This is a genomic window from Kitasatospora sp. NPDC001175, from assembly GCF_053598215.1.
Genome location: NZ_JBSFJU010000014.1, coordinates 1 through 57,671, shown reverse-complemented (window position 1 = coordinate 57,671; position 57,671 = coordinate 1). Strand labels below are relative to the sequence as shown.

The 57,671-nt window shown below is 72.1% G+C and carries 17 protein-coding genes and 1 pseudogene (1 of these 18 running past the window's edge); 11 read left to right on the top strand and 7 right to left on the bottom strand.

The window, feature by feature from the left end:
* A protein-coding gene (locus ACWDAK_RS13175; protein WP_427393352.1) for a BTAD domain-containing putative transcriptional regulator crosses the window boundary here: on the bottom strand, positions 1-1,508 show its start. Its footprint begins 1,939 nt before the window's first position; 1,508 of the gene's 3,447 nt are visible here — the first part of the coding sequence; it begins with the start codon at positions 1,506-1,508; its stop codon lies beyond the left edge, outside the window.
* A 549-nt stretch (positions 1,509-2,057) separates the two neighbouring features.
* On the opposite strand from ACWDAK_RS13175, the gene fabD (ACWDAK_RS13170) reads away from it, so the two are divergent.
* The 10 genes from fabD (ACWDAK_RS13170) to ACWDAK_RS13125 all read left to right on the top strand — a co-directional run bounded on the left by fabD (ACWDAK_RS13170) (position 2,058) and on the right by ACWDAK_RS13125 (position 50,848).
* Positions 2,058-3,644, top strand: a complete 1,587-nt coding sequence (gene fabD, locus ACWDAK_RS13170) for an ACP S-malonyltransferase (RefSeq protein WP_427393353.1) — start codon at positions 2,058-2,060, stop codon at positions 3,642-3,644.
* 83 nt (positions 3,645-3,727) lie between these two features.
* Complete coding sequence (locus ACWDAK_RS13165; protein WP_344637978.1) at positions 3,728-3,982, top strand: acyl carrier protein; 255 nt, start codon at positions 3,728-3,730, stop codon at positions 3,980-3,982.
* Positions 3,983-3,986: 4 nt separating this feature from the next.
* On the top strand, positions 3,987-5,975 hold the full coding sequence (gene asnB, locus ACWDAK_RS13160; protein WP_344637979.1) for an asparagine synthase (glutamine-hydrolyzing): 1,989 nt from the start codon (positions 3,987-3,989) through the stop codon (positions 5,973-5,975).
* Entirely contained in the window at positions 5,972-15,367 is a 9,396-nt protein-coding gene (locus ACWDAK_RS13155; protein WP_427393354.1) for an SDR family NAD(P)-dependent oxidoreductase, read from the top strand. Before asnB ends, ACWDAK_RS13155 begins: the two co-directional genes overlap by 4 nt.
* Before the next feature lie 91 nt (positions 15,368-15,458).
* Positions 15,459-39,263, top strand: coding sequence for an SDR family NAD(P)-dependent oxidoreductase (locus ACWDAK_RS13150; protein ID WP_427393355.1), 23,805 nt, complete (start codon positions 15,459-15,461; stop codon positions 39,261-39,263).
* On the top strand, positions 39,260-45,055 hold the full coding sequence (locus tag ACWDAK_RS13145) for an SDR family NAD(P)-dependent oxidoreductase (RefSeq protein WP_427393356.1): 5,796 nt from the start codon (positions 39,260-39,262) through the stop codon (positions 45,053-45,055). Before ACWDAK_RS13150 ends, ACWDAK_RS13145 begins: the two co-directional genes overlap by 4 nt.
* Position 45,056: 1 nt before the next feature.
* Entirely contained in the window at positions 45,057-47,327 is a 2,271-nt protein-coding gene (gene fabD / locus ACWDAK_RS13140) for an ACP S-malonyltransferase (protein ID WP_427393357.1), read from the top strand.
* 58 nt (positions 47,328-47,385) lie between these two features.
* Positions 47,386-48,402, top strand: coding sequence for an NADP-dependent oxidoreductase (locus ACWDAK_RS13135; protein WP_344637984.1), 1,017 nt, complete (start codon positions 47,386-47,388; stop codon positions 48,400-48,402).
* A gap of 256 nt (positions 48,403-48,658) precedes the next feature.
* A complete protein-coding gene (locus ACWDAK_RS13130) occupies positions 48,659-49,477 on the top strand; it encodes an SAM-dependent methyltransferase (RefSeq protein WP_427393358.1) in 819 nt (272 codons plus the stop codon).
* Between the two features lie 159 nt (positions 49,478-49,636).
* On the top strand, positions 49,637-50,848 hold the full coding sequence (locus ACWDAK_RS13125) for a cytochrome P450 (RefSeq protein ID WP_344637986.1): 1,212 nt from the start codon (positions 49,637-49,639) through the stop codon (positions 50,846-50,848).
* A 402-nt stretch (positions 50,849-51,250) separates the two neighbouring features.
* Here ACWDAK_RS13125 and ACWDAK_RS13120 read toward each other — a convergent pair whose 3' ends face one another.
* The gene (locus tag ACWDAK_RS13120) at positions 51,251-52,144 is read right to left on the bottom strand and encodes a methyltransferase domain-containing protein (protein WP_344637987.1); all 894 of its coding nucleotides are present in this window, start codon (positions 52,142-52,144) and stop codon (positions 51,251-51,253) included.
* A gap of 176 nt (positions 52,145-52,320) precedes the next feature.
* Between ACWDAK_RS13120 and ACWDAK_RS13115 the strand changes: the two are divergent.
* Positions 52,321-52,710: pseudogene (locus ACWDAK_RS13115) on the top strand (transposase family protein); the annotation flags it as partial.
* A 114-nt stretch (positions 52,711-52,824) separates the two neighbouring features.
* Here the strand turns inward: ACWDAK_RS13115 and ACWDAK_RS13110 are convergent.
* From ACWDAK_RS13110 to ACWDAK_RS13090, 5 genes are all read right to left on the bottom strand, one after another.
* On the bottom strand, positions 52,825-53,670 hold the full coding sequence (locus tag ACWDAK_RS13110; protein WP_427393359.1) for a GNAT family N-acetyltransferase: 846 nt from the start codon (positions 53,668-53,670) through the stop codon (positions 52,825-52,827).
* Between the two features lie 96 nt (positions 53,671-53,766).
* The gene (locus ACWDAK_RS13105; protein WP_427393360.1) at positions 53,767-55,773 is read right to left on the bottom strand and encodes an ATP-binding cassette domain-containing protein; all 2,007 of its coding nucleotides are present in this window, start codon (positions 55,771-55,773) and stop codon (positions 53,767-53,769) included.
* A gap of 75 nt (positions 55,774-55,848) precedes the next feature.
* Positions 55,849-56,340, bottom strand: a complete 492-nt coding sequence (locus tag ACWDAK_RS13100; RefSeq protein ID WP_344641602.1) for an NUDIX domain-containing protein — start codon at positions 56,338-56,340, stop codon at positions 55,849-55,851.
* 194 nt (positions 56,341-56,534) lie between these two features.
* On the bottom strand, positions 56,535-56,981 hold the full coding sequence (locus ACWDAK_RS13095; protein WP_344641601.1) for an NUDIX hydrolase: 447 nt from the start codon (positions 56,979-56,981) through the stop codon (positions 56,535-56,537).
* Between the two features lie 54 nt (positions 56,982-57,035).
* Complete coding sequence (locus ACWDAK_RS13090; protein WP_427393361.1) at positions 57,036-57,347, bottom strand: DUF6087 family protein; 312 nt, start codon at positions 57,345-57,347, stop codon at positions 57,036-57,038.
* Positions 57,348-57,671 lie beyond the last annotated feature (324 nt).

Here is a 57,671-nt window from a genome sequence, read left to right as displayed (position 1 = left end):
CGGGCCTGGCCCCAGTCGGATCCGGCGCCGCCGGGTCCGGCCGAGCGCTCGGGGATGAGGGGGGCGAGCAGGGCGCCGAAGGGCTCCGTCGCGCGGCGGAAGGCGTCCGGGCGGGTGACGGAAAGGCGCCGCAGGACCTGGGTCCACGGCCAGTAGGGCGGGACGCCCTCGCCGGGGAAGCAGTGGCTCCAGATCACTTCCAGGCCGGCGCCGTCCGGGCTCTCGCCGGCGGCCTCCAGCCGTGGGGCGAGTTCGAGGAGCAGGCGGGTCTTGCCGACCCCGGCGGGGCCGAGAACGCCGGCCACGTGTCCGTGGCCGACGAGTGCGCTCGCGGCCGCGGTCGTCAGGCGGTAGAGCTCCACGCAGCGGCCGGTGAACGGTGAGGGGGAGCTCGCTCGCCCGAGGCTCACCGCGTCGGCCGCGGGGGCCTGGGCCGGCTGCCGGGCCGAAGTGTCCCGCGTGGTGCGTCCGGCCTCCGGTCGTCCCTCGGTTCCCCCGGCCGCCGTACGCTCCCGGTCGGTCCCGGCCGGAGTGGCGGCGCCGAACTCGCCGGCTCCGTCGGCCGGTCCGTGCCCCGCGGCCCCGTCGGGCCTCTCGCGCCCCTCGGCTGCTCCGGGGCCCCCGGCGCCACCGCTCCTCTCGGGCCCTTGCGCCGCGACGGACGAGGCGCCGTCGCCTGCCTTCCGTGCCCCGTCGTCGTCGGGCTTCTCGGCCGTGCGCTTCCCGGACCGTACGGGCTCTCGGCGTTCGGGGCGAGGTTTGTCGGCGGATCCGCACGTCTCCGGCTCCTGGCGGAGGATCGCGGTCCGGATCCGCCGGAGTTCAGGGGCGGTGTCCACGCCGAACTTCTCGACCAGGTGGAGACGCGTCCGTTCGTACACCTCCAGCGCCTCCGCCTGCCGTCCGAGCCGGGATAACGCGGTCATCAAGTGGCCGACGAGGCGTTCTCGCGTCGGGTGGCTGCGTGCCTCGCGCTCCAGTTCCGCGGCGACCTCCTCGGCCGCTCCCAGGGCCAGCTGGGCTTCCGCGCAGGATTCCACGGCGGTGAGCCTGACCTGTTCCAGCCGTGTGCCCTCGTCGCTCAGCGGCGGGTGGCCGTCGAACTCCCCGTAGGGCGAGCCGTGCCACAGCCCGAGCGCCTCGGTGAGCCGGTTCCGGGCGGTGAGCGGTTCACGCCGTTCCAGCAGCCGCCGCCCGTCGGTCACCAGGCGCTCGAAGCGGCAGACGTCGATCTGTTCGGGATCGAGTTCCAGGACGTAGCCGGGGGCCCGGTGACGCAGCACCGACGGGCGGCCGGGCCCGTCCGCCGGGTGCAGTGCGCGGCGCAGATGGGAGACGTGGCTCTGGAGCGTGGCGACGGCCTGGCGCGGTGGGTCCTCGCCCCACAGTTCCTCGACGAGCAGTTCCGTCGGCACCACGCGCCCCAGGCGTATGAGCAGCAGGGCCAGCAGCGCGCGTCTGCGGGGTGGGCCGAGTGGGAAGTCCTGTCCGCCGTGGCGTGCCGACATCGGGCCCAGAACGTTCAGCAGGGGTTCCGCGGGGCCGGTCGCCGGCGGACCCGGTATCGGGGATGTGGGCATGTGGCTCCCAATCGTTCTTGCACGCGCGACTGTGCTGACGAACGGTCGACGATGCGAGGCCGGACCATCAATTGGATCTTGGCATAGTGCACGACGCATTCCAAGACCACGACTCAGCGGTCGGCAAGGTAACGGCAGGGATTTCACAGAGGGTTCGTCAAGGATGCCGGAATTCGGCCACAAGCGGTGGCAAGGGACAGCCAGCGTCCTGACCAGGGGACCGCAAGGGTGGTGACGCAGGATTCCCCGTGTCGGGAACCGCCGCCGAAACGGGAGCGCATGAACCGGCCTGATGACAGCCGTCGCCATGCCCTCCACTGAACCGTCGGATCGCCAAGAGGCATTCACCTGAGGAGTACCGCCGTGTCGTTTGCCCGCCACGATTTCGGTGGCTCTCGCGAAGCGGGGCGCACCGGCGCTCGTCACCTGTACGGGGAAGTCGGCCATGACCCGAGAACGGGCCGACAGGAGTCCGGCGTGAGGGATTCCACCGCGGGAACGCGCTCCGTGCTCTTCCCCGGGCAGGGGTCCCAGGCCCGGGGAATGGGGGCCGGACTCTTCGAGCGTTTCCGGCAGCCGACCGCCATGGCCAACGACGTCCTCGGCTACGACCTCCCCCGGCTGTGCCTGGCGGACCCCGACAGGCGATTGAACGACACGCGCTTCACCCAGCCCGCGCTCTACGTCGTCAACGCCCTGTCCTACCGGGATTCCCTGGAGCGGGGCGAACCCGAGGGTGACTACCTGCTCGGCCACAGCCTCGGGGAGTACAACGCCCTGCACGCCGCCGGCGCCTTCGACTTCGAGACCGGCCTCAAGCTCGTCATCAAGCGGGGCGAGCTCATGGCCCGGATCTCGGACGGGGCCATGCTCGCCGTCGTGGGGATGAGTGAGAGCGACCTGCGCGCCTTCCTCGACGAGGAGGGCCTTTCCCGGCTCGATGTCGCCAATATCAACACCCCCACTCAGATCGTGCTGTCCGGGGCCCGTGACGAGATCGAGCGGGCCCGCCGGGTTCTCGACGAGCGCCGGATCAGGGTCGCCCCGCTGAAGGTGTCGGCCGCGTTCCACTCGCGGTTCATGGCTCCGGCCCGTGACGAGTTCGCGGCCTTCCTCAAAGGCTTCCGGTTCTCCCCCTTGCGGGCCACGGTGATCGCCAACCTCACCGCGCGGCCGTACGTGGAGCAGGACATCGCCGCGACGCTGAGCGAGCAGATCTCCGGGTCGGTGAGGTGGCTGGAAAGCATCCGCTACCTGCTGGAGCGCACGTCCGCCGAGGACTGCCGGCAGGTGGGCGAAGGACAGGTCCTGACACGCATGGTCGAGCAGATCCGCACGGCCGCCGCGCCCCCTGCCCGCGCGGCGGGCACGGCACGGCCCCGGCTGTTCTGCGTCGCCTACGCCGGAGGCGACGAGCGCGCCTACGCGGGCCTGACCGAGCACCTCCCGGACGTCGACGTGGTGACGCTGGAGCGGCCGGGCCGGGGCCGGCGGTCCTCCGAACCCCTGCTGCGGGAACTCCCGGCGATTGTCGACGACCTGCTCCGGCAGCTGCGGAACCGGCTCGACGCCCCGTACGCCCTCTACGGCCACAGCCTCGGCGCCCGGCTGGCCTTCCTGCTCTGCCACCGGCTGCGCGAGGAGGGCCTGCCCGCACCGGCCCACCTGTTCGTCTCCGGCGAGAGCGGACCGGCGATACCGAGCCGGGAGCGCCATACGTGGGAGTTGCCGACCGACGCCTTCTGGGCGCACCTGAAGCAGCTCGGCGGCATCCCGGCGGAGCTATGGGAGCACGAGGACCTGATGGCCTACTACGAGCGCGTCATGCGGGCCGACTTCGCCGCGCTGGGCGCTTATGAGCACGAGGACGCGCCGCCACTGGACGTGCCCGTCACCGCCATGACCGGTGAGAGCGAGTGGTTCACCCAGGCCGACGTCGACGCCTGGCAACGGGAGAGCACCCGTCCCCTGACCACCCACCGGTTCCCCGGCGACCACTTCTTCATCCGGGCCCAGTGGCCCGCGCTGGCCCGGGTCGTCCGCGCCGGGCTCGCGGTCGCGTAGCACCGCGCCGAAGCAGCGAAGCATTCACGGGCGTCGGGCACCGGCGCGCGTCCGGACCAACCATTTCGACGGTGAGGACAGCCATGAAGCAGGAAATCAAGAAGTACATGGAAGAACGGCTGATGTTCGAGTTCGACTCGGAGATCACCGAGGACACCGACCTGTTCAAGGCGGGCATCCTCGACTCGTTCGGCTACGTCTCGCTGATGGCCCACATCGAGCAGGAATACGACGTTTCCTTCGGTGAGGAGGAACTCCTCGGCAACATCATGGTCTCGCTGTCCGGCATCGTCGAGTTCGTCGACGCGGCCCGTGCGCGGACCGTCGGGAGCCGGTGACCCGATGTGCGGAATAGCCGGCTTCCACGAAAGCTCCCTGCACCCGCGGGAATACCAGCACGTGATCCACGACATGCTCGCACAGATCGAGCACCGCGGCCCGGACGAAGCGGGCTGCTTCCTCGACGACCGCCTGGCCATGGGCACGGTACGGCTGAGCATCATCGACCTGTCCAGCGGCTCGCAGCCGGTCGGCAGCGCCGACGGCCGCTACTGGCTCTGCTACAACGGCGAGCTGTACAACTACCGTGAACTGCGCGACGAGTTGACCGGCCGCGGCTTCACCTTCCGCACCGGGTCCGACACCGAGGTCGTCCTCAACGCCTGGGCCGCCTGGGGCCACGACTGCCTGCCCAGGTTCAACGGCGCCTTCGCGTTCGCCGTCTTCGACACCACCACCGGCGAGCTGCACCTGGCGCGCGACCGGTTCGGCAAGCGGCCGCTGTTCGTGGCCCGGCACGAGGGCGCATGGCTGTTCGCCTCCGAGATGAAGGCGTTCCTGGCCTACCCGGGCTTCAGCTTCGACTTCGACGCACGCGAACTGTCCTCGATCTACGCCACCTGGGCCCCGCTGCCCGGCCAGAGCGGCTACCGCGGAATCGAGCAGATCCCGATGGGCGAGTACCTCTCCGTGCGCGGGGACACGGTCCGACGCGGCCGCTGGGCGAGCCTCGACCTGACCGCCGGCCCGGCGCCGGAGTCCGAGCAGGAGGCCGTCGGGCTGGTCCGCGCGGAGCTGGAGGCCGCGGTCGACGTACGGCTGCGCAGTGACGTGGAGGTCGGGGTGTACGCCTCCGGCGGGTTGGACTCGTCGATCATCGCGCACATCGCCGCGCGGCGGACCGACCGCCCCCTGCGGACGTTCTCGATCCAGTTCGAGGACGCGGAGTTCGACGAGTCGGCCGAACAGGACGAGCTGGCGAAGCACCTGGGCACGCGGCACTCCACGGTACGGGTGAAGGACTCCGACATCGTCGACGCCTTCCCGGAAGCTGTCCGGCACGCCGAGGTGCCCGTCTTCCGTACCGCGTTCGTACCGATGTACCTGCTGGCCGGCCACGTGCGGAGCGAGGGCATCAAGGTCGTCCTCAGCGGCGAGGGCGCGGACGAGGCGTTCCTGGGATACGGCATCTTCAAGGACACCCAGCTGCTCTCGGCGTGGCACGAGCTGGACGACGACACCCGCATGCGCAGGATGGGGCAGCTCCACCCCTACCTGCGCCACTTCAACGGGGCGGACGGCCACCGCCGCATGCTGGGGCTCTACCGGCAGTTCACTGAGGAGAGCCTGCCCGGCCTCTTCTCGCACCAGATGCGGTTCCAGAACGGCCGGTTCGCCGCCCGCCTGCTGCGGGACGCGGGCGATCCGTTCGCGGCCGTCAAGGAGCTGGTGGCGCGCGAGCCCGGTTACGCGCGGCTGTCCCCGGTGCAGAAGGCACAGTGGCTGGAATTCCGCACCCTACTGAGCGGCTATCTGCTGTCGACCCAGGGCGAGCGGATGGCGCTGGCGCACGGTGTGGAGAACCGCTGCCCGTTCCTCGACCCCGCCGTGGTGCGCCGGGCGGCGTCGCTCAACCTGCGGTTCGGGGACTCCTTCGACGAGAAGTACCTGCTCAAGCAGGCCTACGCCGATGTGCTGCCCGAACGGATCGTCAGGAAGGGGAAGTTCCCCTACCGCGCCCCGGACAGTGCCGCGTTCGTCCGGTCCCGCCCGCACTACCGCGAGCTGCTGACCGACCCCGGCACCCTCGAGGAGATCGGTGTGCTGGACCCGCGCTTCGTGCGGCGGTTCACCGACCGCGTCTTCGACAGCCCCCCGGAGGGGATCGGCACAAAGGAGAACCAGGCGTTCGTCCTCCTGGCCTCGACGGTCTGGCTGCACCACTGGTACGTGCGCGGGCACGCGCGCCGCCACGCTCCGCTCGGTATCCCTTTGAACGTCGTCGACCGGCGCAGCAGTGCCCTGTCGGCCAGGACGGAGAACGTGCTGTGAAGACGGAATCCGGCGCTCCCGCCGAGGACCAGGACATCGCCGTCGTCGGTCTGTCCCTGCGGCTGCCCGGCTCGCGCACCCCGGAGGAGTTCTGGGACCACCTGGCCGCGGGGCGCTCGCTGATCAGCGAGGTGCCTGCGCGCCGCTGGCGCAAGGAGGACCACCTCGGGCACCCGCGCCGCGAGTTCAACAAGACCAACAGCGTGTGGGGCGGCTTCGTCGACGACATCGACTGCTTCGATGCGGACTTCTTCAAGATCTCTCCTCGCGAGGCGCAGTCCATGGACCCGCAGCAGCGGATGGCCCTGGAACTGAGCTGGCACGCGCTCGAGGACGCCGGATACCGCGCCGACCGGATCGCGGGTTCGCGCACCGGCGTCTTCATGGGGGTCTGCCACTGGGACTACGCCGAGCTGATCGAGCGGGAAGTCGAGGAGATCGACGCCTACTACCCGACCGGCGCGGCCTACGCGATCATCGCCAACCGCGTGTCCCACCACTTCGACTTCCGCGGCCCCAGCGTCGTCAACGACACCGCGTGCGCCAGTTCGCTCGTCGCGGTGCAACAGGCGGTGCAGGCGCTGCACAACGGCGACTGCGACCAGGCCCTCGCCGGCGGGGTCAACCTGACGTGGTCGCCCCGGCACTTCATCGCCTTCGCCAAGGCGGGCATGCTCTCGCCCGACGGGCTCTGCCGCGCGTTCGACGCGGACGCCAACGGCTATGTGCGGGGCGAGGGCGGCGGCGTCGTCCTGCTCAAGCGGGCCGCGGACGCCCGCCGTGACGGCGACGCCATCCACGCGGTGATCAAGGGCATCGGCAGCAACCACGGCGGGCGCACCAGCTCCCTGACCGTCACCAACCCGGCCGCCCAGGCCGAGCTGATCACCGACGTCTACCGCCGGGCGGGCATCGAGCCCGAGAGCGTCACCTACGTCGAGACGCACGGCCCCGGCACGCCCGTCGGGGATCCGATCGAGATCCGCGGTCTGAAGCAGGCCTTCGCCGAGCTGAACGCGGACCGGCCCGCGGCCGAACACCGCTGCGGCGTCGGCTCGGTGAAGACCAACATCGGGCATCTGGAGGGTGCCGCAGGGGTGGCGGGCATGCTCAAGGTGATCCTCGCCATGCGCCACCGCAAGCTGCCCGCCACGGTCAACTTCCGCAAGCTCAACCCCCTCATCAAGCTGGACGGCAGTCCGCTGTACGTCGTGGACCGCCTCGTCGACTGGGGCGCCGGGGAATCCGCACCGCTGCGTGCCGGCGTCAGCTCGTTCGGGTTCGGCGGGACGAACGCCCATGTGCTGCTGGAATCCGGTGACCCGGTCACCGTCACCGAGGACACCGGCGAACAGTGGCTGCCGGTGTCGGCCAAGGACGAGGAGCGGCTCCGCGAGACGTGCGCCGCGCTCGCCCACTGGGCCCGCGGCCGCGTCGAGAACGGGGATCCGCTGTCGTTGACCGATGTCGCGCGCACGCTGCGCGAGGGCCGGGTGCCGATGCGCGAGCGGGTGGTGTTCCGCGCGAGCGGCCTCGGCGAGTGGGCGGCCCAGCTGGAGAGCGTCGCCGCGGGGGAGACGCCCCCCACGGACTGCCTCCGCGGCCGCGCGGACGCAAAGGGCCCCGACGGGCTGGACGCGGACGACCTGGCGGCGCTGGCCGAGCGCTGGCTGGAGCAGGGCCGCAGGGAGAAGTTCGCGGCGGCGTGGGCCCAGGGCCTGCCGGTTGACTGGGCACAGTGGCCGGAACAGGGCCGGCGCGTGCACCTGCCGGGCTACGCGTTCGCACGCACCCCGCACTGGTTCCGCCCGGCCGGCGAGCCGGAGCCGAGTCGTACGGCGGAGGCTCCCGCGCCGCTTGGCGAGGGGCGGGCGCACGACGGTGGCTGGTCGTTCCCCGTGCGCTTCGACGCCACGCAAGGATTCGTACGGGACCACGTGGTCAACGGCGTCCGGATCGTCCCGGGCGTGGTGGCGCTGGAACTCGTCGCGGCGGCGGCCGGGCAGGCGGTCGTGGCGGGCACCCGCGCCGGACAGGCGCCGCGCGTCCGCAACGCGGTATGGATCCGCCCGCTGATCGTCGCGGACACGGTGCTGTCCGCACGGCTCCTGCTGACCGCCGCGGGCGAGGGCTACGACTACGCGATCACCGACGAGCAGGGCACGGCGTACACCAGCGGCCGGGTCGAGTACGGCGCGGCCGTGGTGGACACGACGGATCTGGGTGCGCTGCGCGAGCGGCACCCCCGGAGCGTCGACGTCGCCGAAGGGTATGCCGCGCTGCGGGCCAGCGGCATCGAGCACGGCCCCGCGCTGCGCGCTCTGCACACGCTGCACCGCGGACAGGAGGGTGTCCTGGCCGAGTTGCGGCTGCCCGCCGACGCCCCGGCGGGCATGCGGCTTCAGCCCGCGATCCTCGACAGCGCCCTCCTCGCGGCCCTGGCCCTGGGCTCGGCGGACGGCGGCTGGCGTGAGCCGTCCGCGCCCGCGGTGCCGTTCGCCCTGGACGGCCTCCTCGTCCACGCGCCGACGACCCCGACGATGTGGGCGTGGCTGAGGCCCGCGGACAGCGCCCGGGGGAACAAGGCGGCGGTCGACATCGACCTGATCGGCGAGAACGGCCGGCTGTGCGTGCGGTTCACCGGATACACCTCCAGGGCACTGCCCGCCGCCGGGTCCGTGAGCGCTGCCCCGGAAGGTGAGCTCATCGAGGTCACCGGCCGCTGGTCGGAGGCCGTGGCTCCCGTGGCCGGACCGACCGGGCCGATGACGGTGCTGAACGCCGCGCTGGACCCGGACCTCGTCGCGGCGAGTGCCGCGCGACTGGGCATGGACGTCGAGCACCTGGCGGTCCCCGCGGGCGCCACCGACGCGACCGCGATGAAGGCCGCGTTCCAGGCCTGTTACCCGCACGTCCAGCGACTGCTCGGGCAGGGGCGGCGCGTGCTCGTCGTCGCGCCCGGAGCGCCCGAGTCGCCGGTCTACGCCCCACTGGCGGCGCTGTTGAAGACCGCGCACCAGGAGAACCCGTCCTTCACGGGCGCGCTGGTGCTCCTCGACGGGTGGGACTCCCGCGACGCCGTCCGCTTCGAGCGCGTCGTACGGGCGGAGGCGGGCGCCGGGGAGGACACCGAGGTCGCCTACACCCCGGACGGCCGCCGACTGCGCCACGAGACCGTCGAACTGCCGCACGCCGACGTGGGGGAGAGCCTGCTCCGTGACGGCGGCGTGTACTGGATCACCGGGGGAGCCGGCGGGCTCGGCCAACTGCTGGCCGAGCGGCTGTGCCGACGCTACGGCGCGACGGTGGTCATCAGCGGCCGGTCGGCCGGGAGCACGGCGGTCGACGAGCTGCGGGCGCGACTGCCCCACGGAGCGGTGGCGTACCGCCGGACCGACGTCACGGACGCGGACGGCGTACGGACGACGGTGGCGGCCATCCGCGCGGAGCACGGCCGGCTCGACGGGGTGTTCCACGCGGCCGGTGTGCTCGACGACGGCTACCTCGCGAACAAGCCGCTCGCGGGCACCGCCGCCGTGCTCGCGCCCAAGGTGGACGGCGTCGCGCACATCGATGCCGCGACCCGCGGAAGCGGCCTGGACTTCCTGCTGTTGTTCGGCTCGGTGGCAGGCGCGTTCGGCAACGCCGCGCAGGCCGACTACGCCGCCGCCAACGCCTTCCTCGACGCGTTCGCCGCACGGCGGCAGGCATCCGGCAGTGTGACCCGCTCGGTCGACTGGCCGCTGTGGGCCGACGGCGGCATGCGGGTGGACGACGCCAGCCTGGCCTACCTGCGCAAGCGCACCGGCACCGTGCCGCTGCCGAGCGAGGCCGGTCTGGACGCGCTGGAGCGCGCGCTGCGCACCGACACACCCGTCCGCCGCGTGGTGCTGTTCGGGGACAGGCCCAAGCTGCGCGTCTACGCGGGACTGGACCGCGCCGCGCGGCCCGTACCGCAGCGGACGAGCGCCGCGCCGGCCGTCCTGGACGAGCGTGAACTCGGCGCCCGCACGCAGGAGCACCTGCGCAACCTCTTCGCCGAGGTGACCCGGCAGGACGCGGAGCACATCCTGGTCGAGGAGAAGCTGGAGACCTACGGCATCGACTCGATCTCCATCGTCGACCTGACCAGCAAGCTGGAGGACACCTTCGGGTCGCTGCCCAAGACGCTGTTCTTCGAGCACGTCGATCTCCAGGGCGTGGCGGACTACTTCGTCGCCGAGCACCGCGACCGCCTGCTGGAGCTCTTCGCCCCCGAGGAACCCCCTACCGGGCACACGGTCCCAAAGACGCCGGTCGTCGAGGCGCCCGCTGCAACGGCACCGGTCCCGCGGACGTCCGCGGCCGTCGAAGCACGCACCCCCGCGCCGTGGACCGACCCGGAGCGGCACGACATCGCGGTGATCGGCATGGCCGGGCGCTATCCCGGCGCCGACACGCTGGAGGAGTTCTGGGAGCTGCTCAGCGAGGGCCGTCACAGCTTCGAACCGGTCCCCGAATCGCGGTGGCGGCACAGCGACATCTACTTCGACGAGCGTGACGTCCAGGGGAAGACGGTCGTCAGGACCGGTACGTTCCTCCGGGACGTCGAGGCGTTCGACCCGCGCTACTTCAACATCTCCCAGCGCGACGCCGAGCTGCTGTCCCCGGAGGTCCGGCTGTTCCTGCAAGCGGGCGTGACGGCGATGGAGGACGCGGGCTATTCACGCGAGACGCTCAAGCGCCGCTACGACAGCGACGTCGGCGTACTGGTCGGCTCGATGAACAACAGCTACTCGTTCTACGGCTTCCAGAACATGCTGACCCGCGGCACCGCCACCAGCGGCAGCGAGATCGGCGTGATGGCCAACATGCTGTCGTACCACTACGGCTTCACCGGGCCGTCGGCGTTCCTCGACACGATGTGCTCCTCCTCGTCGGCATGCGTGCACCAGGCGGTGCGGATGCTGCGCGGCGGCGAGTGCCGCATGGTCGTCGTCGGCGGCATCAACCTGATGCTGCACCCGTTCGACCTGATCGCCACCTCGCAGGCGCACTTCACCACCAAGTCCGCCGGTGTCGTGCGCAGTTACGGCCTCGGTGCCGACGGCACGATCCTCGGTGAAGGCGTCGGCGCGCTCGTGCTCAAGCCGCTGGCGGAGGCGGTGGCCGACGGCGACCACGTCTACGGCGTGATCAAGGGCAGCGGCATGACCAACGCCGGGGTGCGCAACGGCTTCACGGTGCCGAGCCCGCGGCAGCAGGCACGCGCCATCGAGAAGGCGCTCGACGACGCCGGAGTGGACGCGCGGACGATCAGCTACCTGGAGGGTCACGGCTCGGCGACCTCCCTCGGCGACCCGATCGAGATCAAGGGCGCGAGCCTGGCGTTCGGCCGCGACACCCAGGACCGGGAGTTCTGCGCGATCGGCTCGGTCAAGTCCAACGTGGCACACCTGCTGTCCGGTTCGGGCCTGGCCGGCCTGACCAAGGTGCTGCTCCAGCTCAAGCACCGCACACTGGCGCCGTCGCTGCACGCGGAGACGCTGAGCCCCGCGATCGAGTTCGAGAATACGCCGTTCGTGGTGCAGCGTCACCGTGCGGAGTGGCGCCGCCCCCTGATCGGCGGCGAGGAGGTCCCCCGCCGGGCGGGCGTCACGTCCATCGGCGCGGGCGGCATCAACGTCCACATCGTCGTCGAGGAGCACGACGGGAGCGTCGTCGCGGCGCCGGACAGCGGCCGGCCGCAACTGCTGGTGTTCTCCGCCATGACTCCCCAGGCCTTGCGGACGGTGCTGCGTGACACGCATCAGTACGTGCGGGACACCGCACCGGGCCTGGACGCGCTCGCCTACACCCTGCAGACCGGCAAGAACGAACTGCCGTGCCGACTGGCGTTCGTCGCCGATGACATGTCCGACGCGCTCACCCGGCTCGCCCGGCTGTCCGAGATCGACTGGACCGCCGAAGCACTCGATCCGCCCCGCGGCGTGCACTTCACCGTGAGCACGCTGAGGCAGCGGCGCACCGCCGACGCCGCCATCGTCGAGCAGGCCCTGCGCGACGCGGACCTGTCCGCGCTGGCGCGCCACTGGGCGGGCGGCGCCGGACCGGACTGGGACCTGCTGTGGCCGACGGGAACCCGCCCGGCCAAGCTGTCGCTCCCGGCCTACCCCTTCGACCAGGTGCGCTGCTGGTACCCCGAGTACGACGACGCGCCGAGCGTGCTGCGGCCGTTGGCCTTCACCCGGCGGGCACACCCGTGGATCGGCGCCAACCGGTCGGACCTGAACGGCGTGCGCTACGCCTTGGAGCTGCGCGGGGACGACCTGCTCGACTACGTCCACACCGTCGGCCGCAAGCGTCGCTACGCCACCGTGGCGCTGCTGGACGCGGCACTGGCCTTCGCCCGGCTCGCCGGGCTGGAGGGGCCGCTGCGGCTGCGCGACGCCCGATGGGCCGCGCTGCCGTCGCCCGCGGACGCCGTGGAGACGTTCGAATGGCGGCTCGGCACGACCGGGTCGGGCTCGCACCGCGTCGAACTGTGGCACGCAGACGAGGCCACCCTGGGGTTCGCCGCCGACATCGAGCAGGCGGCGCCCGAGGCGACCGCGTCGATGCCGCAGCCGCTCGGCGACCCGGCCACCCTCGACCAGGACGGCTTCTACGCCGGGCTCGCCGAATCGGACATCGACGCCCGGCCGTACGCGCGCAGCGTCGAGAGCGTCACCGAGTTGGACGGGCACCGGCTGCTCGTCCGGGTCGCCGAACCCCCGATGTGCCAGGACCCGCACAAGCAGCGGGTACAGCTCCCGGCATGGGTGCTCGTCGGGCTCGTCCAGGGCGTCCAGCACGCACTGGGCCGGACGGAGGCGGCCGTGACACGGGTCGGCTCCGCGTACGGCGAGCGGGTGGAGCACACCCGGGCCATCGTGCTGGAGCGGACGTCCGGTGCCGTCTTCCAGGCGGCCTTCCTCGACGAACACGGCCGCGTACTGGGCCGGATCGAGGACGCCGAGTTCACCGGCGGCACGCTCCCGGCGGCGCTGCGGGGCGAGGCCGATCGGGCGCCGGTCGCCCTGCCCCGGGCGTCGCGTGCGGAGCCGGACGGACAGTCGACGGCCGACCGAACGGCTGCTCCCCCTCCGGCACTCGAGGCCGCGGCGGACGGGAAGTCCGCGCTCGTCGACATCCTGCGCGAGACCGTCGCCGACCTCCTCAAGTTCGACCTGGCCGACATCGACGTCGACACGCACTTCCACGCGTACGGCTTCGAATCCATCACACTGGCCAAGCTGTCCTCGGAGCTCAACGGCATCCTCGGCGCGGACCTCACTCCGGCGGTCTTCTTCGAGTGCCCCGACATCCGCAGCCTCACCGAGCACCTGCTGGAGCGCTACGGCTCGGAGCTGACAACCCCCGCGGCACCCGAGATGCCCGCGGCACCCGAGACACCCGAGCCGGCCCGCCGGTCCGAGCCCGTTCCCGACGACGGCGCCGTGGCGATCGTCGGCGCGGCAGGGCGCTTCCCCGGCGCGGACGACCTCGACACCTTCTGGCAGCGGCTGCGCACGGGCGCCGACCTGATCGGCGACTACCCCGGCGACCGGTTCGACGGGCGCTACGCCGAGACCGTCGCTCGGGCGGACTTCCCGAAGTTCGCCGGCCGGATCGAGGGAGTGGACCGCTTCGACGCGGACTTCTTCCACCTCTCGCGGCTCGAAGCGGAGCTGATGGACCCGCAGCACCGCCTGGCGCTGGAGACCGTCTGGGCCGCGCTGGAGAACGGCGGCTACGCCCCGGCCCGGCTGCCGGAGAACACCGGCGTCTACTTCGGCGTCTCGGGCAGCGACTACCACCACTTGCTCAACGCCAGCGGCGTGGCTCCCGACGGCTTCACCGCCACCGGCAACGCGCACTCGATGCTGGCCAACCGGATCTCCTTCGTCCTGGACGTGCACGGGCCGAGCGAACCGGTCGACACGGCCTGCTCCAGCTCGCTCATCGCGCTGCACCGTGCCGTGGAGAGCATCCGGTCGGGCCGCTGCGACATGGCCCTCGCGGGCGGGGTCAACCTGCTGCTGAGCGTCGACACCTTCGCCGCCACACAGATGGCGGGGATGCTCAGCCCGGACGGCCGCTGCAAGACCTTCTCCGCCGACGCGGACGGCTACGTTCGCTCCGAGGGCGTCGCCGTGGTGCTGCTCAAACCGCTCGCCCAGGCGCAGCGGGACGGCGACGCCATCTGGGGCGTCGTCCGCGGCAGCGCCGAGAACCACGGCGGCCGCGCCGGATCCCTGACGGCCCCCAACGGCAAGGCACAGGCCGCGCTGATCCAGGACGCCATGCGCGGCATCGACCCGGACAGCATCGGCTACGTCGAGGCGCACGGCACGGGCACCGCGCTGGGCGACCCGGTCGAGGTCAACGCCCTCGCCAGCGCCTACCGCACCCTGCGCGCCGCGGACGGCAAACCGCCGCACGGTCCTCGGCCGTGCGCGCTCGGCTCGGTGAAGACGAACATCGGTCACCTGGAGTCGGCCGCGGGTCTGGCCGGAGTGCTGAAGGTGCTGCTCGCCATGCGCCACGGTGAGCTGCCGCCGACTCTGCACTGCGACCGGCTCAATCCGCACCTGCCGCTCGCCGACGGCGGTTTCGACGTGGTGCGCGAGCTGCGCCGCTGGGAGCCGCGCGCCGACGCTGCCGGGCGGGAGTGGCCGCTGCGGGCCGGGGTGAGCAGCATCGGCTTCGGCGGGGCCAACGCCCACGTCGTGCTCGAGGCACCCCCCGCGCCCCGGATCTCGCCGGCCCGCACGACCGTGCCCCAGGCCATCGTGCTGTCCGCCCGGGACGGTGACCGGCTGCGGGCCTCGGCCGGACGGCTGCGGGACTTCCTCGAACAGGCTCGCCGCGACGCACGTACCCCCGACCTCGCGGACCTGGCGTTCACCCTCCAGGTCGGCCGGGAAGCGATGGAGCAGCGCCTGGGCTTCGTCGCCGGGAGCATCGAGGACGTCCTCGGTGTGCTGGGCCGCTTCCTCGCCGGGGACGCGCGTTCGGGCTGGCACACCGGCGGCATCAAGCGGTCGCGCGGCACCGGGGTGCGGCGTGAGCCGGAGCAGACCGCGGAGGTCACCCGGGCGCTGCGTGACGGGCGGCTCGACGACGTGACGTCCCTGTGGTGCGACGGCGCGCTCGTCGACTGGCGGGCGACGCATCCCGCCGGTGAGCGGCGCACCGTGCGGCTGCCCGCCTACCCCTTCGCCCGCGACCGCTACTGGGCGCCCGCGAGCGACGAGGCCCCCGCCCCGCTGCCCGGCGGCGGTACCGCCTTCGACTCCGCCGCAGCCGTGGCGCTGCTCGACGCGGTCCTCGACGGGCGTGCCTGCCCGGACGCCCTGAGCCGGCCCTGAGGCTTTCCCTCCCTGCCTCCTCCCTGGATCAGGCGGCCCCGCCGCCCCACGAACCCAGAACGGAACGAACTTGAGTCGAAACATCCTTCGTGTGCCGAGCTGGCGCGACGAACCGGTGCGAGGGAAGGCCACGCCGGCAGGAGCCCGGCGGCTGGTCGTGCTGTGCGACGTCGCCGAGCAGGACGTGACAGTCCTGCGCCGGGACCTGCCGGGCGTGTCCGTCGCCCGGGTGGAGAGCCGTGCCGACGGGCCCGCCGCGGCCTACGAGCACGCGGCGACCCGGCTGCTGGGAGAGCTCCAGCGGCTGATGGACCAGCCGGCCGGCGGCCCCTGCCGGGTGCAGGTCGTCTGCCGTGAGGCCACGCCGTACGGCTACGCGGGCCTGATCGGCATGCTGCGCACCGCCACCCAGGAGGACCCCGCGCTGCACGGCCAGTTGATCGAGTTCACGCGGTGGCCGTCGGGCGAGGAACTCGCCGAGGTGCTCCAGGCGGAGTTCGGGCAGGAGCAGGAGCACATCCGCTACACCGACGGCCGTCGCCAGGTCCGCGCATGGGATGCCGCCCCGCAGGTGACGGACGCACCGGTGTGGAAGGCCGGCGGGGTCTACCTGATCACCGGGGGAGCGGGCGGTATCGGGCGGCTGCTCGCTGCCGACATCGCGCGGCACGTCCCCGCCGCCCGGATCGTCCTGTGCGGGCGTTCGGCGGTGCGGGAGCCCGGCCCGTGGGGCGAGTACCGCCGGGTGGACGTCACCGATCGCGCGGCCGTGGCGGAACTGGTCGGCGACCTCGTGCGCAGGTACGGCCGACTCGACGGCATCGTGCACGCGGCCGGCGTGATCAGCGACGCCTTCGTGATCCGCAAGTCCCACCGGGACGCCCAGCGGGTGCTCGCGCCCAAGGCCGCCGGGCTGGTGCACCTCGACGAGGCCACCCGCGACCTGCCGCTGGACTTCCTCGCGGCGTTCTCCTCCGGCGCCGGGACGCTGGGCAACGCCGGCCAGGCCGACTATGCCGCCGCCAACGGGTTCCTGGACGCCTACCAGACCCACCGCGCCGCTCTCGTGGCCGCGGGGGAGGGCCACGGCCGGAGCGTCTCGATCGCCTGGCCGCTGTGGCGCGACGGCGGGATGAGCGTCCCGGCCGAGGACGTCCCCGCGCTCACCGAGCGGTTCGGCCGCCCCCTGGAGACGGACACCGCGCTGCGCGCGCTGTACGGCGCGCTCGCGCTCGGCACACCACACCTGCTGGTCATGGAAGGGGAGAGCGACGTGGACGAGGAAGGGACGCAGGCCGTGCGACTGCGGGCACGGGTGCTGCCCCGGCTGAAGGAACTCGTCGCCGAGACGCTGCGGCTGGACGCGGCGAGGCTGGACGCCGCCGCGCCCCTGGACAGCTTCGGCATCGACTCACTGGCCGTCACCCGGCTCAACCACCGCTTCACGCAATGGTTCGGCGCGCTGCCCAAGACGCTGCTCTACCAGTACCCGACGCTGCACGAGCTGGCCGGCCACCTCGCCGAGCAGCACCCGGACGGCTGCCACCGCTGGCTCGGTGACACCCCGGCCGGGAGCGTGGCGCCGGACCGCCCCGCCGCCCAGGCGACGGCTCGGCCGCGCCCGGGGGGCGCGGCCGAGCCGATCGCCATCATCGGCCTGAGCGGGCGCTACCCGGACGCGCCGACCGTGGGGGCCTTCTGGGACAACCTGCGCGCCGGCCGCGACAGCGTCCGCGAGATCCCGGCTGAACGCTGGTCACTGGACGGCTTCTTCGAACCGGACGCCCAGCGCGCCGTGCAGCAGGGCGCCAGCTACAGCAAGTGGGGCGCGTTCCTGGACGACTTCGCCCGGTTCGACGCCGCGTTCTTCGGAATCGCGCCCCGGGACGCGGCCGACATGGACCCGCAGGAACGGCTGTTCATCGAGAGCGCGTGGTCGGCGCTGGAGGACGCCGGCTACACCCGGCAGCGGCTCGCCGATCGGCACGCCTCACGAGTCGGCGTCTTCGCCGGGATCACCAAGACCGGCTTCGACCGGCACCGCCCCCCGGCGACGGACGGGGTGCCGCCGGCCCCGCGCACCTCCTTCGGGTCGCTGGCCAACCGGGTGTCCTACCTGCTGGACCTGCGCGGCCCGAGCATGCCCATCGACACCATGTGCTCGGCGTCGCTCACCGCGATCCACGAGGCGTGCGAGCACCTGCGCCACGGCGCCTGCGAACTGGCCATCGCCGGCGGGGTGAACCTCTACCTGCACCCCTCCACGTACGTCGAGCTGTGCCGCTCCCGGATGCTCGCCACCGACGGCCGCTGCCGCAGCTTCGGTGACGGCGGTGACGGGTTCGCCCCCGGCGAGGGCGTCGGCGCGGTGCTGCTGAAGCCGCTGTCCAAGGCCGAGGCCGACGGCGACCCCATCCACGCGGTCATCCTCGGCTCCGCCATCAACCACGGCGGCCGCAGCAACGGCTACACCGTGCCCAACCCCCGCGCGCAGGCGGCGCTGATCCGCGAGGCGCTGGACCGCGCCGGGGTGTCCGCCGCCGACATCGGCTACATCGAGGCGCACGGCACGGGCACGAGGCTCGGCGACCCCGTCGAGATCGACGGCCTCACCCAGGCGTTCACCCCCGACGCCGTCGGCAGCGGCGCGTGCGCCCTCGGCTCGGCCAAGTCGAACATAGGCCACCTCGAAGCGGCCGCCGGCATCGCGGGGCTGACCAAGGCCGTACTGCAGCTGCGGCACGGCGAGTTCGCGCCCACCCTGCACGCCGAGCGGCCGAACCCGGACATCGACTTCGCGGCCACCCCGTTCACCCTGCGGACCTCCGCCGCCCCCTGGCCGCGGCCCGAAGGCGGTGGGCCGCGGATGGCCGGGATCTCCTCCTTCGGCGCGGGCGGCGCCAACGCGCACGTGATCGTCGCCGAGCACCAGGGCACCACGGCCGTCACGCCCGCCGCCCCGGCCGGTCCGGTCCTGCTGCCCCTGTCCGCCCGTACGCCCGAGGACCTGCGCGCACGGGCCGCCCAACTGACCGCCTGGCTCGACACCGAGACCCCGGTCGACCTGGCGGCCGTCGCGGCCACTCTGCAGACCGGCCGCGAGCCGATGGACGAGCGCGTGTGCTTCGTCGCGAGCACGGCCACCGCATGGCTGGAGCAGCTCCGCGGCTTCCTCGCCGACCCCGAGGCCGCGGGTCCGTGGCACCGCGGCCGGGTCAAGGCCACCCGGGAAACCCTGGCCGCCCTGGCTTCGAGCGACGAGCTCCGCGAGCTCGTCGCCCGGTGGATCACCAGTGGTGACCACAGCGAGCTCGCCGCCTCCTGGGCCAAGGGCATGCCCCTGGACTGGACCCGCCTGCACGGCGGCGACACCCCCGCGCGGGTGCACCTGCCCAGCTACCCCTTCGCGGGCCGGCGCTTCTGGTTCGACCCGGTCGCCGGTGAGAGCGAGCGGCCCGCGCCGGTGACCGCCACTCCCCGCACGGCGGCGGCCGGGGCCGCGGACGTGGAGCGCGTCCTGCTCGACTCGCTGGGCGAGGCCCTGCAGATGCCGGTCGCCGAGATCGAGCGCCGCCGCCCGTTCGCGGACTACGGCCTGGACTCCATCCTCGGTGTGAACCTGGTGCACACGCTCAACGCGGCCTTCGGCACCGAGCTGGAGACCACCGACCTCTTCGACCACGGCACCGTCGAGCGCCTGCACACGTTCATCACCAGCGCCTACGGCCACACGCTGCGCACCCAGGCGGCGGCCCCGGCGCCCGCCGCGTCCCCGGCCGACGACGCCATCGCCGTGGTCGGGATGGCCGCCCGTTACGCCGACGCCGAGGACCCGCGCGCCCTGTGGGACCACCTGATGGCCGGGCACGACCTGGTCGAGCCGGTCACCCGCTGGCCGCTCGGCCCGGACGTGACCTGCCGCTCCGGCAGCTTCGTCCGCGGAATCGACCAGTTCGACCCGGTGTTCTTCGCCATCTCCGGGGTCGAGGCCACTTACATGGACCCGCAGCAGCGCATCTTCCTGGAGCAGTGCTGGAACGCGCTGGAGGACGCCGGCTACACCGGCGAACGCCTGCGCAACCGCAACTGCGGTGTGTACGTGGGCTGTTACACCGGGGACTACCACGACCAGCTGGACGCGGATCCCCCGGCGCAGGCGCTGTGGGGTACGATGGGGTCGGTCGTGGCGTCCCGGATCGCCTACCAGCTCGACCTCAAGGGCCCCGCCCTCACCACGGACACCTCCTGCTCCAGCTCGCTCGTCTCCCTGCACCTGGCCTGTCGCGACCTGCGCGACGGCACGGCAGACATGGCGATCGCGGGCGGCGTGTTCATCCAGACCACCCCGCGGCTCTACGAGTCCGCGAGCCGCGCGGGCATGCTCTCGGCCGGCGGTCGCTGCCACAGCTTCGACGCCGATGCCGACGGCTTCGTGCCGGGCGAGGGCGCGGGCGCGGTCGTCCTCAAGCGGCTCGCCGACGCCCGGCGCGACGGCGACCACATCTACGGCGTCGTCCGCGCTTCGGGCATCAACCAGGACGGCACCACCAACGGCATCACCGCCCCCAGCGCGGCCTCCCAGGAACAGCTCCTGCGCGACGTCCACGCCCGCGGCGGCATCGAGCCGGGCGGCATCCAGCTCGTCGAGGCACACGGCACCGGCACACAGCTGGGCGACCCGATCGAATTCCGCGCGCTCACCCGCGCGTTCGAGGGCGCTCCGACCGGGAGCGCGGTCCTCGGCTCCATCAAGACCAACCTGGGACACACACAGTTCGCCGCCGGAATCGCCGGTGTCATCAAGTCACTGCTGGCCCTCGAACACCGGCAGATCCCGCCGATACTGCACTTCCGCGCGGCCAACCGGGCCGTCGCCCTCGAAGGCAGCCCCTTCACCGTCACCACCGCGCCGCGCCCGTGGGCGACGCCCGCGCACGGGCCGCGCCGCGCAGCCGTCAGCTCCTTCGGAGCCTCCGGTACCAACGCGCACGTGGTGCTGGAGGAGTACCCGGCCCCCGCGGTCGGCGGACCGAGCGGGGAGCACGCGTTCCTGCTGTCCGCGCGCACACCGGCCGCACTGCACGCCGTCGTCGAGCGGCTGCTCGCCCACCTCGACCGCGAACCCGGACTGCCCGCCGCGGCGGTCGCCTACAGCCTCGCTGCCGGACGCGGTCACTTCGCCCACCGGCTCGCCGTCGTCGCCGCCGACCTGCCTGCCCTCGCGGCACACCTGCGCGCCTGGCAGTCCGGCACCGTCGGGGACGCGGTGGCGCAGGGCGAGACCGCCGCCGACCCCCGGCCCGTCGGGGGCGTACGCGAACTGACGCCGACCGCACTGGCCCGGGCCTATGTACGCGGTGAGGTCGACCGCTTCACCGAGAGCTTCCCGCCCGCCGCGCGCCGCCAAGTCCCGCTGCCGACCTACCCGTTCGAGCGGCAGCGCTACTGGATCGACACCCCGGCCCCGCAGGCTGCCCCGGACGGCCCCGCCTACCGCCTCCACCTCACCGGCCAGGAGTTCTTCCTGGCGGACCACCACGTGGGCGGCCGGGCGGTGCTGCCCGGCGTGCTGACGCTGGAGGCCGCGCGGCGTGCCGCGAGCGGGGACTCCTTCACGCCGGTGGGCCTGCGCGACGTCGTCTGGCCCGCTCCGTTCCCCGTCGAGGAGAACGGTGCCGAGCTGTGCGTCGACCTCGACGGCGACGCCTTCCGCGTGCTGCGCGACGGCTCGGCCGTGCACGCCCAGGGACGGGTCGCACGGCCCGGCACGCCCACGCCGGCACCGCTGGACGCGCTGCGTGCCCGCTGCGGCCCGCGCACGCTCTCCCGGCAGCAGTGCCACGACGCCCTCGAAGGCGTCGGCATCCGGCACGGCGACCGCCTGCGCGCCGTCGACACCCTCGCCGTCGGCGACGGCGAGGTCCTGGCCCGCCTCGTCCTGCCCGCCGGTGCCGACGGCGCCTTCGCACTGCACCCGGCGATGCTCGACAGCGCCATCCAGGCCGTCGTCGCGCTCCACGGTGACGCCACCGGCGCCCTCGCCGAACACCGCGGCGCGCCCGCGCTGCCGTTCGCACTGGACGCCGCCGACATCTTCGCCCCCACCACCGAGCGCATGTGGGCCCACCTGCGCCACACCGAGGGCTACGCGCCCTCGGCCGACCGGGACGTGACCAAAGTGGACATCGACCTCTACGACGACGAGGGACGGCTCGGCGTGAGCCTGCGCGGCTACGCCTCCCGCCGGATGACCCCGGTGACCGGCGAAGCCCCCCGCGCGGCACTGCTGGCACCGGTGTGGGACGCCCTGCCCGCGACCTCCTCCCCGCGGCTGCCCGCACCGGGGGCCCGCGTGGTCCTGCTGGGCGGTACCGCCGAGGAACAGGCCGAGCTGCGCCGCCACCACCCCGATGCCACCGTCCTGCACACCCACGACGACGAGCCCGCCGACCGGCTCGCCGCGCGGCTGCCCGCCGGCACCGAGCACGTCTTCTGGCTCGCCCCGGCCGGCACCCCCGGCGATCCGGCCGGCGCCCGGCCCGGCGGCGCGCTCGCTGTGTTCCGTCTGATCAAGGCACTTCTGGCAGACGGCGCGGACGCCCGTGACCTCGGCCTGACCGCGATCACCCGGCAGGCCCGCCTGCTCCCGGGCGACGACCACGTCGACCCGGCCCACGCCGGAGTGCACGGCCTCCTCGGCACCCTGGCCAAGGAGTACCCCCACTGGCGCGTCCGCGTCGCCGACATCGAGGCCGGTGCCCCGGTGCCCTGGACGGCACTGCTGGAACTGCCCGCCGACCCCCGCGGCGAGGCCCTGGCCCACCGGCACGGCGAGTGGTACCGCCAGCGCCTGCTGGAGGTGTCCGAGCCGGGTACGACGGACCTTCCGTGCGAGCCCGGTGGCGTGATCGTGGCCATCGGCGGCGCGGGCGGCATCGGTGTCGTGTGGACCGAGCACATGATGCGCCGCCACGGCGCCCGGGTGGTCTGGATCGGCCGCCGCCCGCTGGACGTCGCCATCGCGGCACGGCAGGACGCCCTGGCCGCGTACGGCCCGAAGCCCGACTACGTACAGGCCGACGCGACCGACCGCGACGCCCTGCGCCGCGCCTGTGACGAGATCGTGCGGCGGCACGGCCCCGTGCGCGGCGTCCTGCACACCGCCATCGTGCTCGGCGACCAGAGCCTGGCCCGGATGGACGAGGACCGGTTCCGCGCGACCTACGAGGCCAAGGCGGACGTGGCGGTGAACCTGGCCGACGCCTTCGCGGGCCAGCCGCTGGACTTCGTCGCGTTCTTCTCCTCGATGCAGGCGTTCTTCAAGGCACCCGGGCAGGCCAACTACGCGGCGGGCTGCACCTTCGCCGACGCCTTCGCCGAGCAGCTGTCCACCAGGCTCGACTGCCCGGTCAAGGTGATGAACTGGGGCTACTGGGCGGGCGTCGGCATCGTCACCGCCGACGGCTACCGCCGGCGCATGGCCCAACTGGGCCTGGGCTCCATCGAACCCGCCGAGGGCATGGCGGCCTTCGACGCGCTGCTCGCCTCCCCGCACCCGCAGCTCGCACTGCTCAAGGCCACGGACACCCGTAGCATCGACGGCATCCACGGCGACGACGCCCTCACCCACCTCGCCGCCGCGACGCCCTCGCTGATCACGGCCCTGCGCGAGGAGAGGTCCGACCGGCGCGCAGAGATCGAGCGGCTGCGCGAGAAGGCCGACGGCCACGCCGGAGCCATGCAGGACGCGCTCGTCAACATGACCTGGGCGCTGCTGCAGTCGCTCGGGATGTTCCGCGACGGCCGCGCGGCCACCGCCGACGAGTGGCGTGCCGTCGGCGGCGTCGGGGACCGCTACGCGCGGTGGATGTCCCACAGCCTCACCGTGCTGGCCGACGCCGGCCGCCTGCGCCGCGAAGGCGAGGAGCGCTACGCGGCCCTCGACCCCCGGACCGGATCCCTCGACGACGCCTGGGCGGACTGGGACCGTGAACACCGGCGCTGGCTGGCCGACGAGGCCAAGCGCCCGCAAGCGGTCCTGGTCGACACGACGCTGCGCTCGCTGACCGACATCCTCACCGGCCGCCGCCCGGCCACCGACGTGATGTTCCCCAACGCCTCGCTCGAACTGGTCGAGGGCGTCTACAAGAACAACCCCGTCGCCGACTACTTCAACGACGTGCTCGCCGACACCCTCGTCGCCTACCTCGAACGCCGGCTGGCGGACGACCCGTCCGCACGCCTGCGCATCCTGGAGATCGGCGCGGGCACCGGCGGCACCAGCGCCGCGGTGTTCCGCAGGCTGCGCCCGTGGGCCCGGCACATCGAGAAGTACAGCTACACCGACATCTCCAAGGCGTTCCTCCTGCACGCCCAGCGGGAGTACAGCGAGATCGCGCCCTACCTGGACCCGCAGCTCTTCAACGCCGAGAAGCCGCTCGCCGGCCAGCCGGTGGCCCCTGGCGAGTACGACGTGGTGATCGCCACCAACGTGCTGCACGCGACCCGCAACATCCGCAACACGCTGCGCAACGCCAAGGCCGCCGCCCGCACGAACGCCCTGCTGCTCCTCAACGAGCTGAGCGACAACATCCTCTTCAGCCACCTGACGTTCGGCCTGCTCGACGGCTGGTGGCTCTACGACGACCCGGCGCCGCGCATCGCGGGCTCGCCCGGCCTGGCGCCGGAGAGCTGGCGGCGGGTGCTCGGCGAGGTGGGCTTCCGCGCGGCGTTCGTCGCCGCCGAGGGTGCCGACGACCTCGGCCAGCAGGTCATCGTCGCCGAGAGCGACGGCGCGGTCCGCCAGCCGCGCCCGGAAGGCGCCTCCGCCTTCCGTGGCACCCTCCCGGAAGCCCTGCCCCGGACCGCTCCGCCGGAGCCGCTCGCCCCCTCGCAGCGGCCCGCCCCGGCCGCCACCGGCGGCGACCACGACGAGCGCCTGCTGGAGCCGGCCCGCGACTACTTCCGCCGCCTGGTCGCCGACACCCTGCGGCTGCCCCTCGCCGACATCCGGGCCGACGTGCCCTTCGAGCGCTACGGCATCGACTCGATCCTCGTCGTCCAACTGACCGACGCGGTCCGCAAAGTGCTCGACAACGTCGGCAGCACGCTGTTCTTCGAAGTGCGGACGGTCGACGGCCTGGTGCGGCACTTCCTGCGGACCCAGCCCGCCGCGCTCGCGGCACTGGTCGGCCCGGCCGACGAGCCCGTAGCCACGACCGACGCCCGGACACCCTCCGTCACCCCGGCGCCCGCGGTCACCGAACCCGTAGCCACCGCGCGGCCCGCGAACGCGGCCCACGCGGAGCGGGGGGACGGGATGGCCATCGCGATCGTCGGCATGGCGGGCCGCTACCCCGGCGCCGTTGACCTCGACGCGTTCTGGGAGAACCTGCTCGCCGGTCGGGACAGCATCACCGAGATCCCGGAAGGCCGCTGGGACCACAGCCGTTACTACGACCCGCGCCGTGGCGTCGAAGGCAAGACGTACAGCAAGTGGGGCGGATTCCTCGACGGGATCGACGAGTTCGACCCACTGTTCTTCGGCATCTCGCCGAAGGCGGCGTCCATGATGGACCCGCAGGAGCGGCTGTTCCTGCAGTGCGCCCACGCGACGCTCGAGGACGCCGGCTACACGCGGGACGCCCTTCGCGCCGCGGGCCGCGCCCGGGCGGCCGGGGATGCCGGTGACATCGGGGTGTTCGTCGGCGCGATGTACTCCGAGTACCAGCTCCACGGCGCCGAGTACAGCGTGCGCGGCGAGCCCGTCGTCGTGCCGGGCAGCCTGGCGTCCATCGCGAACCGCGTGTCGTACTACCTCGACGCCAGCGGCCCCAGCGTCACCGTCGACACCATGTGCGCCTCCGCGCTGTCCGCGATCCACCTCGCGTGCGCGGCGATCCGGAGCGGGGAGTGCGGCGTCGCCGTGGCCGGCGGGGTCAACCTGTCGGTGCACCCGAGCAAGTACCTGATGATCGGCCAGGGGCAGTTCGCCTCCAGCGACGGCCGCTGCCGCAGCTTCGGCGAGGGCGGCGACGGCTACGTACCCGGTGAGGGCGTCGGCGCGGTGCTGCTGCGCCCACTCGAGGACGCCGTCGCCGACGGCGACCGCGTCCTCGGGGTGATCCGCGGCAGCGCACTGAACCACGGCGGCCACACGCACGGATTCACCGTGCCGAACCCGCTCGCCCAGGCCGCCGTCATCCGCGGCGCCTGGCGCCGGTCCGGGGTGGACCCCCGGGACATCGGCTGCATCGAGGCGCACGGAACCGGCACCTCGTTGGGCGACCCGATCGAGATCGCCGGACTGAGCGCGGCCTTCGGCGAGTTCACCGACGCGCGGAACTTCTGCGCCATCGGCTCGGTGAAGTCGAACATCGGCCACCTGGAGTCGGCCGCCGGCGTCGCGGGCCTCGCCAAGCTGCTGCTGCAGATGCGGCACGGCACGCTGGTGCCGTCGCTGCACGCGGAACGCACCAACCCCGAGATCGACTTCACCGACAGCCCGTTCGTCCTCCAGCGCGAGGCCGCGCCCTGGCCGCGGCCCGGCGACCGCCCGCGCCTCGGCGGCGTCTCGTCGTTCGGCGCGGGAGGCTCCAACGCGCACCTGGTGGTCGAGGAATACGTCGAGGAGCACACCGTGCCCGAGCCGTCCCCGCAGGGCGGTGGCCCCGTCGTCGTGGTGCTGTCCGCGTTCGACGACGAGCGCCTGCGCGAATCCGCCGGGCGGCTGCGCGATGCGCTGCGCGCGGGGGACTGGACCGACGGCGACCTGGGCGACATCGCCTACACGCTCCAGGCCGGCCGTGAGGCGATGACCGCACGGTTCGCCGTGGTGGTGAGCACTCTTCCGGCCCTGGCCGACGCGCTCGACGCCTGCGCACGCGGCGACAGGCTCCCGGACGGCGCGTACGTCAGCTCCGGCGGCGACCGGGCGGGCGCCGTCCGGGGCTTCCTCACCGACGAGGACCTCCAGGAGACGGCCGTGCGCTGGGCGCGCCGCGGAAAGCTCGCGCCGCTGGCCGAGGCATGGACGAGCGGCCTCGCGGTGGACTGGGCGCTCCTGTACGCCGAAGGACCCAGGCCGCGCAAGGTCGGCCTGCCGAGCTACCCGTTCGCCCGGGAGCGGTACTGGTACACCGACGGGCTCCCCGAACTGCCGGCCGGGTCCGCGTCGCGGACCACACCGCCGCCTCCCACGCGGGAGATCCCTGCCGTGCTCACACCCACCGCCCCGGCAGCCCCTGCACAGCCGGTGAACTCCTACGAGCTTCCCGAGGGCGACCTCACGCTGCACCCCGTCTGGGAGCCGGCCCGGCTGCTGCGCGGCACGCCGTACCCCTCCAGGACCGCCCGCGTGGTGGCCGTCGGACTCGAACCGGAAGCCCTCGCGGCGCTGAGCGCCCGCTACCCGAACCTGGTGGCGCTGCACACCAGCGCGTCCTCCGCCGAGGAAGTGCGGGACGAACTGGCCGCGCTGGGCGCGTTCGACCACGTGATCATGCGGTTCCCGACCGCCCCCGCCCACACCGCCACGGCACGGATCGCCGCGCAACGCGGAGCGATCCGGCGCATGTTCCGCCTCCTCAAGGCACTGACGGCTCTCGGCCCGGAAGAGCGGAACCTGGGGCTCACCCTCCTCACGCACGGGGCGTTCGACCCGAGCGGCTCCGGAGCCGGCGACCCGGCACAGGCGAGCCTGCACGGCATGATCGGCGGCCTGGCCAAGGAACTGCCGCGATGGCGCATCCGCGCCGTCGACCTGGCCGACGGTGAGCCCTTCGTCGCGGAGGAGGTCTTCGCGCTGCCCGCCGACCACCGCGCGCACCCCCTCGCGCGCCGCGGCGGCCAGTGGCTGCGCAGGCAGCTCCTGCCTGTGGACGCGACCCCCGCACCGGCCGAGCCCGTGCTGCGCCGCGACGGCGTCTACGTGCTCATCGGCGGGGCGGGCGACCTCGGAGTGCTGCTCAGCGAGTACCTCGTCCGGCAGTACGACGCGCACGTCGTGTGGGTCGGCCGCCGCGCCGAGGACGACGGCATCCGGGCCAAGGCGGCCCAGGTGGCCCAGGTGGCCACGAGCGGGCGCGCACCGGTATACGTGTCCGCCGACGCCTCCGACCCCGAGGCGCTCGCCGGGATGCGGGACGAGGTGCTCCGCCGGTACGGCCACATCGACGGTGTCGTGCACCTGGCGATGGTCTTCAGCCACACGCCGCTGGCCGGGATGAGCGAGACCGAGTTGGAGGCCACCCTGTCGGCCAAGGTCGATCCGTGCGTGCACTTCGCCGACGCCTTCGCCGCCCAGGGCCTGGACTTCATCCTGCTGATCTCCTCGCTGGTCAGCTTCATCCGCAACTCCCACCAGGCGCACTACTCGGCGGCCTGCGCCTTCGAGGACGCCCGCGCCCCGGAGTTGCGCAAGGCACTGGACTGCCCGGTCAAGGTCGTCAACTGGGGCTACTGGGGCAACGTTCCCGAGGAGCTCATGCGTGACGTGACCGCGATGGGCCTGGCCCCGATCGACCCGGCCACGGCGATGGGCGCGCTGGAACGGCTCCTGGCGGGGCCGCTCGACCAGATCGGCTTCATGCGCCTCGGGCGCCCGCTGCCCATCGAGGGGGCCCTGACCACGGAGACGCTGACCGTGCACCCGTACGGTGCGGCGACGCGCGGCAGCGCCACGGACGTGCCCGTACCGGTCGCCCTGGCCGCCCACCACGCGGGCCCGGTGCCGGGCGAGATCGACGCCTGTCTGCACCGCTACCTCGTGGCGGAACTGCGCCGGACGGGCCTCGACAACCCGCGCGACGGCCTCACCGGCTGGAAGGAGCGCAACGGCGTCGACCCCCGCTTCGACGGCTGGCTCACGACCACCCTGCGCACCCTCACCGAACACGGCCTGATCGACGCGCGGGGCTGGAGCAGTCACGCCCCGGCCGCGCGGGACGCCGAAGCCTGCCGCGCCGACTGGGCCCACGGCCAGGCGCTGTGGGCCGAGGGCAACACCGATCTGCGCGCGCCCATGCGGCTGTTGGGTCAGACGCTGCCCGCCCTGACCGACATCCTGTGCGGCCGGGTGCCGGCCACCGACGTGCTGTTTCCCCAGGGTTCGTTCTCCCTGGTGGCAGGCGTCTACCGCGACAACCGCGTGGCCGGGTACTTCAACGCCGTGCTGGCAGAACACGTCGCGTCCTTCCTGCGGGCCCGCCAGGACGCCGACCCCAGCGCCCGCCTGCGCGTGCTGGAGATCGGCGCGGGTACCGGCGGCACCACAGGCCCGGTGCTCGACCGCCTGGCCCGTGCCGGGCTCGACCTGGCCGAGTACTGCTACACCGACCTGTCGCAGGCCTTCCTGCAACACGCCCAGGACACGTTCGGACCGCGGTTCGACCACCTGACGTACCGCGTCTTCGACGCGGCCAGGCCCCCGCACACCCAGGGGCTCGACACCGGAGCGTTCGACGTCGTGATCGCGGCCAACGTGCTGCACGCGACGGAGAACATCCGCCCGGCCCTGCGGCACGCCAAGGCACTCCTGCGCGGCAACGGCCTACTGGCATTGAACGAGATCAGCTGTTTCTACCTGATCAACCACCTCACCTTCGGCCTGCTCGACGGCTGGTGGCTCTACGACGACGCCGAACTGCGCGTGCCCGGCAGCCCCGCACTCTCCCCCGAGGGCTGGCGCCTGGTGCTGGAGCAGGAGGGCTTCAGGTGCGTCGGCCACCCGGCCGCGGACGCCCTGCCCCTGGGCCAGCAAGTCGTGGTGGCCCACAGCGACGGCCTCGCCCGCAGCCCCCGGGTGCGGGCGGGAGCGCCGGAGGCGAGCAGCCTCCCGGCCCGACCGTCGACCGGCGCCCCGGCTCCGGACGCGGCTGCGGCACCGGCTCAGGCTCCGGACGCGGTCCGGAGGGTGGCGGACCTGGTGCTGGCGGAGCTCGCGGCCGCACTGCGCCTGCCCACCGACCGGATCGACGCGGACCAGGCGTTCGCCGACTACGGCCTCGACTCCATCGTCGGCGTCAAGTTCGTCCAGCGCCTCAACGAAGAGCTGGGAACCGACCTGTTGACCACGGTCATCTTCGACTACCGCAGCGTGGGACAGCTCGCCGCGCACATCGCGGAGAGCCACCGGCCGAAGCTGCCCGCCCCGAAGACTCCGGCGGCCTCGTCGCCCGCCGCGACGGCTCCGGCACCGCACACCGTGAGCACGCCGCGCCTCTCCGAAGGGCGCGAGCTTGCGGGACGCGAGCCGATCGCCATCGTCGGGATCAGCGCACGGTTCGCCAAGTCGGACGACGCCGACGCGCTGTGGCAGCACCTCGCCGCCGGCGACGACCTCGTCGGCCCGGTCGAACGGTGGGACCTCTCCGGCTACAGCCGGCACGAACTCTCCTGCCGCTCGGGCAGCTTCCTCGACGGCATCGACCGGTTCGACGCGCGCTTCTTCAACCTGACCGGCCTCGAGGCGACCTACACCGACCCGCAGCAGCGCCTCTTCCTGGAGCAGGCGTGGACAGCGATGGAGGACGCCGGATACTCGGGCGCCTCGCTGAACGGCCGCAAGTGCGGCGTCTACGTCGGCTGCACCGGCGGCGACTACGCCCAGTGGTTCGAGGACGCGCCGCCCGCCCAGGCGGCGTGGGGCAACGCGCCGTCGGTCGTACCCGCCCGCATCGCCTACCACCTGAACCTCCAGGGGCCGGCCATCGCGGTCGACACGGCCTGCTCCAGTTCGCTGGTCGCCGTGCACCTCGCCTGCCAGAGCCTGTGGAGCGGCGAGACGGAGCTGGCCATCGCCGGAGGGGTCAGCGTCCAGACCACGCCGGAGACCTACCTGGCGGCGACCCGGGGCGGGATGCTGTCGCCGACCGGGCGCTGCCACACCTTCGACGCCGCGGCCGACGGGTTCGTGCCGGGCGAGGGCGTGGGCGTGGTGGTGCTCCGCCGCCTGTCCGACGCGCTGGCCGACGGCGATCACATCCACGCGGTGATCCGCGGCTCGGTCGTCAACCAGGACGGAGCCACCAACGGCATCACCGCCCCGAGCGCCCTGTCGCAGGAGCGCCTCATCCGCCAGGCGCACACCGACTTCGGCATCGACCCGGCCGGGATCGGCATGGTCGAGGCCCACGGCACCGGCACCCAGCTCGGCGACCCCATCGAGTGCCAGGCACTGACCAGCGCCTTCCCGGCGACCCTGCCCCCCGGCTCCTGCGCGCTCGGTTCGATCAAGACGAACCTCGGGCACACCACCTCCGCGGCGGGCGTCGCCGGCCTGCTGAAGATCGTGCTCGCCATGCGCCACGGGCAGATCCCGCCGTCGCTGCACTACTACGAGACCAACCCCGCGGTCCGGCTCGACGGCAGCCCGTTCTACGTGAACACGGAGCTGCGGCCGTGGCGGCCGAACCGCGAAGGCAAGCGCGTCGCGGCCCTGAGCGCGTTCGGCTTCAGCGGCACCAACGGACACGTGGTCGTGGAGGACGCCCCGGCCCGCCCCGGGCGTCGGCACCCGGACGGCGCGCACCTGTTCGTGCTCTCCGCCCCGCAGCCGGCAGCGTTGCGCGGCCGCGCCGAGGACCTGCTGGCGTACCTGAGCCGCACCCCCGACGCCGCGCTGGGCGACGTCAGCTACACGCTGGCCGTCGGCCGCGATCACTTCACCCACCGGGCCGCGTTCGTCGCCCGTGGCCGCGACGAGCTGGCACATCTGCTGGAGGCATGGCTGGACGGGCGGAGCGCGACCGGCGTGAGCGGTGGCTTTGCGCAGGAGCGCGCCAGGGACCGGTATCTCGACGGCGCCGCGGTGGACTTCGCGCCGCTGTTCTCCGGCCTCGACGTGCGCCGGACACCGCTGCCGACGTACCCCTTCCAGCGCAAGAGCTACTGGGTCGCGACAACCGCCCCGGCGCGGCGCGGACGTGGCACCGAGGCCCCGGCCGTCCTCACGGCCCCCTCGCCCGTCGCCCCGGCCCCCGAGCCGCGGCCCGCGGCCATGGACGCCTCGACGCTGCGCTTCCTGGTCGGTGACCGCCTCCTGACCGAGCTGTCCCGTGTGCTGATCATGGAGCCCGACGAGATCGACCCGCAGGCGTCGTTCTCCGACTTCGGCGTGGACTCGATCCTCAGCGTGAAGCTCGTCGGCGCGGTCAACACCACCCTCGGCGTCGACCTGTCGAGCACGGCCCTGTTCGAGCACAGCTCGCTCGACCGGCTGACGGACCATCTGGTCGAGGTGTACGGAGCCCGGTTGCGGGCCGGTAGCGCCCTCTGCGAGCCGTCCACCGAGGCCGACGACGCTCCTCCCGTGGCCCGTACACACGTGGAGGAGGCCCCCGCCGCACTCGTGGCCCCCGTGGCCGACGACGTGGCTCCCGCCGCACCCGCGAGCGGTCCCGCCGACGACGGCATCGCGGTGGTCGGCATCGCCGCCCGGTTCGCGCGGTCGCCCGACGCCGCGGCGCTCTGGGCGCACCTCGCGGCCGGTGACGACCTGGTCGGTGACGTCACCCGCTGGGACATGGAGAAGGAGCTGGGAGCCGGCGCCCCGCGCCAGCAGGGCAGCTTCGTGGACGACATCGAGCGCTTCGACGCCTGGTTCTTCCGGATGTCGGGCAAGGAGGCGACCTACACCGATCCACAGCAGCGGATCTTCCTGGAGGAGTGCTGGCACGCCCTGGAGGACGCGGGCTACGCCGGCGAGCGGCTCGACGGCCGCGGGTGCGGCGTCTACGTCGGCGGCTCGCCCAGCGACTACCAGCAGCTGATCGGCGACGACGCGCCGCCGCAGACGCTCTGGGGCAACATCTCCTCGGTCATCGCCTCGCGGATCTCCTACTTCCTCGACCTCCAGGGGCCCGCACTGTCGGTGGACACGGCCTGTTCCAGCTCCCTGGTGGCCATCCACCAGGCCTGCCAGGACCTCCGCCAGGGCAACACGTCGATGGCGCTGGCCGGTGGCGTGTTCATCCAGTCCACGCCGATCTTCTACAAGTCCGCCGTGCGTGCGAACATGCTCTCGCCGACCGGGCGTTGCCGCACCTTCGACGCGAGCGCCGACGGCTTCGTGCCGGGCGAGGGCGCCGGTGTGGTCGTGCTCAAGAGGCTGGCCGACGCCCTGCGTGACGGAGACCAGGTCTACGGAGTGATCCGCGGGTCGGGCATGAATCAGGACGGAACCACCAATGGACTCACCGCACCCAGCGCCGGTTCGCAGAAGCGCCTGCTGCGCGGAGTCCACGAGCGCGCCGGTGTCGATCCCGCCGGGATCCAGCTGATCGAGGCGCACGGCACCGGTACGCCGCTGGGCGATCCGATCGAATTCGAGGCACTGAGCGCGGCGTTCGGCGCCGCGCCCAAGGGCGGCTGCGCGCTCGGCTCGGTCAAGACCAACCTGGGGCACACCCAGTACGCCGCGGGCGTGGCCGGTGTCATCAAGGTGCTGCTGGCGCTCAAGCACGAGCAACTGCCGCCGTCGCTGCACTTCGAGCGGAGCAACCCGGCGATCACGCTGGAGAACAGCCCGTTCCACGTCAACACGGAGCTGCGCCCGTGGCCCGCGCCCGCGAACGGGCCGCGCCGGGCCGGAGTCAGCTCGTTCGGCGCCGCGGGAACCAACGCGCACGCGCTGATCGAAGAGGCTCCCGCACGGGACGGCGGCACACACGGCGCCCGCCCGCTCTGGCTGATCGTCCTGTCGGGACAGGACGACGCCACACGCCGCGCCCAGGTCGAGCGCCTGCTGGGCCACGCCGTCACGCACGAGGACCTGGACGTGGGCGACGTGGCCTACACCCTGGCCACCGGACGCCGTCACTGCACCCACCGGTGGGCGGGCGTGGTGTCGGACCGCGAGCAGCTCGTCGACGCCCTGCGGACATGGCTGCGCGACGGCCGAGCCCCGGGCGTGGTCACCGGTGAGGCGGCGGACGGGCACCGCCGCCAGGACCCCGCCGTGCGCACGCGCGTCGGCCACCTGATGGCCGAGTGCGACCGGCACGACTGCCTGACCGAGCTCGCGGGGTTCTTCGCGCAGGGGCTGGACCTGAGCTTCGCCCCGCTGTTCGGCGACGGGGGCTTCACCGTCGTCTCCCTCCCGCCGTACCCCTTCGCCGGTGAGCGCTACTGGGTCGGGACGCGCCCGTCCCCCCTTCCGGCGGCCCCCGCCGTGCCCACCTCGCCGCTGAAGGGCCGCGCGGTCCGCACGGAGTCCGGCGAGCCGCACTACGCCGTCGAGCTGACCGGAGAGGAGTTCTTCCTCGACGACCACCGCGTACGGAACGTGCCCGTCCTCCCCGGCGTGGCCTACCTGGAGCTGGCGTGCGCGGCGGCGCGGGCAGAAGGCATCGCGCCCACCGGCTTCCGCCTGCGCAACGTCGTCTGGTCCCGCCCCGCCCGCATCACCGGGCCCACCTCGGTCGGGATCGCCCTGCGGCCGCGCGAGGACGGCGACTTCACCTACGAGATCACCACGACGACCGGAGGCGACCTGCCCGTACCGCACGGACAGGGCCGCGTCGAACGGTGCGAGACGCCCGCGCCCGCACGCCTGGACATCGCCGAGCTGCGCGAGCGGTGCGATGCGCGCACCTTGGACCACGAGTCGTGCTACCGCCTCTTCGCGAGCATGGGCATCGGCTACGGGCCCGCGCTGCGGGGCATCCGCCGGCTCAGCGTCGGCACCGGGCTCGCCGTGGCGCGCCTGAGCCTGCCGCAGGCGGCGCGGGACGGCGCCGACTGGACCCTGCACCCGTCGATGCTCGACGCCGCCGTTCAGGCCACGCTGGGCCTGTCGCTGACCGAGGACACCGACACCGTGGCGGCCGCGCTCCCCTTCGTCCTGGAGGAGGCGCAGATCCTCGCACCGAGCCCGGTGAGCGGCTGGGCCGTGGTGCGGCCCGCGGCGGACGACCGCGGCGGTGCCGTACGGCGCATCGACATCGAACTGTGCGACGACGACGGCGTCGTGTGCGTGCGGCTGCTCGGGTTCAGCACCCGGGTGCTGCCCGCGGCCGACGCCCCGCGGGAGAGCGTCGCGGCCGACGGCGTGCCGGACGGCGCGTCGCTCACCCTCATGCGTGTCGGCACGCGCCCGGCCGAAGCCTCCGGGGCACCGCGTCCGCTGGCGCGGCACGAGGTCCTGCTCGGCGGGCTCGGCGCGATCGACCCCCGGGACGTCCAGGCCGAACTGGGTGTGCCGTGCGCCGCACTGCCCGACGAGAGCGACCTGGTCCTGCGCTACACCCGCCATGCCGAGACCGTGCTGGCACGGCTGAGGCAGGCCATCCCGGCGACCGGCGACGGCCAGGTGCTGATCCAGGTGGTCGTGCCCGCCGACGGCGAGGGCCGACTCCTCGCGGGGCTGGGCGGCCTGCTGCGCACGGCCCGCATGGAGCACCCCAAACTGCTCACCCAGCTCGTCGAGATGGAGACCCCGGTCGACACCGCGACGCTGTGCGAGCGCCTGCGCCGGGACGCGGCCGGTCCTGACGACGCGGTCGTGCGGTACGCCGACGGCAGGCGGCACGTTCCCCAGTGGACCGCCGTCGAGGACGCTCCGCAGGTCCGGCCGTGGAAGGCCGGTGGCGTCTACCTCGTCACCGGGGGAGCCGGGGCGCTCGGCGGGCTGTTCGCCCGGGAGATCGCGCGGCAGGCGCCCGGCGCCACCCTCGTGCTGTGCGGGCGTTCACCGGAGGGCCCGGCCCAGCGCGAACTGCTCCGCGAGCTGGACGACTTGGGGGCCCGCGCGGCCTACCGCGCGCTGGACGTGAGCTGCCGCGAGGCCGTGACCGACCGTGTGAACGCGATCGTCGCCGAACACGGACGCCTGGACGGCGTCGTCCACGTCGCCGGTGTGGTGCGCGACAGCTACCTGGGCCAGAAGAGCGCCGAGGAACTGCGGGAGGTGCTGGCCGCCAAGGTCGCCGGCTTCGTCCACCTCGACGAGGCCACCGCGGGACTCGACCTGGACTTCTTCATCGGCTTCTCCTCGCTGTCGGCCTTCGGCAACCAGGGCCAGGGCGACTACGCGGCGGCCAACGCCTTCATGGACGCCTACGCGCTCCGGCGCCACGAGCTGGTCGCCAGGGGCGAGCGCCGAGGCCGCACGCTGGTGGTCGGCTGGCCGCTCTGGGCCGGCGGAGGCATGGCCGTCGACGCCGCCACCGAACGCCGTCTGCGGGACAGCGTCGGCATGGTGCCGATGCGCGCCCGCCACGGCATCGAGGCGCTGGAGCGGGCCTACGGCAGCGGCGCGCCGCACGTGCTGGCGATCTACGGCGAACGCGCGCGGATCGACGCCACGTTGCTCGCTCCCGCCAAGGCCGCCCGTCCTGAGCCTTCGAGCGCACCCGACCGGACCACCGTGTACGCGACCGTTCTCCGCCGCCTGATCACCCACACCTCGGCCGTACTGGGCGTGCGCGCGGACGAGATCGACGGCGCGGTGGAGATGGGCGAGTACGGCTTCGACCCGGTCTCGCTCACCGAGTTCGCCGACAAGCTCAACGCGGAGTTCGGGCTCTCGCTGACTCCGAAGCTGTTCCCCGAACACCTGACCCTGGAAGAGGCTGTGAACCACCTCCTCGACAACCATCCCGATCGCTTCGGGACGGCCGCCCCGCTTCCCGCACCCGCGCGGGCGGACGGGCCCGCCGCACCGGCCGACCGGGACACGCGGCACAAGGCCCTGCTCAAGAAGCTGATCGCCCGCGCGTCGGTCCTGCTGGACGTGCCCGCCGAGCGGATCGGCGGCACCGCGGAGATGAGCAGGTACGGCTTCGACTCCCTCTCGTTCATCGGCTTCGCCAACGAGCTCAACGCGGAGTTCGGGCTCTCGCTCGCACCGACTCTGTTCTTCGAGAACCCCACCCTGGCCGGGGTCGCGGACCATCTCCTCGAGCACCACGCCGACCGCGTCACCGTAGCCCCCGAGGCGCGGGAGGAAACGCCCGCCGCGGCGACGGCCGACCAGCGGCCCGCAACGACCGTAGCGACCGCGCCCGACGACGAGCCCATCGCCGTGATCGGCGTCAGCGGCCGCTTCCCGATGGCGGACGACCTCGACGAGTTCTGGGAGAACCTGGCCGAAGGGCGCGACTGCACCCAGGAAGTACCCGCGGACCGTTGGGACTGGCGCGCCCACTACGGGGACCCGGTCAAGGACCCCAACACGTCCAACGTGACATCGGGCGGCTTCATGAACGGCGTCGGCGACTTCGACCCGCTGTTCTTCGACATCTCCCCGAAGGAAGCCGAGCTGATGGACCCGCAGCAGCGGCTCCTGATGCTGTACGTGTGGAAGGCGCTGGAGGACGCGGGCTACTCGGCGAGCGCGGTCGCGGGCACCAACACCGCTCTCATCGCGGGCACCACCAGCACCGGCTACAGCACGCTGGTCACGCGGTACTCCCCGGTGATCGAGGGCTACGACATCACCGGCGCGGCACCCTCGATGGGCCCGAACCGGATGAGCTACTTCCTCGACCTGCACGGTCCCAGCGAGCCGGTGGACACGGCCTGTTCGAGCGCACTGGTCGCCATTCACCGGGCCATCCAGGTCCTCCGCGAGGGCCAGTCCGACATGGCGATCGCCGGCGGGGTCAACACCATGGTCAGCGTCGACGGGCACATCAGCATCTCCAAGGCGGGGATGCTCAGCCCGGAGGGCCGGTGCAAGTCCTTCTCCGACCGGGCCGACGGCTACGCGCGCGGCGAGGGGGTCGGCATGCTCGTGCTCAAGAAGCTCTCGGCGGCCGAGCGCGACGGCGACCACATCCACGGCCTCATCCGCTCCTCGGCGGAGAACCACGGCGGCCGGGGCAACTCCCTGACCGCGCCCAACCCCAAGGCGCAGGCCGCGCTCCTGCGGGAGGCGTACGAGAAGGCGGGGATCGACCCGCGGACGGTGGGCTACATCGAGGCCCACGGCACCGGGACCAGGCTGGGCGACCCCGTCGAGATCAACGGGCTGAAGGCGGCGTTCCGCGAGCTGTACGAGATGCACGGCGCGACGGTGGAGGAAGCCCACTGCGGCGTGGGGTCGGTGAAGACCAACATCGGCCACCTGGAGCTCGCCGCCGGTGCGGCAGGTGTGATCAAGGTGCTGCTCCAGATGCGGCACCGCACGCTGGTCAAGAGCCTGCACTGCGAGAGGGTCAACCCCTACATCGACCTGGAGGGCAGCCCCTTCCACCTCGTCCGCGAGCGGCAGCCGTGGGTGGCGCCCCGTGACGCTCAGGGCCGTGAGCTGCCGCGCCGGGCCGGAGTCAGCTCGTTCGGCTTCGGCGGCGTCAACGCCCATGTCGTGCTCGAGGAATACGTGCCCCGGACCGCCTCCGAGCCGGACCAGGCGCCCACCGAACGCCTCCCGTTCCTGCTGTCGGCGGCCCGCCCCGAAGTACTGCGCGAGATCGCCACGCGCTGGGTGGACGCGCTGCGCCGCGGCACGTACGACGACACCGACCTCGCGTCGATCGCGTACACCTCCCAGACGGGACGCACGCAGATGTCCGAGCGCCTCGCCTGCCTGGCCCGGACCGTCGACGAGCTCAGCGAGGCACTGGAAGCCTGGCTGCGCGGTGAGATCGCCGGCAACGTCTTCAGCGGCCGCGTCCCGCGCGGCGTCGACCTCCCGGACGTACCGGCCGCGTTCGGCGCCGGGGAGGACCTCACCGCCTTGAGCCGGCAGGACTGGGCGAGCCTGCTGGAGACCTGGGTGCGCGGTGCCGCCTTCGAGTGGGACCGGCTCCACACCGGGCGCCGGCCGCGCCGGATCCCGCTGCCGACCTACCCGTTCCGCCTCCAGCGCTACTGGGTCGACACCACGCGCCCCGCGAACGGCGCCCGGCCGACGGTGCTTCACCCGCTGGTGCACGTGAACACCTCGGACCTGGACGAGCACCGGTACACCTCGCGCTTCACCGGCCGCGAGTTCTTCCTCACCGACCACCGGGTGCAGGACCGGGTGATGGAGGTGGTGTCCGGATGGCGGCCGGGCCGCGCGTTCGTCGCCTCCGACGACCGCCCGCACGCCGTACCCGTCCTGCCCGCCGTCGCCTACCTGGAGATGGCGCGTGCCGCGGCGGTCCAGGCCGCCGGGGGCGACGAGGGGACATGGTCGCTGAAGCTGGCGTCGTGGCTGCGCCCGCTCACGGTCGAGCAGGAGACCGACGTGCACGTCGCGCTGTCCACCCGGGCCGGTGACGGACTGGGCTACGAGGTGTACTCGGTGGACGAGCACGGCGAACGCGTCGTGTTCGGCCGGGGCCAGCTGCGGCGCCGGAGCGGGACGCCGGGCGAGCGACTCGACCTCGCGGCGCTGCGCGCGCGGTGCGACGGCCCCGTGCTCGACGCCGAGGCCTGCTACGAGCGGTTCTCCGGCATCGGCATGACCTACGGCCCGACGCTGCGGGCGATCGAGGAACTGCACACGGGCACGCGGCAGGCGATGGCGCGCCTGAACCTGCCCGCCGGCGCGGCCCGCGAGAGCGGCTTCGTGCTGAACCCGAGCATGCTCGACGCCGCGCTGCAGGCCACGGTCGGACTCTTCGTCGGCGAACCCGGCACCGCCCGCACGGCACTGCCCTTCGCCCTGCGCGAACTGGAGGTGCTCCGCGCCGCCCCGGCCACGGGCTGGGTGATCATCCGCTTCGCCGAGGACGACCACCCGGGCGCCGTCCGTCGCCTCGACCTCGACCTCTGCGACGACAACGGCGACGTCTGCGTACGCCTCCGCGGCTTCAGCGCCCGCACCCTCGGCAACGACGCGCCCACCGAGCCGGCCCCGGCGGCAGAGCCGCCGGCCGAGCCTGACGACGCGTACCTGCTGCACCTGATCGAAGCCATCAGCCAGCGCGAACTGAGCGCGGACGAGTTCAAGAGGAGCCTGATATGAGCACCCGAGTCGATTCCCTGGACGAGCTGCACCGGCTCATTCGCGAGGGACGGGTGGGACAGGACGAAGCGCTCCGCCTGATCCGCGACTGGAAACTGGCGCGGACCGAGCAGCAGCCGCCTGCCGCCGACACCGAGGATCTGGTGGAACGGATCTGCGACGTCGTGATCGAGAAGGTCTGCGAGCTGCTGAAGGTGAGCGCGGCGGACCTGGACGTGGACGTCGACCTCAGCGAGTACGGCCTGGACTCCATCGTCATCAGCCAGCTGGTGATCATGGTGAACGAGTCTCTGGGACTGGAGCTCGTGCCCACGGTCCTCTTCGAGCACCCGACCCTCCGGGCCTTCAGCGCGCATCTCGCCGACGAGTACGGCTCCTCGCTGACCACCCGTCTCGGCCTGCGGCCGCCCGCCCCCGTGGTGGCCCGGCCCCCCGTCCCGGAGCCCGCCGCAGTCCCCACGCCCACACCGGCCGCGCCCGTTCCCCCACGGGCGTACCGGCAGGACGCCGAACCCATCGCGGTGGTCGGCGTCAGCGGCCGCTTCCCACAGGCCGAGGACATCGACGCCTTCTGGCGGAACCTGCGTGACGGACGCGACTGCGTGAGCGAGGTCCCCGCCGACCGGTGGGACTGGCGCGCCTACTTCGGCGACCCCCTCCGGGAGGCGGGGCGCACCAACGTCAAGTGGGGCGGCTTCATGGACGGCGTCGCCGACTTCGACCCGTTGTTCTTCGGCATCGCACCGAAGGACGCCGTGCACATGGACCCCCAACAGCGCCTGCTGATGCTCTACGTCTGGAAGGCGCTGGAGGACGCCGGATACGCCGCCGACCGGCTCGCGGGGGAGAACCTCGGACTGTTCGTCGGCACCAACGACACCGGCTACAGCCTGCTGGCCGACCGCAGCGGCGGCAGGGGCGAGAGCGTCACGCCCACTGGCAGCGTCCCCTCGATCGGCCCGAACCGGATGAGCTACTTCCTCGACGTGCACGGCCCCAGCGAGCCCATCGAGACCGCCTGTTCGAGCTCCCTGGTCGCCATCCACCGCGGCGTCGCCGCGCTCGAACGCGACGAGTGCGACATGGTTGTCGTCGGCGGCGTCAACACCATGGTGATTCCGGACGGCCACATCAGCTTCAGCAAGTCCGGGATGCTCAGCGTCGAAGGACGGTGCAGCACCTTCTCCGACCGCGCCGACGGCTACGTCCGTGGCGAGGGCGTGGGCATGCTGGTGCTCAAGAAGCTCTCCGCGGCCGAGCGCGACGGCGACCACATCCACGGCCTCATCCGCTCGACCGCCGAGAACCACGGCGGCCGCTCCAACTCCCTGACCTCCCCCAACCCCAAGGCACAGGCCGCGCTGATCCGGCGAGCCTACGGCAAGGCGGGCATCGACCCCCGGACGGTCGGCTACATCGAGGCCCACGGCACCGGCACCAAGCTGGGCGACCCCATCGAGATCAACGGACTCAAGGCGGCGTTCCGCGAGCTGTACGAGGCCCACGGCGCGACGGTGGAGGAAGCGCACTGCGGCGTGGGCTCGGTGAAGACCAACATCGGCCACCTCGAACTCGCGGCGGGCGTCGCCGGCGTGATCAAGGTGCTGCTCCAGATGCGGCACCGCACGCTGGTCAAGAGCCTGCACTGCGAGAGGGTCAACCCCTACATCGACCTGGAGGACAGCCCCTTCCACCTGGTGCGCGAACAGCGGCCCTGGCCCGCCCCGCGCGACGCGGAAGGCCGTGAGCTGCCGCGCCGGGCCGGAGTCAGCTCGTTCGGCTTCGGCGGTGTCAACGCCCACGTCGTCCTCGAGGAGTACGTCCCCCACCCCGCACCAGCGACGAACACCGCGGACCCCGTGGCCATCGTGATATCGGCGTCGGAACCCGAGACCCTGCGCGCACGGGTCCAGCAGCTCGCCGACTGGATCGACGCGGGCCGGCTCGGCGAAGCCGACCTGCCGGGCCTCGCCTACACCCTCCAGGTCGGCCGCGTCGCGATGGAGGAGCGCCTGGCCTTCCTGACCCACTCGCCCGCCGATCTGCGCGAGCGGCTGCGCGCCTATCTCGACGGCGGCAAGGCCCAGGGACTGCACACCGGACGGGCACAGCGCCAGGGGCCGTGGAGCGAACTCGTCGGGGATGACGACATCGCCGTCGCCATCGACAGCTGGATAGCCAAGGGCAAGATCGGGCGCCTGCTCAAGCTCTGGGTCACCGGCTTCAACTTCGACTGGCAGCGGCTGTACGCGGACCGGTCGATGCGACGCATGCCGCTGCCGACCTACCCGTTCCACCTGCAGCGCTTCTGGATCGCCGACGCCAAGGGCGAAGCACAGATCCTGCCGAGCGCGCCTCCCGCGCCCCACCGCCGCGAACTGGACGGGCACGAGTTCTACCTGCGCGACCACCGCGTCCGCGAGACACCGGTACTGCCCGGCGCCGCATACCTCGAATTCGTGCGCGAAGCGGCCGTCAAGGCCGCCCCAGGAGCCGCCCCCACCGGTGTGCGCCTGCGGGACGTCGCCTGGCTGCGCCCCCTGGAGGTGACAGCACCGCGCTCCCTCGGCGTCGAACTGGACCCGGTGGACGGGGCGTTCGAGGTGCACGCCCACCACGCTGGTGAGCGCGTCCTGCACGCGCAGGGGACCGTGCGCCTCGACCCCGCCCTGCTCGCGTCGGACATCATCCACGACATCGACGCGCTGCGCGCGAACTGCCCGTCCCGGTGCGACGGCACCGAGTTCTACACGCTGTTCGCCCGCATGGGCATGCACTACGGCCCCGCGTTCCAGACCGTCGAATCGGTGCACTACGGCGAGGACATGGCGGTGGCACGCCTGCGCCTGCCCGCGGCGGCGGCAACCTCGTTCACGCTCAACCCCGGCATGCTCGACGCCGCCCTCCAGGCGACCCTGGGCCTGGTCCTCGGCGAGCGGGACGACGCTCCCACCGAGAACTCCCTGCCCTTCAGCGTGCGCGAGGTGCAGGTGCTCGCCGCCACCCCGGCCGAGGGCTGGGCGCTCGTACGCCGCGCCGAGGACGACCGCCGCGACTCCGGTGTGCGCCGCCTCGACATCGATCTGTGCGACACACGGGGCAACGTCTGCGTGCGCCTGCTGGGCTTCAGCACCCGCGTGCAGCGGGAGCGCCCGTCCGCCGCCGTCGAGGTCCCGGACACGCCCGCGCTGATGGTCCACGCGGACTGGCGAGACAACGTGGCACCCCAGGACCGCGGCGGCGACCTGATCCGGCACGTCGTCCTGTGCGAGCTGCCCGAGGTGGACGCGACCGCGCTGGGCGAAGCGGTGGGCGGCACCTGCGAGAGCTGGCAGGCCGACGGCGCGATCGAGACGCGCTACACCACGTACGCCGAGCGCCTGCTGGAACTGCTGCGCGGCAAGGCCCAGGAGGCGGCGCGGCCGCAGCGCGTGGTCCAGGTCGTCACCCCCGCGAGCGCACCCTGGCTGGGCGGCCTGAGCGGCATGCTGCGCGCGGCGCGCATGGAACACCCCAAGCTGCTGACGCAGTGGATCGAACTCGACGACGCACCGCGGCCGGCTGAACTGGCCGAACGGCTGCGGTGCGACGGTGCCGACGTCGACGAGGAAGCCGTGCGTTACCGCGGAGGACGCCGGCAGGTGTCCCACTGGCGCGAGATTCCCACGCCCGCCCCGGAAACTCCCTGGCGCGACGGCGGGGTCTACCTGCTGACCGGCGGCGCCGGCGGGCTCGGCGCCCTGTTCGCCCAGGACATCGCCCACCGGGTCCAGTCGCCCACACTGGTCCTCTGCGGCCGGAGCCCGGCCGGACCCGCGCAGGAGGAACTGCTCACCGCCCTGCGCGCGTCGGGGGCCAAGGCCGACTACCGCGTGCTGGACGTCGCCGACCGCACCGAGGTGCTCCAGGCCGTACGCGACATCGAGGCCGAGCACGGCACACTGCACGGCATCGTCCACGCGGCGGGAGTGCTGCGCGACGGCTTCGTCGCCAGGAAGAGCGCGGCCGATCTGCGGGAGGTGTTCGCCGCCAAGGTCAGCGGGCTCCGCAACCTCGACGAGGCCACCGCCGGGACGTCGCTCGACTGCTTCGTCGGCTTCTCCTCGATGGCGGCCTTCGGCAACGTGGGTCAAGCCGACTACGCCGCGGCCAACGGCTTCATGGACGGCTTCGCCGCCCACCGGGAGTCCCTGGTCGCCCAGGGCAGCCGTGCGGGGCGCACCCTGATGGTGAACTGGCCGCTGTGGGAGGAGGGCGGCATGGGCGCCGACACCTCGACCCTGGGCCTCCTGGAATCCGTGGGCATGCGGCCCATGCGCGCGTCGGTGGGCATCGACGCCCTGAACCGCGCCTGGGCCGTCCGGAAGCCGAGCGTCATCGCGCTGGACGGTGACCACGCGCGGATGCGGGAGCGGTTCCTGCCCGCACACGAGCCGGTATCGGCCACCGAGCCCGCGACGGCCGTGGAAGCGGCGCCGGCCGCCGACCCGGAGCCGGCTGCGCGGTCGACGATGGGCGACGTGGTCGCGGACCTCATGGCGACCCTGCTCGAAGTCGACGCCGCGACCCTGCGGTGGGACGAGCCGCTGAGCAACTACGGCTTCGACTCGATCTTCATGGTGCAGTTCCTCACGAAGGCACAGACGCACATCGACGCCTCCCTCACCCTCGACGTCATCGGCGACTGCCGGACGCTCCAGGAAATCGTCGACGAGATCGCCGCCGCGACCTCCCCCGTGCCCGCCCCGGCGGAAGAGGCCCGGCCGGCGGCCGAGGCGGCTCCCGCGGTGGAGCCCCCGGCGCGGCCGGCCGAGCCGGTGTCGCCGAACAGCTTCCCCGAACTGGTCCGCATGAACGGTGTCACCGAGGGCAGGCCCGTGTTCTGGGTCCACCACGGCAACGGCGGAGTCGAGTCCTACGCCCCGCTGGCCGCACGCTGCCGGCGCCCCTTCTACGGCATCCAGCCGAAGGGCTGGATCGACTCCACCGACATCCTCACCGGCCAGGTCGCGATGGCCGAGTACTACGCCACCGTCATCCTCGCCGTACAGCCGGAAGGCCCGTACGACATCGGTGGCTTCTCCCTCGGCGGCCTCTTCGCCTACGAGGTCGTGCGGCAGCTCCAGTCGCGCGGGGCGGAGGTCAGCTCGCTGGTCATGCTGGACACGCTGGACGCCGAGGCGACCAACAAGGCCAACGCCCTGATCGTCGGGGGCGACTTCAGCTCCGACGCGGTGAGCAAGGTCAGCAACTTCCGCGCGGTCAACCTGATCCTCGGGAACAACCGCTTCGACTCGCACGGCGGCGCCACCCCGATCCTGCACCGCGACGAGGTCGACACCACGCTGGACGGCCCGGAGTTCCTCGACTCCTTGATCGACGCCGCCCTCGCGCGCGGGGTCAACAAGACCGAGACGCAACTGCGGGCACGCGTCCTGCAGTTGGCGCGTTACTTCCAGGCCACTCAGGGCGAGACGTACACGGTGGACCCGCTGCCCCGGCGGGACGGGCTGCGCTGCTACTACCTGCGCAACCGCGGCGGCAAGTTCTTCGGCGCGTTCGAGGACCACATGGTGCTCTTCCCCAACCCGGACCTGCCCACGGTGGACGGCATCACCTACTGGCAGCAGTGGGCGGAGCAGATCGACGACTTCTTCACCATCGACGTGGACACCTCGATGCACGCCGAGGTGATGACGGCCCCGCAGTCGCTCGACAAGCTGATGCGGCTGTGCGACAGGCTGTACGCCGCCGAGGTCCCGGCCGAACTCTCCGCGCAGGGAGGCCGCTGACATGAAGGCAGTGGTCTTCCCCGGCCAGGGCGCACAGCGGCGCGGGATGGGGCGCGAGCTCTTCGACGCCTACCCCGAACTCGTCGAGGAAGCCTCCAGCGTGCTCGGGTACTCGATCCGCGAGCTGTGCCTGGACGACCCGGGACACCAACTGGGCCGCACCGAGTACACCCAGCCCGCGCTGTTCGTGGTCGGCGCGCTCGCCTACCGCTGGTGGCGTGAGAACAACGGCGACGAGGTGGCCTTCTTCGCCGGCCACAGCCTCGGCGAGTACTGCGCGCTGCACGCCGCGGGCGCGTTCGACTTCACCACCGGCCTGCGCCTCGTCCAGCAGCGCGGCGCACTGATGGCACAGGCGCGGGGCGGCGGCATGGCGGCGGTGGTCGGAGTCGACCCGGAACGGCTGCACGTGCTCCTCGAAGAGGGCGGATTCTCCGCCCTGACCATCGCCAACGACAACGCACCGGCGCAGAAGGTCGTTTCGGGTGACACCGAGACCATCCGCGCGCTGGTGTCCTACCTCGATTCGCGTGGCGTCCGCTGCGCGAGACTGAGCGTGTCCGGCGCCTTCCACTCGCCCCTGATGCGGCAGGCGCAGCAGGACTTCGCCCGCTTCGTGGACGGGTTCACCCTGGGCGATCCGAGGACACCCGTGATCGCCAACGCGACGGCCCGCCCGTACGTGGCCGGCGAGACCGCGCGCACGCTCACCGAACAGGTCGTGCGGCCCGTGCGCTGGACCGACAGCGTGCGTCACCTGCTGGACCAGGGTGTCACCGACTTCGTCGAACTCGGCGGCCAGGTGCTCGGCAAACTGATCGACCAGATCCGCTCCGCCCCGCGCCCCGCTCCGCTCCCCGACGCACCGGCGGCCGCCCTGGGCAGCCCCTTGTTCCGCGAGCGGATGGGGGTGCGCCACGCCTATCTCGTGGGCGGCATGTACCGGGGGATCGCCTCGGCCGAGATGGTCGTCAGGCTCGGCAGGAACGGCATGCTGGGCTTCCTGGGAACCGGCGGTCTGTCGCTCCCGGAGATCGAGCGTGGGGTGCTGGACATTCAGAGGGGCCTCACCCGGGGGGAGCCCTACGGCGTCAACGTGCTCGCCGACCACGACGACCCCGCCGCCGAGCGCGAGCTGATCGACCTGCTGTCGCGCCATCGTGTGCGCGTCATCGAGGCGTCGGCCTTCATGCAGATGTCATCCGCGCTCGTCCTCCACCGGGCGCGGGGGCTCCGTCGCGGCGCCGACGGCAAGCCGGTGTGCGACCACCACATCGTGGCCAAGGTGTCGCGTCCGGAAGTCGCGCGGGCGTTCATGGCACCCGCCCCCGAGCCGGTGCTGGAAAAGCTGCGCCGGGAGAACGCGCTGACCGACGAGCAGGTGGAACTCGCCCGGCAGGTGCCCATGAGCCACGACATCACGGTCGAGGCCGACTCCGGCGGACACACCGACGGCGGCGTCGCCACGGTCATGATGCCGGCCATGCTCCGGCTCCGGCAGGAGGCGCAGGACCGGTACGGCTACGCCGAACCCCTCTGCATGGGCCTCGCCGGCGGTCTCGGCACCCCCTCGGCGGTGGCGGCGGCCTTCATGATGGGCGCCGATTACGTCCTCACCGGCTCCGTCAACCAGTGCACGGTGGAAGCCGGGACGAGCGCCGTGGTCAAGGACATGCTGCAGGACGTCGGTATCGCCGACACCGCCTATGCCCCGGCCGGTGACATGTTCGAGCTGGGCGCCAAGGTCCAGGTGCTCCGCAAGGGCGTGTTCTTCCCCACCAGGGCCAACAAGTTGTTCTCCCTCTACTCGCACTACGACGGCATCGAGGAGATCCCGGCGAAGACGCGCTCACTGCTGGAGAGGACGTACTTCGGCAGGAGCCTCGACCGGGTCTGGGAGGAAGTCCGCGACTATCTCCGGTCGCGGGGGAGGGACGCCGAGATCTCCCAGGCCGAAGCACAGCCCAAACAGAAGATGGCGCTCGTGTTCCGCTGGTACTTCTTCCACACGACGCGCCTCGCCATGGAGGGCGACGGCTCGGGCAAGGTGAACTACCAGATCCACACGGGCCCGGCCCTGGGGGCGTTCAACCAATGGGTCGCCGGCACCGACATGGAGCCATGGCGAAACCGGCATGCCGACCGGATCGGCCTCATGCTGCTCGAAGGTGCCGCCGAACACATCGAATCCGCGATGAGGACCTGGCGCGACGCCCTCGCATCCCCGCCCACGGACGGGAGCCAAAATCGCCTGCGTCTCCTCGAATCCTGAGGCGCAATTCCGTGGTGCCGCATATCGGCCCCGTTCTTTACGGTAGTTGAGGAGAGTGATGACCGTTCCGTCCAAGGGAACCGAAGTCCGGCTCGCCGCTCGCCCTGAGGGCTGGCCGACCCTGGAGACCTTCTCGGTCGTGCAGGCGGAGCTGCCCCCGCTGGGCGCCGGCCAGGTGCTGGTGCGCAATCTGGTGATGAGCGTCGACCCGTACATGCGCGGGCGGATGACCGATGTCAGGTCCTACGTACCGCCGTTCGCCGTCGGCAAGGCACTCGACGGGGGCGCCGTCGGTGAGGTCATCGTGTCGAAGTCGCCGGGTCTCGCCGTCGGAGACCTGGTGCTGCACGGCCTCGGCTGGCGGGAGTACGCCGTCGTGGGCGCCGCCGGCGCGGTCAGGGTCGACCCGGCCGTCGCGCCGCCCGGCGCCTACCTGGGCGTGCTGGGCATGCCCGGGCACGCCGCCTACGCGGGGCTGCTCAAAGCCGCCGAATTCCGCGAAGGCGACGTCGTGTTCGTCTCCGCGGCCGCGGGCGCGGTCGGATCACTGGTCGGCCAGATCGCCAGGCTGTCCGGTGCGGCGAGAGTGGTCGGATCAGCCGGGAGCGCGGAGAAAGTGGCCTACCTCACCGAGGAACTGGGCTTCGACGCCGCGTTCAACTACAAGGACGGGCCGGTCCGGGAACAACTCGCGAAAGCCGCACCGGGCGGCATCGATGTCTATTTCGACAACGTCGGTGGCGAACACCTGGACGCCGCACTGCTCCTGGGCAGAATGGGCGCACGCTTCGCTCTCTGCGGCGCGATCTCGCAGTACAATCTGAAGGGCGAGATCGTCGGACCGCGAAACCTGATGCAGGCCATTGCCAAGGGAATCACTCTGCGCGGCTTCCTCGTCGGTGAATACACCGATCTGAAGGACCAGTTCCTGGACCGGATGGGCCGCTGGCTGACCGAGGGGCGGATCACCCACCGGGAAACCGTCGTGCAGGGCCTGGAGAACGCGCCGGCCGCGTTCATCGACATGCTGCGGGGCGCGAACACCGGCAAAATGCTCGTCAAGATAGCCGGCTGAGCGCGTAGTTCTCGCAAAGAACGCGAATATTCGCCCCGGTGCACTGTTCCTTGTTCACCCCCGGACCGGTAGCGTGTTCCTCACGCGCAACCACCGACGTCGTCGATGTGAACGCGCCTCGCGGCCGATTCCTCGCTCGCCGCCTTTCTCTTCGAAACCTGCCCGCTGAATCCGCTCGACGGCGCCCGTACCGCGTACGCGCCAGGCGAATCAGCCGGCCATGAATTCCACGCATGAAGACAACGGAGGACCTCGAATGTCGAACCCCACCACCATCCCCGTCCCCGCAGAGGTCGGACTCCTCTACGACCGCCTGACCGCGCTCGACACCGCCGCGCAGGGAGGGAGTCTCCACCTCGGCTACTGGGACCTCGACGACAACGAGATGCCCCTCGTCGACGCGGCCGACCGGCTCACCGACCTGATGACCGACGCCCTGCGGCTCGAAAAGGGCCACCAGGTGCTCGACGTCGGCTGCGGGGTAGGGCAGCCGGCCATGCGGATCGCGGTGCGCACCGGCGCCCACGTCACCGGGATCTCGATCAGCCGGGACCAGATCGCTCGCGCCACCGAGCTCGCAGAGGCGGCCGGGCTTGCCGACGAGGTGGAGTTCCGCCACGCCGACGCCATGGAACTGCCCTTCCCCGACAACTCCTTCGACGCGGCCATCGCCATCGAGTCGATCTTCCACATGCCCGACCGCGAGCGGGTCCTCAGCGAGATCCGTCGGGTGCTGCGCCCCGGTGGCCGACTGGTGCTGACCGACTTCTTCGAGCGCGCCCCGATCCCTGCCGACAAACAGCCCGCCGTGGACCGCCTGCTCCGCGACTTCATCATGACGCTGGCGCGCCCCGAGGACTATGTGCCCATGCTCGGCCGCGCGGGCCTGCGCTTCGTCGAACTCCGCGACATCACCGAGCAGAGCGTGCGTCAGACCTTCGAGCAGATGAGCCGCAGCGAGCAGGACCTGGACCCGGTCTTCGACGAGGAGGCGGACGAGAAGTTCAGCCCCGCGGCCATGATCGACGTCGCTGAGTTCGGCTCCGTCCTGCTGACCGCGCAGAAGCCCGTCTGAGACGGCACGCCGGAATTCGGCAGGGCCCGCCCGCGGCCCTTCGAGGACCATCGCCGCCGACCGCGCGGCCGATGGCGAAGGGCCGCGGGCGGGCGCGCCGGACCAAGCGACGGATCTCCAGCGCACCCCTGTCAACGCACTGCTCAGGAGAGAAGTTCTGTGACTGCACCCACCGAAGACAACACCACGCTCGCCTTTCCCGTCCCCCGCACCTGCCCGTACCAGCTGCCCGCCGAGTACGCCGGTCTCCGCGAGAGCAGCCCGGTGGCGAAGGTGACCCTGCCCACCGGCAGGTCCGCGTGGATCCTGACCAGGTACGAGGACGTCCGCAAGGCGCTGGCCGACCCCCGTCTGAGCTCCGACCGGGGACACCCGGACTTCCCCATGCTGGTCGAACTGGCCAAGAGCGACAGGGACTCCACGCTCTCCCTGGCCGGTATGGACGCGCCCGAGCACACCGCCGCACGACGCGCGGTGGTCGGCGAATTCACCTTCCGGCGGATGGAGGCGCTGCGCCCGCGCATCCAGGACATCGTCGACGCATGCATCGACGAGATGCTGGCCGGCCCCAAGCCAGCCGATCTGGTGAAGGCACTCTCCTTCCCGGTGCCGTCGCTGGTCATCTGCGAGCTGCTGGGCGTGTCCGACACCGACCGTGACTTCTTCGAGGACCGCACCTCCCGCATGCTCAGCATGACGCTCCCGCCGCTGACCCGGCAGCAGGCGTTCTTCGACCTGCAGACCTATCTGGACGAGCTGGTGACGAGCAAGGAGGAGTCCCCCGAGGACGACCTGCTCAGCCGCCAGGTCGCCAAGGGCCGGCAGGCGGGCACCTACGATCACGACGCCCTGGTCGACCTGGCGTTCCTGCTGCTGACCGCCGGGCACGACACGACCGGGAACATGATCTCGCTGGGCACGCTGGCCCTGCTGGAGAGGCCGGAGCTGCGGGCGAGGATCACGGACGACCCCGGCTCGACCCCGGACGTCGTCGAGGAACTACTGCGGTACTTCACCATCACGGACATCATCACCGCCCGCGTGGCGAAGGACGACGTCGAGATCGGGGGACAGATCATCCGCGTTGGCGAGGGCGTCTTCGCGCTCGGCGGCTCGGCGAACCGCGATCCCGCGGTGTTCGAGAACCCCGACGAGCTTGACGTCGACCGCGGCGCGCGCCAGCACCTCGCGTTCGGCCACGGCCCGCATCAGTGCCTCGGACAGAGCCTCGCGCGGATGGAGCTGGAGATCGTCTACGAGACCTTGCTCCGCCGTGTTCCCGGACTCCGGCTGGCCGAGAGCGTCGACGACCTGCCACTGAAGAACGACGCGGCGATCTTCGGCCTGCACGGGCTGCCGGTCATCTGGTAGAAGGCCGCGAATCCGGAGCCCGGCGCAAGGCAACCCGTCCGTGCCCTCTCGGGTCATACGCCATGTAACTCCCGATCTATTGCGTGTCTTGTGGGGGAGTGGCGAATGCGGCACCGACCCAGCGCGACGGACTTCAACGGACTGGGCGGGCGGCGACGGAAATCAGCCGTGAAGTCAGCGCCGGCTGGCTTGGGCCCGGCGGTCTCTGCCGGGCCCAAGCCCATGGACTGCAAGTCTGCGTCTTCGTGCGACAGTTGACAGATGCTGTGCTCGCAGTTCGAGATCAACTGGCTGCGCACGCGACGCTACGACGCAGACGGGCAGGTAACGGGGGGCGGCATGGCTTCGAGGATCATGGAGTTCTCGACGCCCCGTGATCCGAGTGGAAGACCGTATCCGCACCTAACCGAGTGCCGGAGGGTGCTCGGCTGGACGGCGTCCCCAGGCCGAGATCAGCGGCGCGAGTGTCAGGTCGAGTTCGCCCGCGTGGATGGCGGCCAGGTGCGCGTCGATCTCGGCGTCGTCGGCCAGGCCGGCCGCGAGCAGCTCGCCGCGCACGTGCCGGATGGTCGCCGCCTCCAGCCGGTCGCAGGCCAGCCCGCCGACCGGGAAAGAGCCCGCCGCGGCGACATCTACCAAGCCGGCCTCACGCAATGCCCGCGGCAGTGTCCGGCCGTAGCGCAGGTCCGCGCCGCGGCGCGTCAGCAGCTCCCGGACCGCGTCGCGCAGCCGGTTGGCCCGTCGCTGCGCAGGGCCGCTGTCGTCCAGGCATGCCAGTGGCTGCAGAGCGGTATCGGCGTCCTCGACCAGCAGCCAGCCGCCGGGCCGTAGCGCTGCCGCCATCGTGGCCAACGCGCGAGCCCGGTCGGGTACATGGACCAGCACGAGTCGGGCGTGCACCAGATCGAACGTCCCCGGCTCCGGGGGCGGGTCAGCGGCGACGTCGTGCTGGCGCACCTCGTACCCGTCGCCTGCCTTCAGCCATGACGGGTCGATGTCCGTGGCCAGCACGTGCCCGGTCGGACCGACGGACGCCGCGAGCGCCTCCGGGATACTGGGGCCGCCGGCCCCCACTTCCCAGCAGCGCGAGCCGGCCCTGACCCCCAGTCGATCGACGTGCCCGCGCGTCACACCGTCGAACAGCTCGGCCAGCCAAGCGAATCGCTCGCCCGCCTCGGCGCGCGCGTTGTCCAGCAGGTACCCGCGGGCGGGAGCGGACTCTCCACCGAGCGCGGTAGTCCCGCCTATCAGATCAGGTCGGCCATCGACGTGCGGTGGGCGGGGCGAGGAAGTCATGACTACATGGTCAACCTTCCCGGGCCACCAGCGCCACGATGACGGGAGAGGGATGTCTCACACAGTCAGCGAACCCCGCACGTCCTACAGCACGGTTCTGCACCGTGACGCGCCGGAAGGGGTACACGTATTCGGCCCCCAGAGCCAGCGCGCCAGGCGCGGGACGGCGCGCTGACCGGACTGTCGGGGTCTCCGCAGCGCGACCGGGACGCACCTCGGAGATCACCGCCTGCCGTCACGACAAGCTCACCGCCCATCTCCGTGCAGCCGGTCTCGGAGCCATCGCCGACCTGGGCTTCGTCGGCCTCGACGACAGCGGCCCCGACGACAGCGGCCCCGACGCCGACCCGGCCGTGATCACCGACTACGAGGCCGCCCGGAACCGCCCCCTGACTTGCGGCCAGAAACTGTCCAACACGGCCCTTGCCTCCGTCCGGGCACCGGTCGAGCACGCCTTCGCCCACCTCAAGAACTGGCGGGCCCTCGGCAAGGTCCGCACCGACCCGAAGCGGGCGACCACCCTGGTGCGAGCCTTGCTGGTCCTGACGAATCGCGAAGTCGCCCGGTGGCCGACGATCTACGCCCAAGTCATCCGCCCGCAACCGGCACGAGCACAGCGCCTACCGGCGCATCTGTCCACATGGTTGGAGCCCTGCGGGGCACTGGCGAGCCAGCGGGCTTCACCGCGACGCTGTCACATGAGGAGAGGCCCACCAGGTCGAGGACGTCGCGGCGGTGTAACCCAGCGACTCGTAAAGCGGCCTGCCCAGCTTCGAAGCGGTGAGTGTGACCGGCAGATCCGCCAGGTGGGCGAGGGAGCCGAGCATGACGGCCCGACCCACGCCACGCGACCGGAACGCCGGCGAAGTACCGACCCAGTAATGGCCGCCGACGCCGCCGTCCACGACCCTGACACAGGCTCCCGCGGCCACGTCGCCGTGCAAGGCGACGAACACGTCCACGCCCGGCTGCTTGATCAGCGCCATCGGGAACAGCTCGCCGGGGCGGTAGGGCTCGAATCTGGCCAGCTCGAAGCCCTCGATCACGATCCGCTCGGCCGCCTGGAGGTCCTCGGGCTGCTGTACCCGGATCACGTCTAGCACCGGTTCGTCGACGGGCCCGGGCGGGCGCAGCATGATCGGCATCTGCCGGCTTCGCATGCCCAGGTGGCTCAGGTCGGTCGAGCTGAACGGATCCTCGGCGTTCACCGGGCCCGCGGCCCGGCGGGCCAGCTCGCTCAACTCGGCCAGTTCGCCCGGGTCGAGGTCGGGTTCCTGGATCAGGATCCGCAGGCCTGCACGCTCGTCGCCATCGACCGCGACGAATCCGCGGCGCCGGATCACCTCATGCCCCCGGCATCGGCCGATCGCGATCCAAAAGGCGGCGGAGTTGCGGGCCTGACGCATCGGCGCCTCGGCCAAGGACGTGGGCTGGTCGGTTGAAGTGGATCTCATTGTCATTGTGCCTACGGTAGTGCGAAATTGACCCATCGCATGGGCCAATTCCATGCGAGCCGACTGGGCCATCTTCGGGCCGGGCCACCTGGCGAGCACGAGGAGGAGCCAGCCTTAACAGCACAGCACGGTCGGCTGGACTGCCGTGTTGGGGGCCAGACCGCCGAGTCAGTGTGGCGTCGCGGTCTTGGCGGCGGGCGCTGCTTGCTTGGGTACGGTGCCGGTCTCGTACTGGGCTGCTTGCAGGAGGTATGCCTCGCGGTACTGGGTGGCGGGTTGTTGGGCCATCAGCTGTTCGTGCGTGCCTTGTTCGATGAGGCGGCCGTGGTCGAGGACGTAGATGTGGTCGGCCTTGGCGGTTGCGGCGAGGCGGTGGGTGATGAGGACGACGGTCACGCCGAGGTCGGCGAGTTCCCGGATCCGTTCGAAGGCGGCGATTTCGGCTTTCGCGTCCATCGCGCTGGTCGGTTCGTCGACGACGACCAGGTGCGGCAGTCGGCCGGCGGGGCCGGGGGTGGTGACGCGCAGGTGGGTGCGGGCGAGGGCGACCTTCTGCCACTGGCCGCCGGAGAGTTGGACTCCGCCTTCGAAGCCCTTGGCGGCGAGGGTGTCCCAGCCGCGCGGCAGCTCGTCGAGCACCGGGTGCAGGTCGGCGTACGTGGCGGAGGCGTCGAGTTGGTCCTGCCCGCAGGGGTACTCGGGGCGGCCGAGGAAGAGATTGGCTTTGACCGTGAACGCCCAGCGCTGGAAGTTCTGAGCGAGGATGGCGACGGAGGCGAACAGCTGGTCGCGGTCGGCCTCGGCGGCATCGACGTCATCCCACAGGATCCGCCCGGAGTGGGGCTGGTAGACGCCGGACAGCAGATGGGCCAGGGTGCTCTTGCCCGAGCCGTTGGCTCCGACCAGCGCGACGACGGTGCCGCGCGGGATGGTCAGGTTCACCTTGTCCAGGGCGGGGGTGTCGCGGCCGGGGTAGGTGAAAGCGACGTCCTCGACGCGGATTGCCTCCGGGCGCTCGGGGAGCTTGGTGCCGCCGGTCGGGATGGCGCGGCGGGCGCCGATACGGTGCAGTTCGTCGAGGTCGCGAACGAAGAGGGCTTCCTCGTAGAGGGAGTTGATCTGCCCGACGAGGCTGCCGATGCTGGCCGAGCCGGTTCGGATGGCGAAGACGGCCGTACCGGCCACCGCGAGCGGCATGGAACCGTGGATCACCAGCCGGCCCAGCAGAGCGAACGCGCCGATCGACGCGAGCCCGGCGAGGCTGGCGGCGAGCAGATCGGTGCGGGCTTTGACGCCCGCGAGGCGGGCCTGCTCGTCGGCGGCGGCGCGGGCCATCTGCTCGTAGTGGCGCAGGATGAACGGGCCTGCGGCGTGCACGCGCAGCTCGGCAGCCGACCAGGGGTGCACCAGCATGTCCGCGAGCAGTCCTGCGGCGCGGGAGTGTTGCAGCCATGCCTTGCGGGAGGCGTAGCGGCGGCGGGCGGTGCGCACCGCGCCCCAGCCGCGTGGGGCGGTGATCAGGACGAGCATCGGCAGGAGTGTCCAGTTCAGCACGGTCAGGACGCCGGCGGCGGAGATCAGGCCGAGGGCGGCGGTCAGCACGGCGGTGGCTTGGCCGACCAGGTGCTGGATGGACAGGGCGCCGAACCGGGCGGAGTCCACGGCGGAGAGGAACTCGCTGTCCTCGATGGCCTCCAGTTCGGTGCGGGCGACGATCCGTAGGAAGTCCTCGGTGGCGATCCGGAACACCGCGGGCTCCAGACGGCCGGTTGCCCAGGACGAGGCGGTGGCCAGGAGCGCGGACAGCGCGGCGATGGCTCCGACGGTGAGGATCGCGGGCAGTGCGGCGCGGAGGGCGTGCGGGACTGTCCCGGCGGTCAGCAGGCGGCTCAGGGCCCGGTTGGTGGCCAGCAGCGCCACGGCCGCGGCGATGCCGCGCAGCACCTCCGCGGTGACGAGTGTGATTAGCGCTTTCTGGTCGGCCTGACGGGCCATGCGGCCGGCCAGGCGTAGCAGGCCGGGCAGCTGTCGGGCGATGGCGAGGAACGATACGTCGGCACTGGCCAGCTCGTGCCGGGCCCAGCCGTAGTCGTAGCGCATCGGTCCGCCGAACAGCAGCAGTTCACTCTCGGAGACCTCCGGGTCAAAGGCCGTTTCGGGCTTGGGTTTGGTCACGGATCGGCTCCGATCGTCGGCGACAGGGGTTGGTGAGAAGCTCGCGCAGGAGCGCGGCGAGGCGGTCGGCTTCGTTCAGGACTCGAGGTAGGCGGTGGATTGGCCCTCGTGGTAGGCGGTGGCGGCGGCGCGCAGGTTGCGGGCGTTGTACGGCTCCATCACCCCTGGCCGGCAGGCGTCGTCGATGTCCCACCAACGCCAGCCGAGCAGCTCCCGCTCGGGCACCCGGATGCGGTCTTCAGCGCCCGGGGCGAGGGTGGCGTGGAAGGTGAACAGGTTGCAGGGGTAGGCGAATTCGTTGAGGGCGGCGCCGGGGAACAGCTCGGCGGATTTGGTCAGCCAGTTGACGACCAGCAGCCGCCCGACCTCGACGGAGACGCCGCCGAGTTCCTCGGTGGCCTCGCGGCGGCAGGTAACCATGGGCGGCTCGTCCCACTCGCTCTTGCCGCCAGGCTGGACCCACATGCCCGATCGGGCGTGGTGAACGAGGAGGACCTCGGATCGCCCTCGGGGAATGAAGGCTGCCGCGGCGGCGGAGAACACGGCACGACCGGAACGCTCGGACATTTGGATGGGCTTCTCTCACATCAGGAGCGGTACGGTAGCACCGGTGCGGGAAAGGGAGTTGGTGGTCGGTGCAGGTGCGCAGGACGAGGTACGGCAGGGCACCGAGCGGGTACTCGGCGGTGTTGCTCCAGCCGAGGTGCCGCAGCTTGTCGAGCTCTGCCTCCGTGCACTGTTGCGCAGTTGGTCGAGCCTGCTCATGCCGGCCGGCCGAAGACGGACATCGCATCGCCCGCCGTGATCCGGCCGAGTGCGTGAGCGGCGTAGTCGACGACCGGCTTCGGCAGCCTCTCCAGCGGCCACCAGGACACCTGGTGGCACTTCTCGGGCTCGCGGTTGGTGACCTCGCCGGTGTAGGCGCGGGGGCGGAAGAACAGCTGGAGTCGGCCCTGGCCGTCGTCGGCATCCAGGTGGTGCAGGGCGTGTACGAGCTCGAGATCCTCCTCGCGGATCACGATGCTCAGCTCCTCCTTCGCCTCGCGGGCCATTCCGCGTGTGATCGACTCGTGCTCGAGGAGATGGCCGGCGGGAACGTGCCAGTGCCCGTCGGCGAAGGAGGTGTTGCGCCGCTGTCCGAGCAGAACGTGACCGTCCTCGATGAGGACCAGGTGGACTCCGACGACCATGGTGGGCGCGTGCGCCATGCGAGCGAGCCTTTCGACGAAGCGGACGAAACGACAGCGGTGTCGGTGGTTCGGTCAAGGCCGACGATGACGGACGGTGCCCTCGCGCAAGGGCGGGGTGGGCTGCGGTGATACCGACGGAGCCTTCCGCGGCGCAGGGGTGTTGAGGAGCGTCTGTGCCTCGGCGTAGCCGTGGGGCTTCCGTACGAAACCGTCCCAGGCGAGGAGCAGCCGGGGTACCGAGCGGTCCACACGCGCCCGTTGCCGCGGTCCGGCTGCCAGGCTCAGCGACCGCAGCGTGCCGGTCTCGGGCCGTCGGCGCTCCCGGCGGGCCGCCCGCGCGGCCAGTGGTTCCCGGTGGGGCGGTTCATCTGATGAGTCGGACATCAGTACCTTCCTCGCACATGAGTGTGGCCTTGGGTGCTCAACCTAGGCCGCCCACGTGGCGCCTGCGACGGGTTCGACCGGTTGCCACACGATCGAATGAAGAGCATCAACTCCCTTGACCATCAGCAGCTTTGCTCAAGCCGCTCAGTGTGGCAGCAGGGTCCGACAATCGAGGTCTGACGCGAGGCTGAGCTGCTCGGGGCCGGGAGGCGGGCGTGCTCTGCCGTACCTAGTGCCGTGACCGCATAGGTTCGCCGGGTTGGCGGTGGCGATGCCTGAACCGGTTGGATGTAGACGGACATCCGATTCGGTGCGGGGAGGCGT

What these genes read in the sequence shown, in the direction of transcription:
- ACWDAK_RS13165 (WP_344637978.1), top strand. Translation starts at nt 3,728, where the DNA reads ATGAAGCAGGAAATCAAGAAGTACATGGAAGAACGGCTGATGTTCGAG.
- asnB (WP_344637979.1), top strand. Translation starts at nt 3,987, where the DNA reads ATGTGCGGAATAGCCGGCTTCCACGAAAGCTCCCTGCACCCGCGGGAA.
- ACWDAK_RS13145 (WP_427393356.1), top strand. Translation starts at nt 39,260, where the DNA reads ATGAGCACCCGAGTCGATTCCCTGGACGAGCTGCACCGGCTCATTCGC.
- fabD (WP_427393357.1), top strand. Translation starts at nt 45,057, where the DNA reads ATGAAGGCAGTGGTCTTCCCCGGCCAGGGCGCACAGCGGCGCGGGATG.
- ACWDAK_RS13135 (WP_344637984.1), top strand. Translation starts at nt 47,386, where the DNA reads ATGACCGTTCCGTCCAAGGGAACCGAAGTCCGGCTCGCCGCTCGCCCT.
- ACWDAK_RS13130 (WP_427393358.1), top strand. Translation starts at nt 48,659, where the DNA reads ATGTCGAACCCCACCACCATCCCCGTCCCCGCAGAGGTCGGACTCCTC.
- ACWDAK_RS13120 (WP_344637987.1), bottom strand. Translation starts at nt 52,144, where the DNA reads ATGACTTCCTCGCCCCGCCCACCGCACGTCGATGGCCGACCTGATCTG.
- ACWDAK_RS13110 (WP_427393359.1), bottom strand. Translation starts at nt 53,670, where the DNA reads ATGGCCCAGTCGGCTCGCATGGAATTGGCCCATGCGATGGGTCAATTT.
- ACWDAK_RS13100 (WP_344641602.1), bottom strand. Translation starts at nt 56,340, where the DNA reads ATGTCCGAGCGTTCCGGTCGTGCCGTGTTCTCCGCCGCCGCGGCAGCC.
- ACWDAK_RS13095 (WP_344641601.1), bottom strand. Translation starts at nt 56,981, where the DNA reads ATGGCGCACGCGCCCACCATGGTCGTCGGAGTCCACCTGGTCCTCATC.
- ACWDAK_RS13090 (WP_427393361.1), bottom strand. Translation starts at nt 57,347, where the DNA reads ATGTCCGACTCATCAGATGAACCGCCCCACCGGGAACCACTGGCCGCG.